At 52.9% G+C, this 56,708-nt stretch carries 52 protein-coding genes and 2 tRNA genes (1 of these 54 running past the window's edge); 24 read left to right on the top strand and 30 right to left on the bottom strand.

Going from position 1 to position 56,708, the window contains the following annotated elements; translation table 11 throughout:
• Positions 1 to 1,258, top strand: the 3' portion of a protein-coding gene (gene trmFO, locus AAAH10_RS08690) for a methylenetetrahydrofolate--tRNA-(uracil(54)-C(5))-methyltransferase (FADH(2)-oxidizing) TrmFO (protein ID WP_343562599.1). Its footprint begins 119 nt before the window's first position; 1,258 of the gene's 1,377 nt are visible here — the last part of the coding sequence; the start codon falls outside the window, past its left edge; it ends in the stop codon at positions 1,256 to 1,258.
• A gap of 73 nt (positions 1,259 to 1,331) precedes the next feature.
• Here the strand turns inward: trmFO and AAAH10_RS08685 are convergent, their stop codons facing one another.
• Genes AAAH10_RS08685 through AAAH10_RS08670 form a run of 4 tightly spaced genes read right to left on the bottom strand, consistent with a single transcriptional unit; the run spans position 1,332 to position 6,541 of the window.
• Positions 1,332 to 1,940: a hypothetical protein gene (locus tag AAAH10_RS08685; protein WP_343562597.1), complete on the bottom strand. Its 609-nt coding sequence runs from the start codon at positions 1,938 to 1,940 to the stop codon at positions 1,332 to 1,334.
• The gene (locus AAAH10_RS08680; RefSeq protein WP_343562595.1) at positions 1,933 to 4,953 is read right to left on the bottom strand and encodes a sarcosine oxidase subunit alpha family protein; all 3,021 of its coding nucleotides are present in this window, start codon (positions 4,951 to 4,953) and stop codon (positions 1,933 to 1,935) included. The genes AAAH10_RS08685 and AAAH10_RS08680 overlap by 8 nt, the downstream gene beginning before the upstream one ends.
• Complete coding sequence (locus AAAH10_RS08675; RefSeq protein WP_343562593.1) at positions 4,950 to 5,237, bottom strand: sarcosine oxidase subunit delta; 288 nt, start codon at positions 5,235 to 5,237, stop codon at positions 4,950 to 4,952. The genes AAAH10_RS08680 and AAAH10_RS08675 overlap by 4 nt, the downstream gene beginning before the upstream one ends.
• A gap of 41 nt (positions 5,238 to 5,278) precedes the next feature.
• On the bottom strand, positions 5,279 to 6,541 hold the full coding sequence (locus AAAH10_RS08670; protein WP_343562591.1) for a sarcosine oxidase subunit beta family protein: 1,263 nt from the start codon (positions 6,539 to 6,541) through the stop codon (positions 5,279 to 5,281).
• Positions 6,542 to 7,099: 558 nt separating this feature from the next.
• Between AAAH10_RS08670 and AAAH10_RS08665 the strand changes: the two genes are divergently transcribed.
• Complete coding sequence (locus AAAH10_RS08665; protein WP_343562589.1) at positions 7,100 to 10,081, top strand: NAD(P)-dependent oxidoreductase; 2,982 nt, start codon at positions 7,100 to 7,102, stop codon at positions 10,079 to 10,081.
• 254 nt (positions 10,082 to 10,335) lie between these two features.
• Entirely contained in the window at positions 10,336 to 10,824 is a 489-nt protein-coding gene (locus tag AAAH10_RS08660; protein WP_343562587.1) for a fasciclin domain-containing protein, read from the top strand.
• A gap of 62 nt (positions 10,825 to 10,886) precedes the next feature.
• Here AAAH10_RS08660 and AAAH10_RS08655 read toward each other — a convergent pair whose 3' ends face one another.
• Positions 10,887 to 11,825: a GlxA family transcriptional regulator gene (locus AAAH10_RS08655; protein WP_343562585.1), complete on the bottom strand. Its 939-nt coding sequence runs from the start codon at positions 11,823 to 11,825 to the stop codon at positions 10,887 to 10,889.
• A gap of 101 nt (positions 11,826 to 11,926) precedes the next feature.
• Here AAAH10_RS08655 and AAAH10_RS08650 point away from each other — a divergent pair, with 101 nt between their 5' ends.
• Genes AAAH10_RS08650 through AAAH10_RS08640 form a run of 3 tightly spaced genes read left to right on the top strand, consistent with a single transcriptional unit; the run spans position 11,927 to position 15,974 of the window.
• Complete coding sequence (locus tag AAAH10_RS08650; RefSeq protein WP_343562583.1) at positions 11,927 to 13,087, top strand: acyl-CoA dehydrogenase family protein; 1,161 nt, start codon at positions 11,927 to 11,929, stop codon at positions 13,085 to 13,087.
• A gap of 21 nt (positions 13,088 to 13,108) precedes the next feature.
• Positions 13,109 to 15,196: an acetate--CoA ligase family protein gene (locus AAAH10_RS08645; protein ID WP_343562581.1), complete on the top strand. Its 2,088-nt coding sequence runs from the start codon at positions 13,109 to 13,111 to the stop codon at positions 15,194 to 15,196.
• Positions 15,186 to 15,974: a carnitinyl-CoA dehydratase gene (locus AAAH10_RS08640; RefSeq protein ID WP_343562579.1), complete on the top strand. Its 789-nt coding sequence runs from the start codon at positions 15,186 to 15,188 to the stop codon at positions 15,972 to 15,974. Before AAAH10_RS08645 ends, AAAH10_RS08640 begins: the two co-directional genes overlap by 11 nt.
• Positions 15,975 to 16,018: 44 nt before the next feature.
• Here the strand turns inward: AAAH10_RS08640 and AAAH10_RS08635 are convergent, their stop codons facing one another.
• From AAAH10_RS08635 to AAAH10_RS08615, 5 genes are all read right to left on the bottom strand, one after another.
• Positions 16,019 to 16,270: a hypothetical protein gene (locus AAAH10_RS08635; RefSeq protein ID WP_343562577.1), complete on the bottom strand. Its 252-nt coding sequence runs from the start codon at positions 16,268 to 16,270 to the stop codon at positions 16,019 to 16,021.
• A gap of 94 nt (positions 16,271 to 16,364) precedes the next feature.
• A complete protein-coding gene (locus tag AAAH10_RS08630) occupies positions 16,365 to 17,849 on the bottom strand; it encodes an NAD(P)H-hydrate dehydratase (protein ID WP_343562575.1) in 1,485 nt (494 codons plus the stop codon).
• A 2-nt stretch (positions 17,850 to 17,851) separates the two neighbouring features.
• Positions 17,852 to 18,697 (bottom strand): tetratricopeptide repeat protein, encoded by an 846-nt coding sequence (locus AAAH10_RS08625; protein WP_343562573.1) that lies wholly within the window; start codon positions 18,695 to 18,697, stop codon positions 17,852 to 17,854.
• A 9-nt stretch (positions 18,698 to 18,706) separates the two neighbouring features.
• Positions 18,707 to 19,078, bottom strand: a complete 372-nt coding sequence (locus tag AAAH10_RS08620; protein ID WP_343562571.1) for a PilZ domain-containing protein — start codon at positions 19,076 to 19,078, stop codon at positions 18,707 to 18,709.
• A gap of 165 nt (positions 19,079 to 19,243) precedes the next feature.
• Positions 19,244 to 19,320, bottom strand: a tRNA-His gene (locus AAAH10_RS08615).
• Positions 19,321 to 19,743: 423 nt separating this feature from the next.
• On the opposite strand from AAAH10_RS08615, the gene AAAH10_RS08610 reads away from it, so the two are divergent.
• The 8 genes from AAAH10_RS08610 (at position 19,744) to AAAH10_RS08575 (ending at position 30,263) form a co-directional block, all read left to right on the top strand.
• A complete protein-coding gene (locus AAAH10_RS08610; RefSeq protein ID WP_343562569.1) occupies positions 19,744 to 20,082 on the top strand; it encodes a P-II family nitrogen regulator in 339 nt (112 codons plus the stop codon).
• An 83-nt stretch (positions 20,083 to 20,165) separates the two neighbouring features.
• Positions 20,166 to 21,575 carry a type I glutamate--ammonia ligase gene (glnA, locus tag AAAH10_RS08605; protein ID WP_343562567.1) on the top strand — a complete coding sequence of 470 codons (1,410 nt, stop codon included), beginning with the start codon at positions 20,166 to 20,168 and terminating at the stop codon, positions 21,573 to 21,575.
• 276 nt (positions 21,576 to 21,851) lie between these two features.
• A complete protein-coding gene (locus AAAH10_RS08600) occupies positions 21,852 to 23,279 on the top strand; it encodes an MATE family efflux transporter (protein ID WP_343562565.1) in 1,428 nt (475 codons plus the stop codon).
• Positions 23,280 to 23,320: 41 nt separating this feature from the next.
• Positions 23,321 to 24,346 carry a threonine aldolase family protein gene (locus tag AAAH10_RS08595; RefSeq protein ID WP_343562564.1) on the top strand — a complete coding sequence of 342 codons (1,026 nt, stop codon included), beginning with the start codon at positions 23,321 to 23,323 and terminating at the stop codon, positions 24,344 to 24,346.
• A 121-nt stretch (positions 24,347 to 24,467) separates the two neighbouring features.
• A complete protein-coding gene (locus AAAH10_RS08590; RefSeq protein ID WP_343562563.1) occupies positions 24,468 to 25,289 on the top strand; it encodes a universal stress protein in 822 nt (273 codons plus the stop codon).
• Between the two features lie 115 nt (positions 25,290 to 25,404).
• Positions 25,405 to 26,544, top strand: a complete 1,140-nt coding sequence (locus AAAH10_RS08585; RefSeq protein WP_343562561.1) for a M14 family metallopeptidase — start codon at positions 25,405 to 25,407, stop codon at positions 26,542 to 26,544.
• Positions 26,545 to 26,585: 41 nt separating this feature from the next.
• Positions 26,586 to 28,550 carry an ABC transporter substrate-binding protein gene (locus AAAH10_RS08580; protein WP_343562559.1) on the top strand — a complete coding sequence of 655 codons (1,965 nt, stop codon included), beginning with the start codon at positions 26,586 to 26,588 and terminating at the stop codon, positions 28,548 to 28,550.
• A gap of 159 nt (positions 28,551 to 28,709) precedes the next feature.
• Entirely contained in the window at positions 28,710 to 30,263 is a 1,554-nt protein-coding gene (locus AAAH10_RS08575; RefSeq protein WP_343562557.1) for a trimethylamine methyltransferase family protein, read from the top strand.
• Between the two features lie 41 nt (positions 30,264 to 30,304).
• Here the strand turns inward: AAAH10_RS08575 and AAAH10_RS08570 are convergent, their stop codons facing one another.
• From AAAH10_RS08570 to gatC, 4 genes are all read right to left on the bottom strand, one after another.
• Positions 30,305 to 30,994 carry a glutathione binding-like protein gene (locus AAAH10_RS08570; RefSeq protein ID WP_343562555.1) on the bottom strand — a complete coding sequence of 230 codons (690 nt, stop codon included), beginning with the start codon at positions 30,992 to 30,994 and terminating at the stop codon, positions 30,305 to 30,307.
• 174 nt (positions 30,995 to 31,168) lie between these two features.
• Positions 31,169 to 32,623: an Asp-tRNA(Asn)/Glu-tRNA(Gln) amidotransferase subunit GatB gene (gatB, locus tag AAAH10_RS08565; RefSeq protein ID WP_343562553.1), complete on the bottom strand. Its 1,455-nt coding sequence runs from the start codon at positions 32,621 to 32,623 to the stop codon at positions 31,169 to 31,171.
• Position 32,624: 1 nt separating this feature from the next.
• A complete protein-coding gene (gatA, locus tag AAAH10_RS08560; RefSeq protein WP_343562551.1) occupies positions 32,625 to 34,109 on the bottom strand; it encodes an Asp-tRNA(Asn)/Glu-tRNA(Gln) amidotransferase subunit GatA in 1,485 nt (494 codons plus the stop codon).
• On the bottom strand, positions 34,109 to 34,396 hold the full coding sequence (gatC, locus tag AAAH10_RS08555; protein WP_343562549.1) for an Asp-tRNA(Asn)/Glu-tRNA(Gln) amidotransferase subunit GatC: 288 nt from the start codon (positions 34,394 to 34,396) through the stop codon (positions 34,109 to 34,111). The genes gatA and gatC overlap by 1 nt, the downstream gene beginning before the upstream one ends.
• 226 nt (positions 34,397 to 34,622) lie before the next feature.
• Here gatC and AAAH10_RS08550 point away from each other — a divergent pair, with 226 nt between their 5' ends.
• Positions 34,623 to 35,852: a bifunctional alpha/beta hydrolase/OsmC family protein gene (locus AAAH10_RS08550; RefSeq protein WP_343562547.1), complete on the top strand. Its 1,230-nt coding sequence runs from the start codon at positions 34,623 to 34,625 to the stop codon at positions 35,850 to 35,852.
• Between the two features lie 34 nt (positions 35,853 to 35,886).
• Here AAAH10_RS08550 and AAAH10_RS08545 read toward each other — a convergent pair whose 3' ends face one another.
• The 8 genes from AAAH10_RS08545 to AAAH10_RS08510 all read right to left on the bottom strand — a co-directional run bounded on the left by AAAH10_RS08545 (position 35,887) and on the right by AAAH10_RS08510 (position 44,723).
• Positions 35,887 to 36,678, bottom strand: a complete 792-nt coding sequence (locus AAAH10_RS08545; RefSeq protein ID WP_343562545.1) for an MBL fold metallo-hydrolase — start codon at positions 36,676 to 36,678, stop codon at positions 35,887 to 35,889.
• A 29-nt stretch (positions 36,679 to 36,707) separates the two neighbouring features.
• Positions 36,708 to 37,493: a TatD family hydrolase gene (locus AAAH10_RS08540; RefSeq protein WP_343562543.1), complete on the bottom strand. Its 786-nt coding sequence runs from the start codon at positions 37,491 to 37,493 to the stop codon at positions 36,708 to 36,710.
• A 170-nt stretch (positions 37,494 to 37,663) separates the two neighbouring features.
• On the bottom strand, positions 37,664 to 39,217 hold the full coding sequence (gene metG, locus AAAH10_RS08535) for a methionine--tRNA ligase (RefSeq protein WP_343562541.1): 1,554 nt from the start codon (positions 39,215 to 39,217) through the stop codon (positions 37,664 to 37,666).
• A gap of 51 nt (positions 39,218 to 39,268) precedes the next feature.
• Positions 39,269 to 40,393: a DNA polymerase III subunit delta' gene (locus tag AAAH10_RS08530; protein ID WP_343562540.1), complete on the bottom strand. Its 1,125-nt coding sequence runs from the start codon at positions 40,391 to 40,393 to the stop codon at positions 39,269 to 39,271.
• Between the two features lie 2 nt (positions 40,394 to 40,395).
• The gene (tmk, locus tag AAAH10_RS08525) at positions 40,396 to 41,067 is read right to left on the bottom strand and encodes a dTMP kinase (protein WP_343562538.1); all 672 of its coding nucleotides are present in this window, start codon (positions 41,065 to 41,067) and stop codon (positions 40,396 to 40,398) included.
• 39 nt (positions 41,068 to 41,106) lie between these two features.
• Positions 41,107 to 42,258 carry a D-alanyl-D-alanine carboxypeptidase family protein gene (locus AAAH10_RS08520; RefSeq protein ID WP_343562537.1) on the bottom strand — a complete coding sequence of 384 codons (1,152 nt, stop codon included), beginning with the start codon at positions 42,256 to 42,258 and terminating at the stop codon, positions 41,107 to 41,109.
• Between the two features lie 114 nt (positions 42,259 to 42,372).
• Positions 42,373 to 43,449, bottom strand: a complete 1,077-nt coding sequence (locus AAAH10_RS08515) for a septal ring lytic transglycosylase RlpA family protein (protein WP_343562535.1) — start codon at positions 43,447 to 43,449, stop codon at positions 42,373 to 42,375.
• A 44-nt stretch (positions 43,450 to 43,493) separates the two neighbouring features.
• A complete protein-coding gene (locus AAAH10_RS08510; RefSeq protein WP_343562533.1) occupies positions 43,494 to 44,723 on the bottom strand; it encodes a lytic murein transglycosylase in 1,230 nt (409 codons plus the stop codon).
• A 205-nt stretch (positions 44,724 to 44,928) separates the two neighbouring features.
• Here AAAH10_RS08510 and AAAH10_RS08505 point away from each other — a divergent pair, with 205 nt between their 5' ends.
• The 3 genes from AAAH10_RS08505 (at position 44,929) to AAAH10_RS08495 (ending at position 45,959) form a co-directional block, all read left to right on the top strand.
• Positions 44,929 to 45,267: a hypothetical protein gene (locus tag AAAH10_RS08505; RefSeq protein ID WP_343562531.1), complete on the top strand. Its 339-nt coding sequence runs from the start codon at positions 44,929 to 44,931 to the stop codon at positions 45,265 to 45,267.
• An 83-nt stretch (positions 45,268 to 45,350) separates the two neighbouring features.
• Positions 45,351 to 45,728, top strand: a complete 378-nt coding sequence (locus AAAH10_RS08500; protein WP_343562529.1) for a FliM/FliN family flagellar motor switch protein — start codon at positions 45,351 to 45,353, stop codon at positions 45,726 to 45,728.
• Between the two features lie 141 nt (positions 45,729 to 45,869).
• Positions 45,870 to 45,959, top strand: a tRNA-Ser gene (locus tag AAAH10_RS08495).
• A 66-nt stretch (positions 45,960 to 46,025) separates the two neighbouring features.
• Here the strand turns inward: AAAH10_RS08495 and AAAH10_RS08490 are convergent.
• The 5 genes from AAAH10_RS08490 to AAAH10_RS08470 are packed head-to-tail and all read right to left on the bottom strand — an operon-like array spanning position 46,026 to position 49,324.
• Positions 46,026 to 47,192 (bottom strand): aromatic ring-hydroxylating oxygenase subunit alpha, encoded by a 1,167-nt coding sequence (locus AAAH10_RS08490; protein ID WP_343562527.1) that lies wholly within the window; start codon positions 47,190 to 47,192, stop codon positions 46,026 to 46,028.
• Complete coding sequence (locus AAAH10_RS08485) at positions 47,182 to 47,376, bottom strand: hypothetical protein (RefSeq protein WP_343562524.1); 195 nt, start codon at positions 47,374 to 47,376, stop codon at positions 47,182 to 47,184. Before AAAH10_RS08485 ends, AAAH10_RS08490 begins: the two co-directional genes overlap by 11 nt.
• Positions 47,373 to 48,266, bottom strand: coding sequence for a sterol desaturase family protein (locus tag AAAH10_RS08480; protein WP_343562522.1), 894 nt, complete (start codon positions 48,264 to 48,266; stop codon positions 47,373 to 47,375). The genes AAAH10_RS08485 and AAAH10_RS08480 overlap by 4 nt, the downstream gene beginning before the upstream one ends.
• An 18-nt stretch (positions 48,267 to 48,284) precedes the next feature.
• Positions 48,285 to 48,725 (bottom strand): DUF2141 domain-containing protein, encoded by a 441-nt coding sequence (locus AAAH10_RS08475; protein WP_343562519.1) that lies wholly within the window; start codon positions 48,723 to 48,725, stop codon positions 48,285 to 48,287.
• Positions 48,726 to 48,739: 14 nt separating this feature from the next.
• The gene (locus tag AAAH10_RS08470; protein ID WP_343562517.1) at positions 48,740 to 49,324 is read right to left on the bottom strand and encodes a TetR/AcrR family transcriptional regulator; all 585 of its coding nucleotides are present in this window, start codon (positions 49,322 to 49,324) and stop codon (positions 48,740 to 48,742) included.
• 163 nt (positions 49,325 to 49,487) lie between these two features.
• Between AAAH10_RS08470 and AAAH10_RS08465 the strand changes: the two genes are divergently transcribed.
• The 3 genes from AAAH10_RS08465 to AAAH10_RS08455 are packed head-to-tail and all read left to right on the top strand — an operon-like array spanning position 49,488 to position 50,770.
• Entirely contained in the window at positions 49,488 to 49,787 is a 300-nt protein-coding gene (locus AAAH10_RS08465) for an antibiotic biosynthesis monooxygenase family protein (protein WP_343562515.1), read from the top strand.
• Positions 49,788 to 50,465 (top strand): helix-turn-helix transcriptional regulator, encoded by a 678-nt coding sequence (locus AAAH10_RS08460; RefSeq protein ID WP_343562513.1) that lies wholly within the window; start codon positions 49,788 to 49,790, stop codon positions 50,463 to 50,465.
• On the top strand, positions 50,462 to 50,770 hold the full coding sequence (locus AAAH10_RS08455; protein WP_343562511.1) for a DUF1905 domain-containing protein: 309 nt from the start codon (positions 50,462 to 50,464) through the stop codon (positions 50,768 to 50,770). Before AAAH10_RS08460 ends, AAAH10_RS08455 begins: the two co-directional genes overlap by 4 nt.
• A 23-nt stretch (positions 50,771 to 50,793) precedes the next feature.
• Here AAAH10_RS08455 and AAAH10_RS08450 read toward each other — a convergent pair whose 3' ends face one another.
• Both AAAH10_RS08450 and AAAH10_RS08445 read right to left on the bottom strand, forming a co-directional pair.
• Entirely contained in the window at positions 50,794 to 52,221 is a 1,428-nt protein-coding gene (locus AAAH10_RS08450; protein WP_343562509.1) for an aldehyde dehydrogenase family protein, read from the bottom strand.
• Positions 52,218 to 53,117, bottom strand: coding sequence for a LysR family transcriptional regulator (locus tag AAAH10_RS08445; protein WP_343562508.1), 900 nt, complete (start codon positions 53,115 to 53,117; stop codon positions 52,218 to 52,220). The genes AAAH10_RS08450 and AAAH10_RS08445 overlap by 4 nt, the downstream gene beginning before the upstream one ends.
• Positions 53,118 to 53,226: 109 nt before the next feature.
• Here AAAH10_RS08445 and AAAH10_RS08440 point away from each other — a divergent pair, with 109 nt between their 5' ends.
• A complete protein-coding gene (locus AAAH10_RS08440) occupies positions 53,227 to 54,171 on the top strand; it encodes an NAD(P)-dependent oxidoreductase (RefSeq protein WP_343562506.1) in 945 nt (314 codons plus the stop codon).
• 34 nt (positions 54,172 to 54,205) lie between these two features.
• On the opposite strand, the gene AAAH10_RS08435 is transcribed toward AAAH10_RS08440, so the two are convergent.
• The gene (locus AAAH10_RS08435) at positions 54,206 to 55,123 is read right to left on the bottom strand and encodes a LysR substrate-binding domain-containing protein (protein ID WP_343562504.1); all 918 of its coding nucleotides are present in this window, start codon (positions 55,121 to 55,123) and stop codon (positions 54,206 to 54,208) included.
• Between the two features lie 194 nt (positions 55,124 to 55,317).
• Between AAAH10_RS08435 and AAAH10_RS08430 the strand changes: the two genes are divergently transcribed.
• Both AAAH10_RS08430 and AAAH10_RS08425 read left to right on the top strand, forming a co-directional pair.
• The gene (locus AAAH10_RS08430) at positions 55,318 to 56,487 is read left to right on the top strand and encodes a mandelate racemase/muconate lactonizing enzyme family protein (RefSeq protein ID WP_343562502.1); all 1,170 of its coding nucleotides are present in this window, start codon (positions 55,318 to 55,320) and stop codon (positions 56,485 to 56,487) included.
• A gap of 13 nt (positions 56,488 to 56,500) precedes the next feature.
• Positions 56,501 to 56,708: FAD-dependent oxidoreductase (locus AAAH10_RS08425; protein WP_343562500.1), on the top strand; the 208-nt coding region annotated here is incomplete at its 3' end.

The following is a 56,708-nucleotide window of genomic DNA, read 5'->3' as shown; positions in this document are numbered from 1 at the left end:
ACGCAAAACAGATGCCCACCAGACAGAGTCCCTGGCCGAACTGGTTTGTTCGAATTCCTTCCGCTCTGATGACTGGGAAAACAATGCTGTCGGCCTCCTCCATGAGGAAATGCGCCGCATGGGCTCCATAATCATGACCTGTGCGCAGCGCAACAAGGTTCCCGCTGGCGGAGCGCTTGCTGTTGATCGTGACGGCTTTGCGGAGGATGTAACCCGAACTCTTGAAAGTCATCCGCTTGTTACCATTGCCCGTGAGGAAATCACCACTATCCCTCCTGAAGACTGGGATTCTGTCATTATTGCGACCGGACCTCTCACATCCGGTGCAATGAGCGAGATTGTTGCCGCGTTAACCGGTGAGGAATATCTCTCTTTCTTTGATGCCATTGCTCCGATTGTCCACAAGGACTCAATTGACATGAGCAAGGCCTGGTTCCAGTCCCGCTATGACAAGGGTGATGGAGCGGACTACATCAACTGTGCCATGGACGCAGAACAGTACAAGGCTTTCATCGCCGCACTGCTGGAAGGTGAGAAGACAGAATTCAAGGAATGGGAAGGTACGCCCTACTTTGAAGGGTGCCTGCCTATCGAGGTCATGGCGGAACGTGGTGAGGAAACCCTGCGTTTCGGACCAATGAAGCCTGTCGGCCTGCAACATCCGGAGACAGAGAAACCACACTACGCCGTGGTTCAGTTGCGTCAGGACAACAAGTTGGGAACGCTTTACAACATTGTCGGCTTCCAGACGAAGCTGAAGTATGGCGAACAGGTTCGGATCTTCCGCAGCATACCGGGGCTTGAAGAAGCAGAGTTTGCGCGTCTGGGCGGCATCCACCGGAACACCTTTATCAACTCGCCCCGCTTGCTGGATCACAGCCTGCGTCTGAAAGCCCACCCCCGCTTCCGCTTTGCTGGGCAGATGACCGGTGTGGAAGGCTATGTTGAGTCCGCAGCCAGTGGTTTGATGGCTGGGCGCTTTGCTGCTGTGGAACGTTTGGGATTGAACGAACTTTCTCCGCCTCCCGTCAACACGGCGCACGGTGCACTTGTAAATCACGTTACCGGTGGTGCGGATGCCAAAACATTCCAGCCAATGAATGTGAACTTCGGCCTGTTCCCGCCTCTTGAGCACATCAAGGGACAAAAAAAGCTGAAGAAAAAAGACCGCAAAACAGTCAAGTCCCATCAGGCGATTGAGGCCTTGACACAATGGCTGAATGACAATGCCCTGCCTCAGGATGAAGCAGCAGGTTAGGCAGAAGAGACAAACCGGACAAAAAAAGGTCGACTTGTTACAGGTCGACCTTTTTGTTGAACCGCTCAAAGCCCTAACGGCTTTTCAGCTGATAGCCGTATTCGAGTGAAGCATCCGTGAACCACTCAAACATGGATCGTGCAAAACTGCGCGTACAATAGACATCGCACGCCTCTTCCGAGTGTTTGATCACCAGGGTCGAGATGTGACTGACAGGCGCCTGGAAATGCTGCCCCTGTAAAAGCCTGTCCTGATCGACAGCATAGGATTTCAACAGAAGGCTTTCGGTTTTGTGACCGCTGATCCGGATGCCGCTTCTGCTGTGCGCCATTTCAAGAACAGTTGCCTCTTCGTCCTCAAAGGCACTTCGAACAGACGAAAAGAGATCATTTTGTTCGGACAACAGCAGGTATTTACCCGGTGAAACACACAGACACAGATCACCCCTTGGACCGACAGTGAAGTCTCCGACCTTTTCGGGAAGCGCTGCATCAAAAAGCTTTGCCAGTTTCTCCCGCACCGTGCTGTGACTGTCCGGCCAGGAACCAATCTGAACCAGAGATGTCAGAACAATCTCGGACAGCTCTATGCCGGCCTTTCCGTCTCTGGGTTTGCTGCTCTCCTGAAAGGATTTTTCCAGTGCAGAACGGAAAGCGTTTTCTCGGGTCATAAGATCAGACATGCATCCGTCCTCCTTCCGGGTCATAGAAATGCGGGGAAACCAGTTTGACAGCCTGCGCATCATCCTTGAGCGGATAGGCGGACCGCAAGGTTTCACCAATCAGGGCCTTTCCGTTTTCGACCAGTGCCAGGGCAATATATTCCTCCAGAGCCGGGCTGTAGGTCACCGAGGTGACATGCCCGATGCTTTGCCCCGTTTCCCGGCTCAGAAGATGGGCGCCAACCTTGAGGGCACGTTTTTCCTGCGCAACAAGACCAACAAGCTGTTCACGGTCATTGCCTGTCATGGTTTCGCGGTTTCTCAGGACAGAGCCGATGTAATCCTTCTTGCCTGAAGCCATGGCACTCAGACCGACATCCTGAACCGTTGTCGTCCCATCCAGTTCCGGTCCTGCAATGTGGCCCTTCTCGATCCGGAGTGTCCCAAGGGCTTCAAGGCCATAGGGAAGAATGTCGAATTCCTCACCGGCTTGCATCAGGCCTTCCCAGACTGCAGCACCATAGTTGGCTTCCGCATAGACCTCATAGGCAAGCTCACCGGAAAAGGACAACCTTGCTATCCAGACAGGAATCTCGCCAATCCTTGCCTGTGCCACGCCCATGAAAGGCAGGCCTTCATTGCTCAGATCAAGCCCGGATACAACCTTTTGAAGGACCTTGCGGGCATTCGGGCCGGAAATGGCCAGACCGGACCACAAATCCGTCACAGATGTCACCTGTACCTTCAGGTCGGGCCAGACAACAGCAAGATAGTATTCCAGAAGCCCCATAACACCGGCTGCGTTCGCTGTTGTGGTGGTCATCAGAAATTGGTTCTCGGACAGACGCCAGGTTGTCCCGTCATCATAGAGGAAACCGTCTTCCCGCAGCATCAGACCATAGCGTGCCTTCCCGACCGGCAGTTTTTTAAAGCCGTTTGAATAGACACGGTTGAGCAGTTCTGCTGCATCGGGCCCCTGAATATCGATTTTTCCGAGTGTGGAAACATCAACTATGCCCACAGATTGTCGCACCGCCCGGGCTTCGCGAACATAACTCTGTTCCAGAGTTTCACCAGCCTGACCGTAAATACGTGGACGCGCCCAGAGGCCAACATTGAGCATCTCGGCCCCCTGCTCCCTGTGCCAGTCGTGCAAGGGGGTGTGACGATAGGGGCGCATGTGGCCATGAATTTCACGTCCGGCTATCGAGCCAATTGTCACAGGAGTGTAAGGAGGCCGGAAGCGTGTTGTTCCAGTTTCGGGAATTGTTTGCGCTCTGGCCTTTGCCATCAGGGCCAAACCGTTCACGTTTGAGGTCTTGCCCTGATCTGCAGCCATTCCAAGCGTGGTGTAACGCTTCAGGTGTTCAACAGACTCAAAACCCTCACGCTGAGCCAGCTCCACATCCGCTGCGGTTACGTCATGCTGCTGATCCACAAATCTCTTGCCCTTGCCATCAGCAGAAGGAATATCCCACAACGGCAGGATCGGGGTTTCCCTTTTCTCGCGGAGCTGCGTTGTGTTCGGGACAGGTTTTTCAGCGTTTTTCCCGAGTTCTGCCAGCAGAGCCGTCATTTCACGGACGGTTGTTTCAAAAAGGGCGGACAGATCAAATTCACCGGTACAGCTTCCCAGAGCGAGCCAGTCCCTGCCATCAGTCTTGCAGCGGTTCTTTTCCGGAACAAAAGCCTGAATGTTTTCATTGAAAACTGGTTTGTCACCGGCCTGACTTGCGAGGTGAACAGTTGGTGTCCAGCCACCGGAAACAGCAAGGGCATCGCAATTGATAACCCGGTCATCACCGGACAGCGTCCCTGTCTGAGGATCATAAAGGTGCACGGTAACCCTGTTGAGAGCCTGTCCTCCTTCGGCCTTTGAAACGACGGACCCGCTGTAAAGAGGCACCCCTTTTTCGGCCAGTTTCCTGTGCAGATCCTGCGGTGGAGATTGACGCGCATCAATAACCCCAGCCAGTGGAACGCCCAGAGAAACAAGTTGAAGAGCAGACTGCAAACCACTGTCATTGTTGGTAAACACGCAGACTTTCTGTCCAACGGAAACAGCGTAGCGTTTTGCATAGCGCACGGCAGCGGAAGCCAGCATAACACCGGGCGTATCATTGCCGGCAAAGACAAGCGGACGCTCGATAGCTCCGGTCGCAATCACAACCTTGTCGGCCTGTATAGTCCACTGACGCTGTCTTGGATCGACAGCCGACGGGGAGGCCTGATGCTCGGTAACCCGTTCCGTTGCAACAATTGTGTTGTCATCAAAGTACCCCCAAACAGTTGTCCGGGGCAAAAGCGTCACATTTTCCAGTTCCCCAAGTTCATGAAGAACCTTTTTTGACCATTCTTCAGCCGGATGCCCTTCAATCCTCTCGGAAATTTCGTCAACAGAACCACCGAGAGAGGCATTCTCGTCAGCGAGAATAACACGGACACCTGTGCGCGCTGCCATCAGGGCTGCAAGCAATCCTGCCGGTCCGGAACCAACCACGAGAACCTCTGCAAAGGCATTCGTTCGCTCATAGCGATCCGGATCGGGCAGCAGGGTCCCTGCTCCCATACCTGCTGCATTGCGAATAAAGGTCTCGCAGAACATCCAGAATTTCGTGTTCCTGAAAGGCCCGATGAAAGTTTTGTAATAGAAACCTGCCACAAAGATTGGCGACAACAAGGACGTCAGGGACATAAAATCCATTTTCAGCGAGGGAAAACGGTTCTGGCTGACAGCTTCCAGTCCACCATACAGCTCGACCATGGGGGCCTTGGCATTCGGTTCTGTCCGGTTTCCCGTCCCGACTGTGACCAGGGCATTTGATTCTTCCACACCAGCCGACATCACACCGCGCGGGCGGTGATATTTGAAACTTCTGCCAAAGAGAACCTCCCCTTCGCCAAGCAAGGCAGACGCCAGGGTATCCCCTTCAAAACCGACATAGGGCTGATGGTCAAACCGGAACGACAATTCCCTGTCCCGCTTGATTCTTGAACCGGGTGAAAGCGTTTCGGGCAAACGATATCCACTCATGCTGTTTCTCCCTTGCCTTGCTGATCCGCCCAGGGACCAACCAGCCTGACGCTTCTGATTTCATGCGTGACAGTGTTGCGTTCAACTTCAAGGATGGATCTGCATCCGCCTGTGTGTTGCCAGTATTCCCTGTGCCAGCCTCGCGGATTTTCCCGTCCGTAAACGTAGGAAGCCCAGTTTTCCCTGTCCTGATTGTCATCTGCCGGTCTTGTTCTCAGGGCATCTCCCTCATAGGAGAATTCGCCAGAAGACCTGGGGCCGCAGCAAGGGCAGTTAATTTTCATTTGTGATGCTCCGAAATTCTTGTAACCCGCTCAGGATCCTGTTAGTGCGCTTTGGGTGTCGGGCCTGCGCCCCGTTCGTCAATCGGTGTTCCGTTCCTGAAACGCTCCAGTGTCATGGCAGCGTTCAAGTCATGCGGCTGATCATTCGCAATTGTCGAGGCAAAGCACCAGCCGGATGCCGGGGTTGCCTTGAACCCGCCATAGCACCAGCCTGTATTGATAAAGAGTCCGGGTATGGGAGACTTGCCGATAATCGGACTTCCATCCATGGACATGTCCATGATCCCGCCCCAGTTTCTCAGAAGCCTGATCCGCCCGAGGTTCGGGAAAATCGTGGCAACCGTTGCGCTGACATCCTCGATGCGCGGCAGGTTTCCGCGCTGGGCGTAGCTGTTGTACATATCCAGTTCCCCACCAAAAACCAGACCGCCCTTGTCTGACTGGGAAATGTAGATATGTCCCTCTGCACCAAAGGTAATGACTGTGTCGATCAGGGGCTTCAACGGTTCGGAAACAAAGGCCTGCAAGACATGGCTTTCCAGCGGGAGATCCCTCAGTCCGGCCATTTGCAGGACAACAGAACTGCTTCCCGCAACCGCAACACCAATCTTTGGTGCACGGATTTGTCCCTTGACGGTCTCCACACCGACAATGCTGTCCCCTTCGCGGATGAAACCGGTGACTTCACAGTTCTCTATAATATCAACGCCCAGACGATCTGCCCCCCGGGCATAGCCCCAGGCCACGGCATCGTGTCGCGCGGTTCCGGCTCTTCTTTGCAACAGGCCGCCGTGAACCGGAAAACGGGCGTCGGGAGAACAGTCCATGCCCGGCACCATGCGTCTGATGTCTTCCGTTGAAAGAAGCTCCGCATCAACTCCGGCAAGGCGCATGGCATTTCCGCGCCGGGCGTAGCTGTCCAGCTGTCCGGGCGTGTGCGCCAGATTGATAATACCCCGTTGAGAGAACATGACATTGTAGTTCAAATCCTGGGACAGCCCTTCCCAGAGCTTCAGGGAATGCTCGTAGAAATGGGTATTGGCTGGCAACATATAGTTTGAACGCACAATTGTTGTGTTGCGTCCGACATTACCGCCACCAATCCAGCCTTTTTCAACAACGGCAATGTTGGTCATGCCATGGAGTTTGGCCAGGTAATAGGCTGTGGCAAGTCCATGTCCGCCACCGCCAACGATGATGGCATCATATTGCGGTTTGGGTTCAGCGGATCGCCAGGTTCGCCCCCAGTTTTTGTGGCCACTAAAGGCGTGTTTTACGAGGGAGAAAATGGAGTTTTGTTCCATGGGTCAAAGGCTCTTTTAAACATTGGATAAAAGACTTGTTCACAAAAGCATCATGAAGTTCAACCTCAAACGGTCAAATCATATTTTTTAATACAGAGTATAAGAAAAACACTGTTCCCTGAGGCTTTCTCATCCCGTTCTTTTCAGAGGACAAAACGGCAGCTCACAAAGCAGCGCACAAAAGGGTGATCATTTTTTCGGCACAGAGCCCCGAAACAGAAAATTTCCAAAAACAAACATTAAAATTAACAATATTCGAAAAAAGCGCGGTTATGACGCACACAAGTTATCGCTTTCTCTTTTTTGCATAAAAAAGCATCAAACCCGTCCAGGCGTCGCTCACGTGCAAGATTTTTTCGCATCAGGGCTCTTGCGTCCTGAAAAAATCAATATAAAAGAGGCATTGAACAAAACTGGATGTTTTGCCCGCCAGAAGGCAGGACCCGGATTTCCCCGATTGTTCTCCGAAAATGAAGACAATCTGCTTTGCCCCAGAAGCAGAGCAAAGGTACTGAGCCCGAAAGGCTCCCATCCATAGTGAGAAGGAAATAAGAGATCATGCCCTCTATCGATGACCTCAAAGCGCTACGATCCGCCTCTCTGGCTGCAACCGAAAACGGTGCTCCAAAGCGGACTATCAACCAGTTCTTCGGTGTTGGCCCGATCACGGACATGTCTGAAGACGAAGTCTATGGCCGTCGCATGCGCTTCGAGTTTGATCGCTGGCTGGAAGAAAACTACGCAAAGGTCGATGACAAAGGCAACCGCATCGGCAGCCTGACCACTCCAGAAATCGGTCGTTCCATGCACCGCGGCTATCCTGCAGACAAGGTTCTTCTGGACATGGCGCAGGCAATCCACAGCTACTTCGAATTCCCGAAGAAAAACAAAATGGCGATCGGCCTCGGTGGCGGTCACAGTGGTTTTACTGTTTCTGTCATGCACATGCTGAATGCCAACAAGGATGATCTGCATGTCTATGTGGACACACCGGCTCCGGAGACAGAAGCAAGCAATTCTGGCGGCTTCTTCCGTCAGTCCTGGGGTGCACAGATCATGGAGCTCTACAAGAACTCCCAGAACAGCGACCTGAGCCGCCTGCACTACTCCACATCCGAAGGCGTGATCCCTTCTGCGGATGAGCTGGAATCAATGGGTGTGAAAGTTTTCGTTGGTGTTGGCCACGAAACGACCGGCGCGACCTGTTACACCGAAGAGGAAGTCAAAGGCCTGCTCGCATGGATCGATCGCAATCCTGCGGAACACCACGCCATCATCGACAGCACCTCAATGCTGGGTGCCATGCCATGGGCGCAGGAAGTTGTCAGCGAGTTTCTGGACAAATGCTGCATGTTCATGCCATTCCAGAAGGCAATCGGTGGTGCATCTGCATACTTCATCGCATCCTACACCCCGCAAGCTCTGGCGTTGATGGATGACAACATCAAGAACCCGAGCTGGGCAATCCCGCGTCAGCTGAAAATCTGTGCGCCTGCCGATCCGAAAGCTCCTTTCTCCAGCGAGAAAAGCTGGCAGTACGGTCCTGTGTACGATCCACAGGAAAACAAGATGCTGGGCGGTATCATCAACACCTTCTCCACCATCAACTTTGCCGAAACAACGTTCGGTGTTCTGCGCGCTGGGAAAAACGTTGGCACAGTGCGCGACATGAACCAGCGTTCTGTTGAAAACCGCGAACTCGTCAACAACTGGATTGCACAGAATGACACACTGGATCTGGGCGTTGAAAACGCTCCGAACCGTGGTGCGGCCGTTACTCTGCTGAAGGTAAAGGCATCGCAGACTCTGGAAGATCCGGCGCTGCACGCAAAGGTGATCGCAAAGTCCAAGCAGCTGCTGGGCTATGAAGGTCTGACACACCCGAACGGCGATTATGAAAAGCCGCTGGATGCAGCCCGTTATGTCAATGCCTTCCCGGGCACACCGGGTGATTACCGTGCCTGGATCGGTGGCATCCGTCCAAACGAGGACATTCCTGCCCTGCTGGAAAACCTGCGTTATGCCTACCACCGTGCCAAGGTAATTGTTCTTGAAGAGGAACTGGCTGCACAGGGTGTAACATTCGAAGCCTCTGCAGAAGCAGCTTCCGGTGAAAAGGTTCGCAAGGATGATCAGTCCAAAGCCTACAAGGTACTGGTTGCCGATCTGATTGGCCTGAAGTTTGATGCCAATGGCAACCCGGATCACTCTGTAGTAAAAGCCTATGTTGAGTCCAAAGGCGGCGTCTTCCACGAAGGTCCGATTGCCGAAGGTGCAAGCCTTGAGGCTGGCAAGATCCACTTCTCCTACCAGCCGAACCTTAGCACGGAAGAAGAGCTGCTGCCACAGACAGACAAGGGCCAGTACGATGCAACCATCGTTGCGGCGACTTTCCTGCCTGCCGGTTCGCTCTTCAAGGAAGGCGGCGTTCGCATTGGTGCCGGTACAGGCAACATGGGCTCTGCATCCTGGGGTGGCGGAAATGGTGATGGTGGCGAAGCACCACTGATGAACACACCAAGTTTCAACAGCCGTGCGACAGCACAGATGGCAATGAAGGCCCTGCTCAAGGTTTCTCCGGATCTGCCTGTTGATGAAATGCACAAGCTGGTCGTTGACGGTAACTTTGACACCGGCAAGGACCTGTGCAAGTTCCCGACAGTGAAGCTCGAAGGCAAGCGCATGGCCGTGATCGGCTACGGCAACATCGGTCGTGAAGTGGCGAAACTGGCCAAATCCTTTGGCATGAGCGTTTCCATCTACGCCCGTCCTCACCACCAGCAATGGATTGAATCCGAAGGCTTCATCTACGCTTCCTCTCCTGTAGAGGCAGCAAAGGGTGCCGACGTTCTCAGCCCACACACCGGTCTGGGTGCCTTCAATGCTGAAACAGGCAAGTTTGCCAACGACAGCCTGGTCAATGATGACGTTCTGTCCGCAATGAATGACGGTGCGATCATTGTGAACTACGACCGTGGTGAAGTGGTTAACGTTGATGCCCTGGACAAGGCCCTGTCTTCCGGCAAGGTATCCTATGCTGCGATTGATGCCGACCTGTTCAAGAATGCTGAAAACGGTGAACTGTCAGGCCCGATGGTTCCTTACCTGGGGCTCGTTGAAAAGCACGCTGACAAACTGGAACTGCTGCCACACGCAGCAGCCGATACCGAGCACATGTCCCGTGTGGAAGGTGCAAAGCAGGCTGTTGATCAGATCTTTGATGCTATCCAGTACAAGGCCGTTACAAACCTCAAGGGTGATCTGCCAGCCGGCTACAGCTCCGAAGGTGCCAAGACTGTCAATGGTGTTGGCAAGGTAACCGCAGATGCGATCAACAAGGTTGCGGTAACTGCAGAAGCTGACGAACTGCGTACTCTGACCGAAGATCTGGCCGCTCTCTGGGGTGCCTTCTCCGTCACACAGGATGATGATCAGCGCACTGCCCTGATCGCCAAGTACGGTTCCGATGCGACACTGAATGCAAACCGTCTGGTGACCCTGCTGGAAAAACTTGGTCTGACAGGTCCCTATGGCGGATAAGTCCGACAGATTTCTCTGACAATCAGAAAAAGCCCTGCCGTTTTTTGGCGGGGCTTTTTTGTGTTTCAAACAAGAATTCTTTTAAGAAACCCCAAAACTGTTTGAGATTAAAAGAGAAAACACTTCCGAAACAGGTGGAAAATAACTCTATGATCTAAAAGGACAAACAGCCCGTAAAGAGCTCTGTAATCAGGCCTGTCCCCATCAAGAGCCTGAACAATATGACCCGTAAATCAAGTCAAAGGAGCTCTCTTATGTCACTCAAGAAATCCATGATCGCTATCGTCGCAGCTGCTGCTTTTTCCAGCCCTGTCTATGCTGCAAATATTGTTGAAACTGCATCCAGTGCCGGATCTTTCAACACATTGCTCGCAGCGGCACAGGCCGCAGGCCTGGCAGATGCTCTGGCCACCGGCGAAAATCTGACTGTTTTTGCCCCGACCGATGAAGCCTTTGCCGCGCTTCCCGAAGGAACTGTTGAAAACCTTCTGAAGCCGGAGAACAAGGAACAGCTCGCAGCAATTCTGAGCTATCACGTTCTGCCAGGCAAGGTAATGGCTGCTGACATCAGCTCCGGACTGAACAAGGTTCACACGCTCAAGCAAACAGGTGATCAGACAGTTGATATTTTCAAAAACGGTTCAGGCGTGAAGGTCGATGGAGCTCAAGTCATTTCTGCTGACATTGAAGCCTCCAACGGTGTGATTCACGTCATCAACAAGGTTATTCTGCCATCCAGCTGATCCCGGGATGGATTATGATACCAGCAAAGCAGGTCCGTACTTCTGTTCGGGCCTGCTTTCATTTATGAAAGACTCATCTTTTTTCTGAGCTTTTGGGGCGTGATTGCAAATTCCTCCCGAAAAGCACGCGTCATCGCACTGGCATTGATGTACCCGCAGCGGTCTGCAATTTCTGCCACAGAATAATTGCTTTTCTCTATCTGCCTTCTGGCTTCCTGCAAACGGATACGTTTGTAGACTGTCCTGGGACTCTCCCTGAGCCTCTGCCTGAAAAGCTGTTCCAGTTTCCGCTGCGAACAACCGCTGTTTCTGGCAATTTCCGCAACGGTTACAGGTTCCGAAAGATGACGCCTCATCAGGGCGACAGCCGCATCGATGGTCTGCAATCCTGTCGGTTTCAGAGTTGGTTCAAAGAGCTTGCTTCGCTCTCCGTGCATGAAAAGCGCAGCAACCTCCAGACGGAACATTGGGCCCAGCTGTCCGGAAATCAGTTCCAAAATCAGCTCAAAGGTCGTCGAAACCCCGCCACAGCTCAGAATATTGTCATCAACAACATAGCGATCCTCAACAACATCGATTTGAGGAAAGGCTTCGGCGAAATTGTCCAGTTCATCCCAGTGAATGGTCGCCTTCCTCTGGTTGAGCAGTTCTGCCGCAGCCAGTAACCAGCTTCCCGTATCCATGCCAACAAGGTTCTCAAACCGCTTTGCTGCAGATTGCAGGGCGCGAAGATACTTCGGTTTGACAAACTGTCTGAATTCATAGCTTGGCAGCACAAAGAGGTAATCTCCCCCCGTACTGTCAAAAAGGGTCTTTTCCGGTGCGACAGGCAAACCGCTTGAGGAATGGACGGTTTCCCCGTCCACGGTCAGAAACTCCCACCGGTAATAGCTCTCTCCGAGAAAGGTGTTTGCTGCACGCAATGGTTCAATTGCATTTGCCAGACAATGATTTGAAAATTCCGGAAACAAAAGAACACCGATTTTGCAGGTTCTGCTCATAACAAAATCCAAAAGCGCATGAATGTAATCCAGTTTTGCACAATAATGTTGCGCTTTTCTTCTAGAGTCAAACCAGAGGCTTTTAAAACTGGAACAAAAAAATGCAATTTGGTCTGACACAAGAACAGGACATGATCGTCTCGACGGTACGGTCCTTTGTCGAAAAGGAAATCTACCCTCACGAAGAGCTTGTTGAGAAAACCGGCTCTGTCCCGCATGAGGTTGCCGAGGACCTCAAGAACAAGGTTCTCGAACTGGGTTTCTACGCCTGTAACTTTCCCGAAGAGGTTGGCGGCGCAGGTCTGTCCCATCTGGACTTTGCCCTTGTCGAGCGCGAGCTCGGGCGCGGCTCGATGGCTCTCACCCACTTTTTCGGACGCCCCCAGAATATCCTGATGGCCTGTGAAGGCGAACAGAAGGAACGTTATCTCCTGCCCGCAGTGCGCGGTGAGAAAATGGACGCTCTTGCCATGACAGAGCCGGATGCCGGTTCTGATGTTCGCGGCATGCGCTGTACGGCTGTCCAGGATGGAACAGACTGGGTGATCAATGGTTCCAAGCACTTCATTTCCGGGGCGGAACACGCTGATTTCTTTATTGTCTTTGTCGCCACTGGTGTTGATGAAACCCCGCGGGGGCCAAAAAAACGCATCACCACCTTCCTGGTTGATCGCGGAACACCGGGTTTTGAAGTGCGCGATGGTTACAATTCCGTTTCCCACAAAGGCTACAAGAACTACATCCTTTACTTTGACAACTGCCGTCTTCCCAAGGAACAGGTTCTGGGGGAGGTCGACGGCGGTTTTGATGTTATGAACGAGTGGCTTTATGCCACACGCATCACAGTTGCAGCCATGTCCGTGGGCCGGGCAAGACGCTGTTTTGACTATGGGCTGAACTATGCCGCCGAACGCAAGCAGTTCGGTCAGCCGATTGGCAAGTTCCAGGGGGTCAGCTTCCAGCTTGCAGACATGATCACCGAGATTGATGCAGCAGACTGGCTCACGCTTAGTTCGGCCTGGCGTCTGGATCAGGGATTGTCTGCAAACCGTGAAATTGCATCGGCAAAGCTTTATGCGACAGAAATGCTTGCACGCGTCACGGATGCCACCCTGCAAATCTATGGCGGAATGGGGCTCATGGATGATTTCCCGATCGAACGGTTCTGGCGCGATGCCCGCGTTGAACGCATCTGGGATGGCACCAGCGAGATCCAACGCCATATTATCAGTCGGGATTTGCTGAGACCTCTTGGCGCATAACGGGAGGTCCGGACAACTGAAATGAAGGCAAAAACAGAAAATCTCGACAGGTTGCTCCAACCCGACACCATTGCAGTGATCGGTGGAGGAGCATGGTGCAGCAGCGTTATCAAACGCTGCCTTGAGCTGGGATACACGGGGCAAATCTGGCCCGTACATCCAAAAAAAACCGAAATTGAAGGCCTGAGAGCCTACGCGTCCGTTGACGAACTGCCTGCGGCACCGGACAGCTCCTTTGTCGGTGTGAATAAATATCAGACCATCGAAGTCATCAAGGCACTTTCTGCGCGTGGCGCAGGAGGTGCCGTCTGCTTTGCAGCAGGTTTCAAGGAAGCCCAGCAGGAAACCGGGGACGGTCTGGAGCTTCAGGAGCAGCTTCTGGAAGCCGCTGGTGAAATGAGGATCATGGGGCCGAACTGCTATGGTTTCCTCAACTTTCTGGATGGTGTCCTGCTCTGGCCGGACATTCACGGTGGCAAGCGGGTAGAAAAAGGCGTCGCGCTGATCAGCCAGTCCTCCAACCTTGCCATTAATCTGACCATGCAACAGCGCGGACTGCCCGTTGCCTATGTTGTGACAACGGGAAATCAGGCCCAGACCTCTCTCTCGGAAATTGGCGAGAAATTGCTGGAAGATGACCGTGTGACAGCGCTTGGCCTTTATATCGAGGGCATTGGCGATCTGCAGGCCTTTGAAGCCATGGCTCTGAAGGCCCGGAAAATGGGCAAGGGAATTGTTGCCGTCAAATCCGGACGTTCGGAACAGTCCCAGGCTGGTGTTGTTTCCCATACGGCATCGCTGGCAGGCAGCGCTGCAGGCAGTGACGCCCTGCTCAAACGCCTCGGGATCGGACAGGTTCTGTCCCCTTCTGATCTGCTGGAAACCCTGAAAATCCTTCATTTCGCAGGCCCTCTGAAAAACAATCAGCTTGTCTCTCTGTCCTGTTCAGGTGGAGAAGCCAGCCTTATCGCTGATAACGCTGTTGACCGCGATGTGACCCTGCCTCCCCTCAATGATCAACAAAAGGTCAAGCTTGCAAACGCTCTCGGTGAGCATGTCTTCCTGGCCAACCCTCTGGATTATCACACCTTTATCTGGGCCAGACCTGAAGCCCTGCATCAATGCTTTATGGCTGCCTTTGAAGACAGTGAAGCAGCGATAGGCTTTGTTGTCCTTGATTTCCCGAGATCGGACCGCTGCGGTATTGCCGAATGGGAAATGGTGGTGGATGCCCTCTCGGAAGTCAGGCAGGCAACGGGGAAAACACTGGGGGTTCTCTCCAGCATGCCGGAAAACCTCTCGGAAGATGTTGCAGAGACCATCCTCTCCAGGGGACTGATCCCGCTTGCAGGAATAACGGAAAGCCTTGTTGCAATCGAGACAGCAGCGTTCATTCATGAAGCCGCACAAGAAACCCCGCTTCCGCTTTTGCCCCTGCGCACCCTCTCTGACAATCAGAGAACGATCAGCGAATCAGAGGCAAAGGATCTGCTGAGAAGGTCCGGACTTTCGATCCCTCAATCTGTTCAGGCTTCTTCTCTTGATCAGGCTTCCCGGGATATTGACAGGCTCTCCTATCCACTTGTCCTGAAAGCGGTGGGGCTGGCTCACAAGACAGAAGCCGGTGGTGTTATTCTGAACATTCAGTCCAGACAGGAACTGGAACAGGCTGTAAGCAGTCTGCCAACCCGCGATTTTCTTGTCGAGGAGATGGTGGAAAAACCTGTTGCCGAACTGCTTGTGGGACTTTTGCACGATCCGGCTTGCGGATATCTTCTGACACTCGGTGCCGGAGGCGTGATGACAGAGCTTTGGCAGGACACCCGCACAGTCCTGCTTCCGGCTACAAGAGACGAGATCCTCAGAGAGCTGGAACAACTCAGGGTTTTCCCGCTTCTCAAGGGTTACAGGGGAATGCAGGCTGCAAACATGGATGCAGTCCTGGATGCCATTGACAGGATGCAGACCTTTGTCATTTCCTTCAATGAAGCCGGAAACAACAATGAAAACATCACAGAACTGGAAATCAATCCACTTTTGTGCACGGCAACTTCTGCAACAGCAGTTGATGCCCTGATGAGAACAGGAGCACTTACAGATGACCACTGAAACACCGGTAAAAACAGAGCAGCGTGACGGCATCCTCATTGTCACGCTGGACCGCCCCAAGGCCAATGCAATTGACCTGGCAACCAGCCGCGTTATGGGCAAGATTTTCGCTGATTTCAGAGACAATGATGATCTGCGTGTTGCCGTTGTCACAGCCTCGGGCGAAAAGTTTTTCTGCCCGGGATGGGATCTGAAAGCTGCCGCTGACGGCGACGCTGTTGACGGCGATTACGGCGTTGGTGGTTTTGGTGGCCTGCAGGAACTGCGCGGACTGAACAAACCGGTGATCATGGCAGTCAATGGAATTTGCTGTGGCGGCGGTCTGGAACTGGCGCTGTCCGGTGACATTATCATTGCAGCAGAACATGCAAGTTTTGCCCTGCCTGAAATCCGCTCGGGAACAGTTGCTGATGCCGCATCGGTCAAGCTGCCAAAGCGCATTCCCTATCATATTGCGATGGAACTTCTTCTGACCGGCCGCTGGATGGATACAGCGGAAGCAGCACACTGGGGATTGGTCAATCGCGTTGTTCCCGCAGAAAAGCTCATGGAAGAAGCCCTCTCCATGGCAGAGCTTCTTGCCAAGGGGCCACCTCTTGTCATTGCCGCAACCAAGGAAATTGTCCGTGAGGCGGAGGACATGAAGTTCCAGGACGCAATGAACAGGATCACCAAGAGCCAGTTTGCGACTGTTGAAAAGCTGTACAATTCGGAAGATCAGCTTGAAGGCTTCAGAGCGTTCAAGGAAAAGCGCGACCCGGTCTGGAAGGGTCGCTGAAATATCAAAGGGCGATGAAAATCGCCCTTTTTTACCCTGCTGCTTCAGTAGGCAGCGGAATATTTCTCATTGAAGGAAACCGTTCCCAGGGTTCTGACTTCCTCAAAACCCGTGTGGGATGTTTCACCGTCAACAGTCACCATAAAACGCACGTGTGGAATGCCTGTTAAGTCATCCTTGATAGAAATCACTCTGGCCGTTTCGATCGTGTTGTAATCACCGATATGATGATATGTCCCACCGACCTCGATAGCCTGATCTTTTTTGTTTTTATAGAGAGAAGAAATAAAACCCATCTCGATCTCTTTCTTTAAAGCAACCATGGCACCACATTACTTTGATTACTTTAAGGAATAGTAAATTTTCACAACTCATTTTAAGAATCGAAAATCAGACCGAACGAAGCTGTTCAAACACGGCAGGCAAGGCTTCCGGCAAATCATCAGCGATAAGCCCTTGGCCCAAATGGTATCCGGCGCAGCTGTGCAGCCATGCACCGGCACTTGCAGCCTGAAAGGCTGTGAGCCCCTGCGCCAGAAGTCCGCAAATAATTCCGCCCAATACATCACCGCTTCCTGCGGTTGCCAAGTGGAACGAAGCAAAAGGTGAAGACAAACGGACCATGCCGTCAGGATCTGCAATAATCGTTGAGGCACCTTTCAGCAAGACAACAGCTCCAGCCTGACGAGCGGCCTGCCTCACGGCTTCAATGCGATCCCCTTCGGGATCAAGCCCCGGAAAGAGTCTGGAGAATTCGCCCTCATGAGGTGTCAGGACACAGTTTCTGTGCAGCTTTGCAAAAAGTTCGTCCGGCGCATCCCTGAAAACAGAAAGCCCGTCCGCATCCAGCACTGTGGGCAGCTGTGCTTCCAGAAATCCGAGAACATCCTGCTTTAAGTCCGGATGGGTTCCACCACCCTGCCCGATCATCAGGGCCGAAAGTTTTGCCATTCCGGAAATTTCCGCTGCTTCAGCTTTTTGGTCATGCAAAACAAGGCTGGCTGAATTCTGCAGGAAGAGCGACTTCAGTTCCGGATTACACAGAACCCTGACCAGTCCTGCCCCTGTTCTCTGGCAGGCACGGGAGGCCAGAACTGTGGCACCTGGCATTTCACCACAGGCAATCAACGCCTGGCCAAAATGGTATTTGTGCGTGTTCCACTGACGTTGCGGGATATCCTCCTTCCAAAGGGCTGGAACATTCTCCTCAACGTCGGGGGCGATCCTTTCCAGAACGGCATCATCAATTCCGATATCCGCGCAGATGATCTCTCCGCAATCGGCTTTGGCAGGATAAAGGCAGTGGGCGCGGCGTTTCCTGAAGAACGTAACGGTCTTTTCTGCCGAAAAGACAATATCACCGACCTTCTTCCCGCTTGATCCATCGTACCCGCTGGGAACATCCACAGAAAGCACCCCTGTTCCACTCTCTTTTGCCCAGAGGGCGCAGTGGGCAGCCATGCCCTCCAGAGGGCGTGAAAGCCCTGCACCAAACAACGCATCAACAATCAGATCGGCATCCAGGAAATCCTCGAAAACAGGTGTGCCCCTTGCCTTAAAAGGCAAAAGCCTGAAATGTTTAAGGCTTTCCCCCTGATAACCATCCGTCCCGAAGGGGCAACAAACAAGAACATGATGCCCCTTTTCAAAAAGAGCACGGGCGGCGACGAAACCATCACCTCCGTTTTTTCCGGGCCCCGCCAGAATCAGAACAGAGCGGCCAGAACGATCACCGAGCATTCCTCCGGCAACCTCCGCAACAGCTCGCCCGGCGCGTTCCATCAGGACAAAACCTGTCTGACCGTTTTCAATCGCCAGTCGGTCAGCCTGATACATTTCATCAGTGGTCAACAAAAGCTGTTGTGTGTTTGCCATCATCAGGGCCGTTTCTTGGGAACTCCGGGAGCATCAGGGTCCGGACGTCTTTTGGGAAAGGGAATGTCCGCCGGCCAGTTTTCTGTCAGTTGAACGGAATTGCTCTCCTGCTCCTCTTCACTTGAGGTCTCAGCCGCACTTTCTTCTTCAGCAGAACTCCCGGCAGGTTTCTGTTCCAGAGGCGCCAGTTCCGGCAGCTGCCCAAGAAGTTCAAGAGATGCGATGTGCCCTTCATCTGCAGCCTGTTGGAGCAAAAGGCGAAGATTGTGCCTGGCTTCAGAGCCTTCCGGCAGCTTGTCATCATAATAGCGCGCCATGGCATAGCGTGCGTCATTCATGCCACTTTCCGAAGCCTTGTCGAACCAGAGAAACGCCTCGTCTTCCAGATCCTTTTTGCCGTCGCCTTCAAGGGGCTGAGACTCTCGGAGCAGGGCAAGACCATAGTTGTATTGCGCAACGGAATGCCCCTCCTGACTGGCATATTTCCAGTGTTCAAGAGCCTTGTCCCAGTTGTAAAGCACACTGTCACTGTCGGCATAAAGAACAGCCAGATTGTTGTCAGCCGCCACCAGGCCGGACTTTGAGGCCGCCAGATACCATTGCTCTGCACGCTTCAGATCAGGCTCAATCTGCCCAAGCCCGGTTTCATAGAGTTTGGCGAGGGAGTACTGTGCCTGGGCGTCTCCCTCTTCGGCCAGCACGTTCCATATTTCAATGGCTTCACCACCATTGCCAGCCTCAAAGGCCTTCATTCCGTCACTGTAAAGCTGTGCTTCAACAGCCGGTGCAAACGCGACCAGCCCCAAAAGTGATACGCCAAACAGACTTTGACGATTAAACCTACGCATTTTTAATTCTTAATCCTGATCGGAAACTTCAATGTTCTGCGGTTGTGGGACATCATGATCCGGAAAGACCGCAAGACAGGTAAAGCGCAAGACCCTTTCCCGTTCCGGAGCGGTCATCTCAACTCTCACTCCGAAAACATCAGGTCGCGTCCAGACCACCACACCCTCGAAGGTCCCGGCAACCGGATGTGTCAGGGAAATACCGCTCCCCAGTTCGGGCTGGGCTTTGCTGGCAATCCGAAAGCCCCCCAGAGACATATCCAGAATGACACCCTTGCCAATCTCCCTTTCACCGATGGAAAGGACAAAGGTTGTCTCGTCTGTTGATGCCAGACGCTCATGTATGCGCCGGTTGTTATCCTGTGAATTGTTATCAGTCATGCCACATTCCCTGCCCTAACACATTCAGGCTTATTAGATTGATGCTATTCATGGCAATTATCAGGCAATGACACGGAACAATCCAGATTTTTCATATCTTTGTTGTTTTTCAATGCGCTAAAAACAAAAAAACAGAGTATCCGCTAGGATAACCCTGTTTGAAAATGGGGTGGCTGAAGGGATTTGAACCCTCGACCCCTGGTACCACAAACCAGTGCTCTAACCAACTGAGCTACAGCCACCATCATATTTTTCAGTCTCCGGAGCATTGCCCCGTCGACGAAGATGCTTTTAGCGAGCAGCAGGCAGGCCGTCAAGCACAAGAATTCAAAAAAGAAACTTTTTTTACGAAAACAACTCAAGTCTCTGTTTTTTATGACAGTTACAGTCCGAAACTCTTATTTTCCCTGTCCTGTGAGCATTTTAAGAGCATTCTTTTTGCGGCAGCATGCACAAAAAACAGGCAAAAGGCTTTTTTTTATGCTTCCCTCCTTGTTCCGCTCTGACTGTACGGTTGTCAAAATCCGAATCTCTGCACGACAGATTTTTATAAAACCCTATGTTTTTCAGAGACCTAACAAATCAAAAAATCAAAAAAAGAATTTTGGCACGAACCTTGTTTTAACAGCAGCGAACACCAAGTCTATCGTGACGGAGAAGACCTCATGAAAAAGATCGAAGCCATTATCAAACCCTTCAAACTGGATGAAGTCAAAGAAGCCCTGCATGATGTCGGGATCAAGGGCATCACCGTAACCGAAGCGAAGGGCTTTGGTCGACAAAAAGGTCATACAGAGCTTTATCGCGGTGCGGAATATGTTGTAGACTTCCTGCCAAAGGTAAAGGTCGAAATCATCCTCGAAGACGAACTGTGTGACCGCGCCTGTGAGGCCATTCTTCAGGCCGCCCAGACCGGACGCATCGGTGATGGCAAGATCTTCGTGTCCACCATTGATGAAGTCATCCGTATCAGAACAGGTGAGCGTGGCGCAGACGCCATCTGATCCTTTTATTCCTATCAATCACAATCCCTCCCCAACCCCCCTCTTCTCTACAAGTTTTGAAGTTTAAAAGAAGGAAGACGTAAATGTCAGACGTTCAAACAGTACTCGACATGATCAAGGAAAACGACGTCCAGTTCGTGGACTATCGCTTTACTGATCCTCGCGGCAAATGGCACCACATGACCATGTGTGCTTCCGCTGTTGGCGAAGATGAACTGGAAGAAGGCATCCTGTTTGACGGCTCTTCAATCGCTGGCTGGAAAGCCATCAACGAATCAGACATGGTCATCAAGCCTGATCTGTCTTCCGCTGTTATGGACCCCTTTGCTGCACAGGCACAGGTTATCCTGTTCTGCACAGTCTACGAGCCCGACACTGGTGATCGCTATGCTCGTGACCCGCGTGCAACTGCTGAACGTGCGGAAGCCTATCTGAAATCCACTGGCATCGGTGATGAAGTCTTTGTTGGCCCGGAAGCCGAATTCTTCGTGTTTGACGAAGTGACCTACTCCACAGACAGCCACAGCACCTTCTTCAAACTGGATGACGAAGAAGCGCCACACAACTCCGGCAAGTCCATGGAAGGTGGCAACTCCGGTCACCGTCCACGCATCAAGGGTGGTTACGTTCCGGTTGCTCCTGTCGACACTGTCGCTGACATGCGTGCAGAAATGGTAACAGTCCTCAAGGAAATGGGCGTTACTGTAGAAAAGCACCACCACGAGGTTGCTCCTTCCCAGCACGAACTGGGTGTAAAGTTCAACAGCCTGACCATTGCTGCGGATGAAATCCAGCTCTACAAGTATGTCATCCACAACGTTGCCCACTCCTACGGCAAGACCGCGACCTTCATGCCAAAGCCGGTGGCTGGTGACAACGGTTCCGGCATGCACACTCACCTGTCTATCTGGAAAGAAGGCACCCCGACCTTTGCAGGTGAAGGCTATGCCGGTCTGTCCGAGAGCTGCCTGCACTTCATCGGCGGTATCATCAAGCATGCGAAAGCCCTGAACGCTTTCACAAACCCGTCCACCAACAGCTACAAGCGTCTGGTTCCAGGCTACGAAGCACCGGTTCTGCTGGCCTATTCTGCACGCAACCGTTCTGCATCCTGCCGTATCCCGCACGGTTCCAACCCGAAAGCGAAGCGTGTTGAAGTTCGCTTCCCGGATCCGACTGCAAACCCGTATCTGGCCTTTGCAGCCCTGATGATGGCCGGCCTCGACGGCATCAAGAACAAGATCAATCCGGGCGAAGCAATGGACAAGGATCTGTACGATCTTCCAAAAGAAGAGCTGCAGGACATCCCGACAGTTGCCGGTTCCCTGCGCGAAGCTCTGGATGCGCTGACAGCAGACCACGACTTCCTGCTGGCGGGCGATGTTTTCTCCAGGGACCAGATCGAAGCTTACGTCGACCTGAAATGGGAAGAGGTAGAGCGCTTCGAAATGACACCTCACCCTGTTGAGTTCGACATGTACTACAGCGTATAAGCTGAAAAACTGACAGCCTGTCAGACAATGGCCCCGCAGATTTGCGGGGCCATTTTTCTTTGGTGGTCACGTCCGATCAGAACACAACGTTTTTGCAGAGCGACTTTTGCCCATATATTTAAAATTCCTCTTTTGGGAACGGGGCAACTGCTGTATGAGTGAGATTAATTCGCAACAAGTTCTTTTCCTGCCTGATCTTTTCACGAATTACAGGAAAGACATAAATTCAGGCAAGCCGTTCAGAAAAATGGTGCCTGCCTTTAAAGGGTGACACCCATGACTGACACGCCTGCTGTTCCACAGAAAAAAGCAAAGAAATCCAGAGAGCGCGATCTGACGGAAGGCTCCATTGTCGAGCACTACAAGGCTCTGGCCATTCCTGCTTCCATCGGGATGCTGTTCAGTACCCTTTACAATGTCGTGGACAACTTCTTTGCAGGACTGATCTCGACCACAGCCCAGGCCGGTCTGTCACTGTCCTTTCCCGTCTTCCTGATTATCATCGCCTTTTCCATCGGCGGCAGTCAGGCCCTCAATGGTCTGGTCGGAAATGCCAGGGGACGCAAGAATGCCGAGGAAGCCAGGCGCGTTGCGGCACAGGGGCTTGGCTTTATCTTCCTCCTGTCTGTCGCTGTCGGAATCTTCGGCATCTTCACGATCCCCACTCTTCTGGGATTTATTGGCGGACAGGGAGAATATCTGGAAGCCGCAACCAGCTATCTGACGATCGTCTTTTTTGCAACGCCAACATTCCTTCTGGCCTTTGCTGCCAATGGAATTCTTTCCTCCCAGGGTGATAACGTCTCCCACAAACAGTCGGGAATGGTCTCCTTTTTTGTGAACTGCGCCCTGAACCCTGCCCTGATTTACGGCTTTGCCGGCTTGCCAGCCCTCGGTTTTACAGGAATTGCCGTTTCAACGGCTCTGATCCAGTTTGGCTCGGCCTGTTTCATGCTCTATCGCGCCGGGACATCGTCTGTCCTGAGAGGCGTTCAGTGGAAAGAGTTTATCCCGACAGGAAAAACTGTCCGGGAAGTCTGTGCCCAGGGCCTGCCGCCTGCCCTGAATTTCATGACCATCGCAGTGGGCTTCTTTATCTGGCAGTACTACCTTCAGCCACTGGGAGAGGAAACAGTTGCGGCCTACGGCATTGCCCTGCGTGTTGAACAGCTTATCCTGCTTCCAAGCATCGGGCTGACCATGGCCATGCTGCCCATTCTGGCGCAGAACTTTGGCGCAGAACGCATTGATCGTCTGCGGTATGCCTTCTGGTGGGGACTTTCTGTCGGGTTGGGTTACATGGTGGTGGCCGGAACGCTCCTGCTGGTCGGACGCTCCCTGATTATCTCTTTCTTTACAGCAGACGAGGCCGTGATTGCAGTCGGCAGCAGCTACCTGATCTATGCCGCCCTCGCCCAGCCTGTCTATATGGGACTGAGCGCCATTCTGACACTGATGCAGGGGATCAAGAGACCGGCTTTGAGTATTGTGATCGGTCTGTTCAGACAGATCCTGGCAGCGCTGGCCTTTACCACGCTCTTTGTCACCATTCTTGACTGGGGGGCTGAAGGGGTCTGGATTTCTGTCCTGATGGCCTGCACGTCCGGTTTGATTCTGGCCATCTTTATTGTGCGCTCACTTGTCCGCAAAACCATTGACCATCTGGGTTCACCCTATAAAGTCTTGAAACAGATGCCTTCATAAGGGGCACACGACAAAAACAGGACTTTCCACAGGACTTTCCCATGCTCAATTTTGCCAGTGATAACGAATCTCCCGTCCACCCGAAAGTGATGGCTTCCCTGCAAAAAGCCAACGAGGGTTTTGTCAAAAGCTATGGAGAGGACGAAATCACGGCAAAGGTCAGAGAGCAGCTGCAAACCCTGTTTGGGCCGGAGGCAAAGAGTTTCCTGAGCTTCAACGGGACCGGTGGCAATATCATCGGATTGCAGGCTCTGGCAAAGCCCTACAGCGCGATTTACTGCAGTGCAGAGGCTCATACCCTGCTAGATGAATGCGGTGCCGTCGGCAAACATGCCGGCGCTCAACTGATCGGAATCCCCTGCAAGAATGGGAAGATTGATCCGGAACAGCTTGAGCAGACAATCAGATCAGGCCGCGGTATCCACTCGACAAAACCGGGGGTTCTGTCCATTGCCCAAACGACAGAACGCGGGACAACCTACAGCAGGGAAGAACTGAACATACTGATTTCCATAGCCCGGGAAAACGGTTTGAAAGTCCATATGGATGGTGCCCGTCTGGCCAATGCAGCGGCCTTTATGGGCACCCGGGATCTTAAGGCAATAACAGCCGATCAGGGCGTTGACGTTCTGACCTTTGGTGGCACGAAAAACGGCTTGATGATGGGTGAAGCTGTTGTTCTGATCTCTCCCGAAGCTGCAGAAGATTTCGCATTCGTTCACAAACAGGGGCTTCAGCTGGCTTCAAAAAACCGCTACATGGCTGCACAGTTCGAGGCCTATCTCGATCAGGACCTGTGGTACGAAAATGCGCAGACCGCAAACCGGATGGCGCAGCGGCTCTGGAACGGACTGAGCAAAATTTCTGCGGTCGAACTGTCTGTTCCCCTGGAGGGAAACTGTCTCTTTGTAAAATGGAACCAGGAGATTCACAATCGCCTCAAGGGGAACGTCCGCTATCACTACTGGACACCCGAAATCTTCGAGGCGCGCCTTGTTACCTCGTTCTGCACTTCAGAAGCAATGGTTGATGAAATGATCGCCCTCGTATCAGACGCTGCTGTCTGAAATCCTGATACAAAAAATTCTTCTTCCGTTTTGAGCGATATCAATGCGCCCTCGCCCTGATCTGTCAGAATGAAGCTGTAAACACAGTGTGTTGGCTTTTCTCTAGCGCGAGGACAGGAAGATGAAAGATATTCAGGTCTACATCGACACGACACCGGAATGCCAAACGCGTCTGGATGCTGCATTCCAGCTTTCCAAAGCTCTGAACGGTGCCTTTGTAAAGGGACTCTACCCGAAACCCCAAGCAGAGGCTGTGCTTTTTGCCACAACTCACGGTGCTGCCGGTTATATTCCCGAAGAAATTGTTGAGGAACAGAAAAAGCGTATCACAGAGACAGCAGGTGAACTGCAAAGGGACTTTCTGGTTTATCTGGAGCAGTCTGGCTGTCCGGGTGAATGGCGGGAAAGTAACGGAGTTCCTCTGGATGTAATGGCCTATCACGGGCGTTTCAGTGATCTCACGGTTGTCAGCCAGCTTGATGAGGGCTTTGCGGAAGGCTTCGATTTTGCCGGGACCCTTGTGATGGAAAGTGCCCTTCCGGTACTGGCTGTTCCTGCGGAGGGACTTAAAAAGCCGATCCTGGATCATATCCTGATCGCATGGAACGGTTCAGCCGAAGCCTCCCATGCTGTCAAGGCAGCTCTGCCCCTGCTCCAAAAAGCCGGGAAAGTGACCCTTTTGACTGTCGGAGAACTGCCTCGACGCCTGATCAGCCAGAACGATATCGCAGCCTATCTCGGACACAATGGCGTGGACGCAACTCCCGTCACCCTGCCCGAAGGCAAGGCAGAGAAGCTTATACCGGAGCAGGCGGATACGCTTGAAGTCTCTTTGATCGTAGCAGGTGCATGGGGGCACAACCGCCTTCGCGAGATGATCTTCGGCGGAGCGACCGCAAGCCTTTTCGCAAACCAGAAAACACCTGTTTTCATGTGTCATTAGGACTTATCGCGTCCCGACCAAATGAAGGTTTGGTTCAGACCGGAAAATCGGTTAGCTTTGTAGCCCGGAGTGCATTGCATTCCGGGTTATCTGTTAAAAAAATTTGGACTTTGAGATGCTTAGAATTTCTTCGGCTTTTGATGCTGGTAATATCCGCTGCCTCAAGCTGGATGATGCTTCCGATATTGTTTGTGAAATTGAAAAAGACAGCAATTCCGATTTTTACCAATGGTTCTATTTCCGCCTTTCCGGTGCTGCGGGGCAAAACTGTACAGTTCGCATTACCAATGCAGCAGGTGCTGCCTATCCAAACGGCTGGGAGAACTATAACACCGTCGCATCCTATGATCGCGAGCACTGGTTCCGTGTTCCGACCCGCTATGAAAACGGTGAGTTGATCTTCTCCTTGCAGCCCGAACAGGACTCTGTCTATTTTGCCTACTTTGCCCCCTATTCCATGGAACGCCATGCAGATCTGATTGCAGCCTGTCAGTCTTCGGATCGCGTCAGTGCGGAAGTTATCGGGCAAAGCCTGGATGGGCAGGACATTGACCTGCTGAAAATCAGTGATCCGGAAACTCCCGGGGCAGACAAACTGAAACTCTGGGTTCTGGCACGCCAACATCCCGGTGAAAGCATGACAGAATTCTGGATTGAAGGCTTTCTGGATCGCCTGCTTGATGAGGACGATCCCGTTGCGCGTGAAATCCTCAAGCGTGCTGATTTTTATGTAATTCCCAACATGAACCCCGATGGCTCCCGTCGCGGAAACCTGCGCGTCAATGCCGCAGGTGCCAACCTGAACAGGGAATGGGAAAACCCGACACTGGAAAGAAGCCCGGAAGTCTTCTATGCCCGCCGGAAAATGATGGAGGTGGGCGTGGATTTCTCTTTCGATATCCATGGTGATGAAGGCCTGCCCTACAACTTTATTGCCGGAACACACGGCATCCCGTCCTTTGACGAACGCCTTCTGAATCTCCTTGAAACCTTCAAGGAAGATTACGAACGGGCCAATCCCGATTTTCAGAGGGTTTATGGCTATCCCCAGAACCGCCCCCAACAGGGCAATCTGACCATGTGCAGCAACAATACAGCCGAGACCCACAACTGTCTGGCCATGACACTGGAAATGCCTTTCAAGGACAATGCGGATGCACCAAACGAACTGGAAGGCTGGTCTCCTTCCCGGTCCCAGGCTCTTGGATACGCTGCCATGGATCCTATCTGGCGTATTCTTGATAAACTGAGATAAATAACTTCCTGAGCTATTTGTTTTTTAACAGGATTTCCCTGATGATCTTCTCATTCAAAAACTGCAGCAAGACAACAATCGGAACCGTTTTTCTGAGCAGTCTGTTGTTACCGTGCGCTTCTCTGGCAGATGCTGTCATCTACGAAAGCCCGGCCTATGAGAGCTTCAATGTCACAGAGATGCAGGAAACTCCTATGCTGAAAAGCAAGGTCGCCAGCGGAGACGTTCTGCCGGTTCAAGAACGCATTCCCCAAACCCCGTTCATCGTCAAACCCGACGGTCAATGGCAGACAGGCAAACAGGGCGGAGCCATACGGACGCTTATCTCGCGCTCCAAGGACGTGCGGCTGATGGGAGTTTATGGCTATGCGCGCCTGATCGGTTATGACAGCAATCTGGATCTCCAGGTTGATATTCTTGAGCGCCTGGAGGTTGAGGATCAGAAAACCTTTACCCTGACACTGCGCAAGGGCCACCGATGGTCAGACGGCGCTCCCTTTACCACCGAGGATTTCCGCTTTTACTGGGAAGATGTCGTTGGGAATGAGGATCTCAGTCCTCTGGGTGTGCCTGCCGATTTGCTGGTCAATGGCAAACCGCCAAGCGTCGAGATACTGGATGAACAACGCATCCGCTACAGCTGGGCAGATCCGAACCCCTACTTCCTGCTGCGACTGGCTGGAACCCGCCCTGCCTTTATCTACCAGCCTGCCCATTATATGAAACAGTTCCATGCAGGCTTTGTGAAACCGGTCGAGCTTGGCAAGCGGGTCGAGGAAAACGGTGCCCGCAACTGGGTACAGCTCTTCAACCGGAAGGCAAGACAGTACAAATTCACCAATCCGGCGTTGCCAACACTTCAACCCTGGATCAACACCGTAGAACCCCCTTCAACCCGCTTTGTCGGTGTTCGCAATCCCTATTACCATCGCGTCGATGAAAAGGGGCAGCAGTTGCCCTATGCCGACCAGTTTATCCTGAACCTGTCCGGTGCCGGACTGATCCCGGCCAAAACAGGTGCGGGCGAAACCGATCTCCAGTCCCGTGGCCTCGGTTTTTCGGACTACACCTATCTCAAGGAAAATGATGACCGCTTCGGTTACAACGTTCACCTCTGGAAAACGATCCGGGGTTCCCAGTTTGCGCTCTATCCCAATTTGAATGTACAGGATCCCGTCTGGTCCGGGCTGGTTCGCGATGTCCGTTTCCGCAGGGCGCTATCCCTTGCTGTTCACAGACGTGAGCTCAATCAGGTGCTTTACTACGGTCTGGGACAGGAAGGTAACAACCTCATCCTGCCGGAAAGTCCTTTCTATTCGGAGGACCTGCAGAAACGCTGGGCAACTTACGATATAGAAAAGGCGAACAACCTTCTGAACGAACTCGGACTGATCAACCGCAATGAAGACGGCATCCGCATGCTTCCGGATGGACGGCTTGCAGAAATCATTGTGGAAACGGCCGGTGAAAGCACGGACGAAACAGATATCCTGGAACTGATTTCTGATTCCATGGCAAAGGTCGGTCTCAAGGTCTACAGCAAGCCGTCATCCCGGGAGGTTTTGCGCAACAGGATCTTTGCGGGAGAAACTGTTGTTTCCCTCTGGTACGGCTATGAAAACAGCCTGATCACACCCAATACACCACCCCTCGAATACACCCCCCGACAGCAGCAGTCTTTCCACTGGCCAATGTGGGGACAGTATGTCGAAACCAAAGGTTCGGCCGGGCGTCCGGCTGATTTGCCGGAAGCTCAGCGCCTTGAGGAACTCTATCACGCGTGGTCCCGCTCAAAGTCCAAGGAGCAAAAGGAAGAAATCTGGCGCGAGATTCTCGAAATCCAGGCTGATCAGGTCTACACCATCGGGCTGGTTGCCCAAATTCCACAGCCTGTTGTCAGCGCCGGCAATCTCATGAACGTTCCGGACAAGGCCTTCTACAACTGGGAACCCGGAGCGCAGTTCGGGATCTACAGGCCTGACGGCTTCTGGCTAAACGGCAATTGACGAACAACAGATCAGAAAAAAGGGGGAACCATCAGGCTCCCCCTTTTTCATGGTCTCATCACAAATGATCATCAAGAGCATGACTTTATTCAGCTTGTCGCTTTCCCTCCCGGAATAAAGAATAAGGGTCAGAAACACTCATTCCGAAAGCACAGAATCATGACTGTCGAGAACACCGAAAAACCCAGAACCAGCAGACGCAACAGACGCGAAAAACGACAGGCTGGCGGTTTCTCTCAACTCCCCTGGCGTCATGTCACCAATCCCTATGACCCGATCAGGGTCCTTGACAAGACACAGATTGAACGCATTCATGACGCCAGCATGCGCATTCTCGAAGACATCGGCATTGTCTTTCTTCTGGATGAAGCACGGGACATTCTGCGCAAGGAAGGTCTGAAAATTGATGAGGACACCAAAAAGGTCTATCTGGACCGGGAGTTTGTCCGAGAAAAGATCGCTCTGGCTCCGTCTGTTTTCACCCTTCATGCCCGCAATCCGGAACGGAACCTGACCATTGGCGGCAATGCTGTGAACTTTACCACAGTGGCTTCTGCTCCGAATGTCACAGATATCGACAACGGACGCAGGGCGGGCAATCAGGAAGACTACAGAAAGTTCATCAAACTTGGCCAAAGTCTGAATATTGTACATTTTTTTGGCGGATACCCGGTTGAGCCTGTGGATATTCACCCTTCCGTGCGTCATCTGGATTGCCTTTTTGATATTGCAACACTCTCTGACAAGGTTGCGACCTGCTATTCACTTGGCAGACAGCGCAATCTGGATGCGATTGAACTGACCCGTATAGCCCGGGGTATCTCCAGAGACCAGTTGGAAGCAGAACCGAGCCTGAGCACCATCATCAACTCGAATTCCCCCCTTCAACTGGATGAACCCATGTTGACCGGCATTATTGAAATGTCAAAAGCGAACCAGTGCATCGTGCTGACTCCCTTTACACTGGCGGGCGCAATGGCTCCTGTCACCATTGCCGGGGCCATTGCACAGCAAAACGCGGAAGCTCTCGCCGGTTTGTGTTTTGCCCAGACTGTCCGGGCCGGTGCTCCTGTCGTCTATGGCGGCTTTACCTCCAATGTCGACATGAAGTCCGGCGCCCCTGCCTTTGGAACGCCTGAATACACCCGCGCAGCCCAGATTTCCGGACAGCTCGCCCGCTATTACGGTCTCCCGTTCCGCTCCTCCAATGTCAACGCCTCCAATGCCACAGATGCACAGGCGGCCTATGAGAGCATGATGGCGGTCTGGGGCGCTGTCATGGGCGGAAGCCAGTACATCATGCACGGCGCAGGGTGGCTGGAAGGTGGCCTGAGTGCCTCTTTCGAGAAAATGATTATCGATGCCGAAATCCTGCAGGGAATGGCCGAATACCTGATGCCTGTTGATACATCGGATGATGCCTTTGCCCTGGAAGCCATTCGCGAAGTTGGTCCGGGTGGTCATTTCTTCGGAACAGCACACACCCAGGAACGTTACCAAACGGCCTTTTACAATCCGATGGTTAGTGACTGGAGGAATTACGAGAGCTGGACAGAAGGCGGTTCTCCGGATGCGACGTTGCGGGCCAACAGGCTCTACAAGCAAATCCTTGAGGACTACAGTCCGCCACCGATGGATGAAGCCATTCGCGAGGAACTCGAGAGTTTTGTCGCAAAGCGAAAGGAAGAAGGCGGCGCACCGTCCGATTTTTAAGCCTGTTAAAGAAAAGGCCGTCTGATACGGCCTTTTTCCTTTTATCTGTCCTGTCCCGAACCGAACATGTTTTCCCAGCGGTCCCTGTCAGCGGTGTAATCCTGTCTGAGGTCAGTCAGAACCCTGACACCCTCCTGTACCGCCGGGCGGGCCTCAATCCTGTCAAACCAGACCTTCAGCTTCGGAAAGTCTTCCAGATCAATCCCCTGTTTCTCGTGACTTCTGATCCAGGGGAAGGTTGCGATATCAGCAATGGAGTATTCATCCCCTGCCAGATACTCTGACCGTTCAAGCTGCGTGTCGATTACACCATAGAGCCTTCGGGCTTCACGGCTGTAACGCTCAATCGCATACTGGATCTTTTCCGGGGCATAGATCCTGAAATGATGGGCCTGTCCCAGCATGGGACCAACGCCCCCCATCTGGAACATCAGCCACTCCATCACCCGGTAATGTTCAAGCGGTTCCTGAGGCAGGAAACGATCATATTTCCGGGCCAGATAATAAAGAATGGCACCGGACTCAAAGATATGGAACGGCTTTCCATCAGGACCGTCAGAATCAACAAGAGCAGGAATTTTGTTGTTTGGCGAAATTTTCAGGAAGTCCGGCTGAAACTGGTCACCTGCACCGATATCTACAGCATGAACCGTGTAGGGCACATCCAGCTCTTCAAGCATAATGTGCACCTTGTGACCATTTGGGGTTGCCCAGCTATAGAGATCAAACATTTTCAAATTCCCCGTAAACTTCAAGCAGAAGCCTGCCTTGTTCTTTTCTATCTGTTTTGCATTACAAAATGGGGTCTTTCATGGAAATCTACAACAAAAAAGCTCTGAACAGGACAATCTGTTCAGAGCTTTTTCAATTCTTTCGGACGGATCAAATGCCCGGAAAGACCAAACCTAGTCAGCCAGTTTCTTCTTCAGCAGCTGGTTGACCATACCGGGATTGGCCTTGCCGCCAGTGGCTTTCATGGTTTGACCAACAAACCAGCCGATCAGCTTTTCATTGCCGCCCTTGAACTGCTCAACCTGTTGGGGGTTGTTGGCGATAATGTCGTCGATGGCAGCTTCGATTGCGCCTGTATCCGTGATCTGCTTCAGACCTTTTTCCTCAACGATCACGTCGGCATCCCTGCCGGTTTCCCACATGATTTCAAAGACGTCCTTTGCAATACGACCGGAAATCGTGTTGTCGGAAATCAAACCGACAAGGCCACCAAGCTGCTCGGCAGAGATCGGGGAATCAGCAAGCTCCAGATTGTTCTTGTTCAAAGCTCCGAAGAAATCACCGATCATCCAGTTGGAAGCAAGCTTGGCATCACGTCCCTTGGCAACCACCTCGAAGAACTCGGCCCTTTCGCGGTCGGCAACCAGCACGGAAGCATCATAGGCCGGCAAGCCAAGATCCTTGATGAAGCGGTCTTTCTTGTCATCCGGAAGCTCCGGCAAATCAGAGCTGAGTTCATCAATAAAGGACTGTTCGATCACCAGTGGCAGCAGATCCGGATCGGGGAAGTAGCGGTAGTCATGTGCCTCTTCCTTGCTGCGCATTGAACGTGTTGTGCCATTGGAGGGATCAAACAGGCGGGTTTCCTGAACAACCTCGCCCCCGTCCTCGATCAGTTTGATCTGACGCTTGGCTTCATACTCCACAACCTGCTGTACAAAGCGGATGGAGTTAACGTTCTTGGTTTCTGTACGCGTACCGAATTCGTCACCCGGCTTGCGAACAGAAACGTTGACATCCGCACGCATGGAGCCTTCGTCCATGTTGCCATCACAGGTTCCCAGATAGCGCAGGATAGACCGCAGCTTGCGCAGATAGGCCCCGGCCTCTTCCGGAGAGCGAAGGTCCGGTTTGGAGACGATTTCCATCAGGGCAACGCCTGAACGGTTCAGGTCAATGTAGGACATTGTCGGGTGCTGGTCGTGAATGGACTTGCCCGCATCCTGCTCAAGGTGCAGACGCTCGATTCCGACTTCCCGGGTTGCGCCATCATCCAGATCAAGGATCAGTGTCCCCTCTCCCACAATCGGCTCCAGATACTGGGAAATCTGATAGCCCTGTGGAAGATCCGCATAGAAGTAGTTCTTGCGCTCGAAAACTGATTTCAGGTTGATCGCTGCCTTCAGGCCCAGACCTGTCCGCACAGCCTGACGCACAGCCTGTTTGTTCAGGACAGGAAGCATGCCCGGCATCGCAGCATCAACAAGGGAAACATTGTCGTTCGGATCAGCACCGAATTTCGTGGACGCACCGGAGAAGAGTTTGGACCGGGATGTCACCTGGGCATGGACTTCCATACCGATCACAACTTCCCATTCACCCGTTTGGCCTTTGATACGATAGCTCATCTTATTTGCCCCCGGCAATCAGTTGCGGCAGAGCTGTAAAGCCCGCAGCCTTTTCCATGACATCAGCAATTTTCACAACGGTTCCTTCGTCGAAGGGACGGCCGATCAGTTGCAGACCAAGCGGTGTGCCCTGTGAGGACAGACCGGCGGGAACAGAGATACCGGGCAGACCCGCCAGGGAAGCCGGCACCGTAAAGACGTCGTTCAGGTACATGGCCAGCGGATCATCCTGATTTTCCCCCACACCAAAGGCTGCAGACGGTGCTGTTGGCGTCAGAATGGCATCGACACCACTGTCATAGGCCTTCTGGAAATCCTGTGCAATCAGCGTACGGATGCGACGCGCCTTGTTGTAATAGGCATCATAATAACCGGCAGACAGAACATAGGTTCCGATCAGAATACGGCGCTGAACCTCGTCACCAAAGCCTTCACCACGGGTGTTCTCGTACATTTCATCCAGGGAACTGCCTTCAACACGCAGGCCATAACGCACACCATCATAGCGCGCGAGGTTGGAAGAACACTCGGCAGGAGCAACAATGTAATAGACAGGCAGGGCGTATTTTGTGTGCGGCAGGGAGATATCAACGATCTCTGCACCCGCATCCTTCAGCCAGGCGATCCCCTGATCCCAGATTTTCACGATCTCTTCGGGCATGCCATCCATGCGATATTCCTTTGGAATACCGATTTTCAAACCACGGATATCACCGGAAATGGCGTCCTTGTAGCTTGGTACAGCCCGATCAACAGATGTGGAATCCTTGGCATCATATCCGGCCATCGCTTCCAGCATGATCGCAGCATCACGAACGGTCCGGGTCATCGGTCCGGCCTGATCAAGAGAGGACGCAAAAGCCACTGTTCCCCAGCGGGAGCAGCGACCATAGGTCGGCTTCAGCCCGACAATACCGGTAAAGGATGCCGGCTGGCGGATGGAACCGCCAGTATCGGTACCTGTTGCTGCCATGGCAACGCGCGCTGCAACAGAAGCAGCAGAGCCACCGGAAGAGCCGCCCGGAACCAGCGTGGTGTCATCCCCTTCGCGCTTCCACGGATTTTTCACAGAGCCATAATAGGATGTGATATTCGCAGACCCCATCGCAAACTCGTCGAGGTTTGCCTTGCCCAGCATGATCGCACCGGAGTTCCACAGGTTTGCAGAAACGGTTGATTCATACTCCGGCTTGAAGCCGTCAAGGATGTGGGAGGCAGCAGTAGTCAGAACACCTTCGGTACAGAAGAGATCCTTCATTGCGATCGGAATCCCCTCCATCACACCGGCTTCACCCTTTGCACGGCGCGCATCGGACGCGGCAGCCATTTCACGGGCTTTTTCGGGTGTTTCGGTAATGAAGGCGTTCAAATCGCGCAGTTCATCCATTGCCGCGATATGTGCCTCTGTCAGTTCGACAGCGTTAAAATCACCTTTTTCAAGGCCTTCCAGAGCTTCGGAAATGCTCAGATGTGTCAACTTGGTCATTATTCAACCACCTTGGGAACGGCATAGAAATCGTGCGCGGATTCTGGCGCATTGCTGGTCACACGTTTGGCATAACCGCCATCATTGACCTCGTCAGTACGCTGCGGCTGGAACATTTCAACGACGGATGTCATCGGCTCCACACCATCGGTATCGATTTCGGAAAGTTGCTCGACCCAATCAAGGATCTTGCTCAGCTCGTCAGACAGAGCTTCCTGCTTGTCCTCTTCTACACGGATGCGCGCCAGTTTGGCGATCTTCGCAACCGTTGCCTTATCAACAGACATGAATCCCGTTCCATTTTCAAAAGGTTCACGTTGACGCCATGACAGACTCTGGCATGGCAGACTTCGAGCGGACATTAGCACCCGTACATCTGCCCTGCAATGCTTCAACAGGGCCTTATTTGAAAATGCTCCGGCAAAAGTTCATTTGACGTAAAAAGCTTTTAAGTCAGAAAGCTGTTACCATATCCATAACAACAACCAGCAAGGCAGTCAGACGGGAGAAATCATGCAAAGAGAAAAGCTGACCTTTACAGGCCACGGGGGAGAACAACTGGCCGGTGCACTTGAAAAACCCGTGCAGGGGAAACCCCGGGGCTATGCGCTCTTTGCGCACTGTTTTTCCTGTGGCAAGGACATTGCAGCAGCATCACGCATTTCAAAAGCCCTTGTCGATCAGGGCTTTGCAGTCCTGAGATTTGACTTTACCGGGCTGGGTGACAGTGAAGGCGATTTTGGCAACACCAACTTCACAACCAACGTGCAGGATCTTGTCGCTGCGGCAGGTGTTCTGAAGGACAGTTACGAACCGGCCATGCTGCTCATCGGCCACAGTCTGGGTGGTGCCGCGGTTCTCGCAGCCTCCGGGTATCTTCCGGATGTTCGTGCTGTTGTGACAATCGGCGCTCCCGCCTCTCCCGATCATGTTCTGCATCATCTGGAAAAGGAAATGGCCGCCATTGAAGAACAGGGGTCAGCCCCTGTCAAACTCGGCCCCAGAACCTTCAACATTCGCAAGCAGTTTCTGGATGACATTTCCTCCCACAGTCTGAAGACAAAAATCCGGACCATGAACAAGGCTCTGCTGGTCTTTCATTCGCCTCATGACACAACAGTCAATATTGATGAAGCCCGCAAGATTTTCAAAGCGGCCTCCCACCCCAAAAGCTTTGTCTCCCTGGACAATGCTGACCATCTGCTCACCCGGAAGGCCGATGCGAACTATGTTGCCAACACAATTGCAGCCTGGGCCGAACGCTATCTGGACGTGAAAGAACGGGACAAGCGCCCTGCGGTTAAAAGCGGACAGGTTCTGGTTGAAGAGGAAAACAGGGCCTTCACACGCAAGGTTACAACAGATCATCACCAGTGGCTGGCTGATGAACCCGAAGCCATGGGAGGTGAAAATCTGGGGCCTGACCCCTACGAGATGCTGCTGGCCTCTCTTGGGGCCTGCACTTCAATGACAATCCGCATGTATGCCGGACGCAAGAACTGGCCCCTGGAGGACGTAAGGGTCGAACTGTCCCATCACAGGGAACATCTGGATGACTGCGCCGATAACTGCGATGATGGCAAAAAGACAAAACAGCTGGATGTCATAGAACGCAGGATTGCCCTGAGCGGCCCGCTTGACCAGAGCCAGCAGGCCCGCCTGATGGAAATTGCCCACAAGTGCCCCGTTCACAAGACCCTTCACGGGACAATTGTTGTGCGCGACGAACAGGTGCCGGAATAGAAAACGGGGGCCCTGGCCCCCGCTGTTTTATCAACTATGCGCAGTCATCACCGCAGGCAATCACCATGCCGTCATAACCGGGTTCAACACCTTCCGGGCATTTCGACAGCAGGTCATCATAGTCAACCTGCTGGTTCATGTGCGTCAGGATTGCCTTTTTGGGTTTGACCCGTTCAATCCATTCCATGGTTTTGTCAAAATGAGCGTGGCTTGGATGGGGATCATAACGCAGGCAGTCAACAATCCAGTACTTGACACCGGCCAGGGTTTCAAAGGCGCGTTCATCAAGTTCCACAACATCTGTTGAATAGGCAATATCGCCAAAGCGATAGCCCATCGAATTGATTTCCCCGTGGTTCTGAACAAAGGGGATCACTTCAATGTCTCCCACCATGAAGGGGCCATCAATCAGATGATCCTTGAGCATAGCCGGATACTGGCTTTCCGGATTGGCCGAGGAACAAAAGGCATAGGGAAAACGCTGCGTCAGGCTTTCACGGACGGTTTCATCCATAAAGGCATCAATGGCTCCACCCGCCTTGTAGGACATATAGCGCAGTTCATCGAGGCCATGCGTATGATCGGCGTGATCATGCGTGTACAGAACTGCATCGATGAACTCGGCATCGGTATCAATCAGTTGCTGGCGCAAGTCAGGACCGGTATCGACCAGAATGGTCTGCCCTTTGCCCTCCACCAGAATAGAGACACGGCGACGACGGTTTTTGGGATTGTCCGGGTTACAGTTCCCCCAGTTTCCGCCTGGCACGCCAGAGCAGATAGGAACTCCGCCAGATCCACCGCAACCGAGTAGTGTTACTTTCATTCTTTTCTGTTCCCCACCACAGCTGTCGTTCAGACTGTGCCTGTCGATGCCTTGCTGAAAAGACGGAAAAAGTTTTCCGTCGTCTGTCTGCTAATTTCTTCCTCACTGACAGACTTTACTTCAGCCAGCACGCGCGCTGTGTGTTGTACATAGGATGGTTCATTACGCTTTCCCCTGAAAGGAATGGGCGCAAGATAGGGACTGTCGGTTTCCACAAGCAAACGATCCATCGGAACATCCCTGACAATGTCACGGATCGGCTGACCACTTTTGAAGGTCAAAACACCGGAAAGCGAGATATAAAAACCCATTTCCAGCGAGGCCATGGCCAGATCCCGTCCGGCTGTAAAGCAGTGGATAACAGCCGGATATTCACCCTTCTCGTATTCCTCCCGCATGATTGCGACGGTGTCTTCGTCTGCATCACGCGTGTGAACGACCAGAGGCAAACCCGTTTCCCGAGCAGCTTCGATATGGGCGCGAAAGCTGACAGCCTGTTTTTCACGGGGCGCGTGGTCATAATGGTAATCCAGACCACTTTCGCCCAAACCGACAACCCGGGGGTGCTGTGAACGTTCGATCAGAACATCCGGAGAGGAAAGCCCCTCATCCCCGGCCTCGTTCGGATGCACACCGACTGTACAGAAAATATCGGAATGATTTTCTGCAATGGACAGGACTGTATCAAAAGTGGAAATACGTGTCCCGATCGTGACCATACATCCGACTTCAGCTTCTCTCGCACGCTGGAGGGCGTCGTTGAGATCGCCATCGCGCAGGAAGTAATCCAGATGACAATGGGAGTCCACAAGCATGGGGCATCCTCTAGAAGTGTCGCAGGCAAAAAGAGGGACAGCCTGAGGCCGCCCCGTCTCTTTCATTCCATCAAGGCTCTATATCGAATTGATCTTTTTTGCAATGCAAAACCCGATCACTTCTTTTCATGGCAGAGCCGTGAAAAAGGTATGACTTTCAATGAAGGGGCTCAGGCCTCTTCTTCCACAAAGCGCGGGAAGACCCCGACAGGTTTTTCCAGCGCATATCCGGACTGCAGGGAAAGACCAATGTCTGCAAAGCTTCTTTTTTCCGGATCCACGCCCATTTGGGAGAGCATTCTGTCCATTGATTCCGGCATCACAGGCTGTACCAGAATGGCGATTTGCCGGATGACATCTGCCAGCACATAGAGCACTGTCTTCATGCGCTCCGGATCGGTTTTCTTGAGACCCCAGGGAGCCTGCTCGTCCACATAGCGGTTTGCTGCAGAAATGACATCCCACACCTGCTCCAGCCCCTTGTGGAAGCTTTGCCTGTCGAAATGATCACGCAGAGCGGGCAAAAGGGCTTCGGCCTGCTGTAACAGGGCCTGATCTGCTTCGGTATAAGCCCCCGGTGTCGGGATTTGCGCATCGCAGTTCTTGAAAATCATGGACAGCACACGCTGGGACAGATTGCCGATATCATTCGCCAGATCACTGTTGATGCGCTGGATCATCTGGTGGCGGGAATAATCCCCGTCATTCCCAAAAGGCACTTCACGCAGCATGAAATAACGCACCTGATCCAGGCCGAATTCGTCCTTGAGCGCAAAGGGATCAATGACATTGCCCAGGGACTTTGAAATCTTCTGACCTTCATTTGTCCACCAGCCGTGTGCAAAAACCCGCTTTGGCAAGGGAAGATCTGCGGCCATCAGGAAGGCAGGCCAGTAAACGGCATGGAAGCGCAGGATATCCTTGCCCACCATATGCAGGTCTGCCGGCCAGAATTTCTGATAGATTCCGCTTTCAACGTCGGGATATCCCACCGCAGTCATGTAGTTTGTCAGGGCATCCAGCCAGACATACATGATGTGTTCGTCATTGCCCGGTACAGGGACGCCCCACTTGAAGGTTGTACGGCTGATGGAAAGATCACGCAAACCACCTTTGACAAAGGAGATCACTTCGTTGCGACGACTGGACGGGCCAATGAAATCAGGATTGGTTTCATAATGCTCCAGAAGCTTCTCGGTGAAGGCGGAAAGCTTGAAGAAATAGGATGGTTCCTCCACCCACTCAACCTCGGCACCTGTCGGAGCCAGTTTTTGCCCATTCGGCCCTTCCACCAGTTCGGTTTCGGTGTAGAAGGCTTCATCACGAACCGCATACCAGCCTTCATAGCCCCCCAGGTAGATAAAGCCTTTCTCCTCAAGGCGTTTCCAGAGAGCCTGACAGGCTTTTTTGTGACGTTCCTCGGTTGTGCGGATGAAATCGTCCTGCGAAAAACCAAAGCCTGCAGTCAAATCACGGAAGTTTTGTGAAACCTGATCTGTAAAGGTCTGAGGGTCCACTCCGGCCTTTTCAGCAGACTTTTCAACCTTCTGCCCGTGCTCGTCCGTGCCTGTCAGGAAATGTGTCTCGTAACCGTCAAGGCGCTTGAAACGTGCCAGAACATCACAGGCCAGCGTTGTGTAGGCATGGCCGATGTGTGGCTTGTCATTTACATAATAGATGGGAGTCGTAATGTAATAACGCTGCTTCCCGGAAGAAGATGTCATGGTTTGCTCCAAAGCATAGGCATCACAGGCACTGGACTTGCCGATAAAGAATCAACTTACCAGTGCTTTTAAGTCAGCGAGCGCTGTCAGGACAATCTGTTTTTTGTCCAGATTTATGCGCTCGGCCTTTGTTGTCAGTTCTGAAGTCTTATCCCAGAGCTTCAACCAATCTTCAAGAGAACTTCTTTGCCCGACAGCCCTCATCAATTCCAGTTCACCTTCAAGAATGGGATGAAGATCGCGACCGGATGCCTGCATGTTGATCACACGGCCAATCCACCAGAGATAAAGCTCCATTCCCGTTCTAAAGGCTTCCGGTCGGGCCGGTGAAGCCAGCAAATCGGCAAAGGCATAGAGCGCCGCAGTATCGAGCGCCGGTAACCTTTGAACGAGATCGATCATGGAGCGATAGAGATCAAGCCCCCCTGTCTCCCAGAGTCTCAAGGCCTTGCCCGGTGCTCCTTCAGACAGGGCGGCCAGCACCTCGGCATCTACAGAATCGATATCCTCCACAAAGCCGCCCAGCATCTCGGCCACAAGATCTGTCTCCAGTGACTGCAGCGCCAGATGACAGCAGCGGGAGTGAATGGTCTGAAGAACAGCCCCCGGATTGTGACAGACAAGAAGCAGCACCGTTTTTTCAGGTGGTTCCTCAAGAACTTTCAACAAGGCATTGACAGCATTGACGTTCATATCATCTAGAGAATCAACGATGACGACACGCCATCCTCCTTCGGCAGAGGTTTTGTGGGAAAAGTCGACAATCTTGCGGACATCATCAACAGGGATAACAGAACGCATCTTCCCCTTGTCGTCAGGAGAGCGCTCCAGAACAACAAGATCACCATGGCCACCTGCTGTTATCCTGTGGTTGATGGCACTGTCTGCAAGTGTTCCAAGCCCTTCGGCGGGCTCCAGATTTTCCTCCGGCATCATACCGCCGAAAATATCCGGTTCAGAGGTCGTCTCATGCAAAAGGAACCTTGCAAAACGATAGGCAAGCGTTGCCTTTCCCACCCCCTTTGGGCCGGTAAACATCCAGGCATGGGGCAATCTTCCCGATGAATAGGCTCTCAGGAGAACGGCCTCGGCCTCTTCATGCCCCAAAAGCCGCGTACTCAGACGCGGATGAAGATCGCCCTGTTCATCTGTCTGAAGAGAACTGCCCGCAGCCATGACTACACAGTCCCCGAAGCGAGATCGTCTTTTCTGGACAGGAAGACAGGCTCCAGCAGTTCGAGGATCTCTTTCGTGACTGTATCAGCAGACTGCTGTGCATCGATCACCTTGCAGCGCTCGGGGTCTGAAGCTGCAATACTCAGAAAACCTTCACGCAAGCGCTCATGAAACTCGATTGCCATGCCTTCAAAGCGCACCTCGTCACCACTGCGCCGGGTTGTACGCTCCAGCCCGACCTTCACCGGAATGTCCAGCAAAAGTGTTATATCCGGCTTGAAGTCACCCAGAACCCAATGATCGAGTTCCGCAAGCTTTTCCAGCCCCAGTCCGTGCCCCACTCCCTGATAGGCCATACTGGAGTCAGAAAAACGGTCGCAAACCACCACTTCACCACGCTCAAGAGCAGGCTTGATCACCTTCTCGACGTGTTCCTGACGCGCTGCATACATCAACATGGCCTCTGTTTTCGGGGTCCAGCGATTGCTTTCTCCCTTCAGCACAAGTGCCCTGATTTCCTCGGCTCCGGGCGTTCCACCGGGTTCACGGGTCTGAACGGTCACGATGCCCTGCTCATTCAACCAGTCAACAACGCGTTTGATCTGCGTTGTCTTGCCTGCGCCTTCCCCTCCTTCAAAGGAGATGAAAAGCCCCTTGCGTTTTTCCCTACTCATCACATCACCCAAAGAGCTTCATATTGCCGGAAACCAGCATCAGGGCTGGCCAAAAATCAGAAAGTTCAAGGCTGAGACGATGCGCCCGAACCCACCCTGGCGATCAACAGACCGGGTGGCAACCAGAGGCACCTCGGTTGGCTCCAGCCCTTCAGCTTCAATCCTGATCAGCCCAAGACGCTGCCCCTGCTCGATCGGCGTCTGGATGGGGCCTTCATAAACAACTGTTGCAGTCATTGTACTCTTGGCTGATTTTGGCAGAGTGAGAACCAGATCGCGCTCCGGACTGAGACCAACCGTTTTTTCCGTACCCAGCCAGACCGGAGCCTCTTCGACGATTTCTCCGGCCTTCAGGAGGTCAAAGTTGTCAAACTCGCGAAAAGCCCATGACATCAAGCGCACAGACTCTTCAGCCCGTTCCTTGGTAGAGCCCAGACCGTTCACAACCATGACAATCCGGCGGTCTCCCTGAACAGCCGAGGAGGTCAGACCATAGCCAGCTTCTTCCGTGTGTCCGGTTTTCAGGCCGTCAGAACCAATGTTGCGGTACAGAAGCGGGTTTCTGTTGTTCTGCTCGATACCGGACCAGGTAAAGGAAGCTTCGGAGAAGATATGATAGTATTCCGGAAAGCGCGTGATGATAATATCCGCAAGCTTTGCCAGGTCTTCCGCAGCCATGCGCTGATTGGGGTCGGGCCATCCTGTTGCGTTGGCAAAGGTGCTGTTTTCCAGTCCCAGCTCACGGGCCTTCTCGGTCATCAGTTCGGCGAAGGCATCCTCGGATCCGGCCAGTCCTTCTGCAACAACAATACAGGCATCGTTTCCGGACTGGACAATAATCCCCCGCAACAGATCCCGAATGGCAATTTCATCGCCAACCTCGACAAACATCTTCGAACCGCCCTTGCGCCAGGCCTTTTCACTGACAGGCAGCTTGTCATCCAGGCTCAGGCGCCCATCCTGCAAACGTTCAAAAACCATAAAAGCGGTCATGATCTTGCTCATGGATGCAGGAGGCATCGGACGGGATGCATCCTTGCTCAGGAGCACCGTCTTGGTGTCATAGTCCATGATATAGGCTTCACGCGCTTTGGTTTCCAACGCCTGCGATACACCCGGAACAAGCAGTGCAGCCATCACACTGCCACAGACCACTGTACGGAGGGCGGAACGGAAAGAACGAGATTGCATGGAAGAAGCCTTTTGAACTGCGGTTGGTAAAAGTCTGACTATCTATAAAAGCGAAATAAGCCGAAAATATGCTAGGAACGACGAAAAAACAGTGGTTGCTGCTTTGAAGCAGTCCTATTGATCAATAACAATCCTGGAATCATCAAAACCGTTGTTTCTCAGAAGGGCCAGCATATTGTCAGCCTCCTCTACCGAATTGAGCGGTCCGACACGAACACGGTAAAAGATACGCTCACCCGATTTGATCTCGGTTACCGAGGTGTTGCCGAGTGAAGACAGTCTTGCCTGAAGCCTGTAGGCGTTGTGCACCTTGCTGAAAGCGCCCGCCTGCACAAAGAAATCCGCCTTCCCGACAGGCACCCGGGTCACCACGCCATCGTTGGCCGGGAGCGTGCTCTCAAGCGTTCGCGCAGAGCTCTGCGGTGCAGTTGAAGCAACTGAATCGGACGACGAAACAGTGCCGGATGGCAAGGGTTCCAGTTCTGTCAGCCCCTCAACCTTGACCTTCTCAACCGGTGCTGACAGTTCCTCATTGACAATTGTTGTCGACTCACGATTGGCAACAACCTGGCTGGCAGGCTGATTGGGTTTCAGTCCTTCAGGCTGTCCGCCCTGGGCAAGGGATGCGATCTGTCTGCTTTCTTCCGGCATGATCTCGACGCGCACCTTCGCCGTTCCCTGCAAGCGGAAACCAAGCAGCTCTGCCGCGCGTTTTGAAACATCAATAATGCGATTGTGCGCAAAAGGCCCACGATCATTGACCCTCAGAGTCAGAACACGGCCATTGTCAAGGTTTGTAACCCGTACAAAGGATGGCATTGGCAAGGTGCGGTGAGCAGCCGTCAGGGCATTCTCGTCAAAAATCTCTCCGTTGGCCGTCTGTTTTCCGTGAAAGCCCGGACCGTACCAGGAGGCCACACCCGTTTCGACATAGTCGTAATCAACAGCCGGATAGTACCACTGCCCCTTGATCTGATAGGGCTTGCCAACCTTGTAATAACCGCCTTCCCCGATTGCCCTGTCCGTGGAAACGCTGTTTGCCACCTTTTTGGTCGTGTGACTGATCAGCTCGATTTCCGCACACCCCGACAGGGCCGTTGCGATCAGGGCCATACCGGCAACCCGTCTGAAAAGTGGTCTGCTCAAGGAAACAGGAGGCTGTTGAAAGATGTGACGTGCAATATCAAACATGAATGAAGATTACCTGAAGAAGATCCGGAAAAGATCAAAGTGATTTATTGGTGCTTATAATCGCGAAGAATTTGCAGAAGATCATAATCCGCATAACCGTCACCGGGCAAGCCTGCTTTCACCTGAAAGGCCCGAACCCCCCTTCTGGTATTGCTTCCAAGAATTCCGTCGGCCTTTCCAACATCATATCCCAGACGATTCAGATGGTTTTGAATTTCAACAGCATTGTCCCGTGACAGGGGCTGGACCCTTGCCGGACGCGGCGTCAAAAACCGTCCCCTGCCCTCGATACGGTCTGCCAGATGTCCCACGGCGAGAGCATAGAGTGTGGAACGGTTCCAGTTCAGAATCTTCCGATAGTTTTCATAGACCAGAAAGGCTGGACCCTTGTGCCCCATCGGCAACACCAGTGAGGCCGCAAGATCAACAGATGGCAGGTTGCCACCCACCGCCTTTCTCAGGCCAAGCTCCTGCCATTCTGCCAGTCCCTTCCGGACAGACAGACTGGCAAGTGTCCAGTCAAAATCTGCGGGAACCTTTACCTCGCGCCCCCAGGTGTAATCGGCATTCCAGCCCAGCGAGGAAAGATAGTTTGCAGCCGAACCGAAAGCGTCGGGAAGATCTTTCCAGATATCCTTGCGCCCGTTGCCGTTTTCATCGACAGCATAGGCCGCAAATGTGCTCGGCATAAACTGGACATGTCCCATCGCTCCTGCCCAGGACCCTTCCATATCGGCAAGGGCAATGTCGCCATTGTCGACGATCCTGAGAGCCTCCATCAGTTCTGCTCTGAAAAAATCATCGCGGCGCGGATCGTGGGCCAGCGTTGCCAGGGCACCAATGACCGGGAAGCCTCCCATAAAGCGCCCGAAATCAGTCTCAAGTCCCCAAAAGGCCACCAGAAACCTGCTCTGCACACCGTATTTTCTGCTGATTTCATCCAGCAATACCTTGTGTGTCCGCATCATTTCGCGTGCCTTGTTGATGCGGTTGTCATTCACAGCACGGTCCAGATATCCCCAGAAGGTCCGGGTGAATTCAGGTTGCCTCTGATCAAGTTCAAGAACCCGTTCAATGGGTTCAAAATCCTTGAAAACAATCTCGAGGGTCCTGTCTGAAATACCGGCTTTCCTTGCATCTTCCTTGAAGGCGACCAGCCAGTTGCTGAAACTTTCACCGTTCTGCCGAGGCTGCACGTTCTCCTGGGCCAGTCCGGCAGGGGAAGCAAGGAGCAATCCGGAGGAAAGCGCACAACTCAGAAGAATCTTTTTCACGTTACAGTCCCAGTTCTCAAATCATTGTTGGTCAAAAGCTCGCTGCCGACAATTCTGCTCAAAACCCCTGTGCGTTACAACAGGGAAAGAAGAGATTTTTTAACTTTTTAATCCCTTGCTTATTAATGATTTTTTCAAAATTCGCCTGTTAGGATACCCGAAGCAATGTGTTCTCTCCCTTTCAATTTCGCTCTAGAGGCGCAACATGTTCAAACGTATCTGGCACAGCCTATTTAAAAACAGTGGCCCGAGGCGGGAAAAACGGGAGACAGATGTCAACGGGACAATCCTGATCAACGGCATACATTATCCCATGGTTGACTGGAGCTTCAGCGGCTTTTCTGTCAAGGATTTCGAGGACACGGTCTACCGGGGAGATCGCCTGCCCATTTCGGTACAGGTTGAAACCTCCAAAGGGGCAAGTTTCACCTTTGACTGTACAATGATTGTCGTACGCTTTGCCGAAGACAGCAAGGAACTGGCTGGCGCCTTCGTTGAAGTGCCGCAGGACGTCCGCGTTGCACTGGCAGACTATTTTGACTGAGAACTGCAGATTTAGGTTCCAACTTTGCCCCTCAAACGGCATAGTGGGCTACTGAATACGATGAGATAACACCGGGGAAAGTCATGAGTGACGAAGAAATGGACGATCTGGATGATGATGCCATGGCACGTGCCATGGAGGAAATGGGCCAGTCTCCATCCGAAGATTCCGGTGCCGCACCCGTTGCGGAGACTCTGGGCGAGGCAGCAGGCTTTGATGATGAAACCATGCCTGCCATTCACGGGGTAGAGCTTGAGGTTTCAGCCATTCTCGGTACGGCACAGATGCCCGTAAGCCAGCTCCTGAAAATGGGGCGTGGTGCCGTTGTCGAACTCGACAAATATATCGGCGATACCATCGAAATCAGCATCAATGACCAGATCATTGCCAAGGGCGAGGTCATGATCAAGGATGAGTATCTCTGCGTCGAGGTCCAGGAAATGGTTCGCCGCACAAATTGATCAACAGGGTCGACTCTCTGACAGGAATCGGCCTCTTTCATTTTTTTGCAAAAGAGCAATTGACAGTCCACGGAAAACTCATTAATTCATGGGCCGTCCAAGCGATAAACCGCTGAAAGAGCAAAGCTCTTTCTATACGCCGGAGAGGTGGCAGAGCGGTTGAATGCACCGGTCTTGAAAACCGGCGTGGGTGCAAGCCCACCGTGGGTTCGAATCCCACCCTCTCCGCCATTTTTCCTCCCGAACCAGTAAAAGTCTCAGACCACTCCGTAAGCCTCTGTGCTGTCCTGGAACTTTCTAGCTTAAAAACTCCGCCATTTTTTTCAGAATCAGTTCCTGATGTTCCCTGACCGCTTTTTCTCCGACCAAAGCACTGGGCCCCTGCTCAAATTCAGGAGACGAGAATGACTGCTGTTGCTGCTCGCAGACATAGATGTCTTCAGCCATAAAATCGGCGCTGCCCATGGGATCATCTTCGTCAAGATTCGCATATTTGGGCCGGACGAACTGTTCCCAGAAAGCTGTTGATTGCCTGTATTGCCTTGCAAAACGCCAGCCGGATGCTTTTGCAAACCTGCTGCGAACAACCACCCGGGTTTCATCCGGCGCAACAGGCTGCATGTGAAAGACGCTCCAGCTGACCTCGCTTTCCACAAGCCCAATTCCCGGAAACAGCAGCGGCACATAGGCTCCGAGCTTTTCCTGCGGACTGTGATCGATCAGCGGATAGGGCGCATTTATTTCAAGATTTTTCAGGTAGGCTTCTGAACAAGGTTGCCAGAAAACAAAGTGATCTCTGACAAAGCGGCTTTCAATACGCTTGTGGTCATACATGCGCAGGGTACCGGAATGCAAATGCGCCAGATGGTAGGCATCGATATAGTTTTCAGCGACAATCTTCCAGTTGGCCCTGATACTGTATTCCACTTGTGTCCCGGGATATTCAACAAGCTTTTCCGGACTGTATGGTGCCAGATAGGGTTCAAGCCCTCCAAACCAATCCCGCAGCGGGATTGCATCTTCCTGAGGGTGCACGAAAAGCATGCCACGCCAAAAACCGACAGAACCGGCCTTCAGATGAAGACATGCCCGGTCAAGATCCGGAAAATCTTCCGCTTCATTGGGAACAGACAACAGGGTGCCATCACAGCGATAGGTCCAATCATGATAAGGACAGGTAATGGCTTTCCCGGCTTTCCCGGCCCCGCGCAACAGCCGGGTGCCGCGATGTCGGCAAAAGTTGTGAAAAGCCCTCAACCTGCCATCATGCCCGTGAAGAACAATCATGGGATAATTTCCGGCCTGAACCGTTAAAAAACTTCCCTTTTCCGTTACATCCTCTGCAAGTCCGGCCAAATGCCAGCTCTTGCCAAAGACTGCAATCTGCTCCTGATCGAACCACTCTCTTGAGGTATAAGCCTCAACAGGCAGTCCCTGGAACCCGTTTTCCCGACTACTGTTCACGATTAGCGGACCACGGCACAAAACAACTGATTGCCAGAATGAACCAGAGTCCCAGAATCAGCCAGTAACCAACTGGGTCCTCATCCCTGTAAATGGTATCCCAGAGCAAAGTGTACCCTGCATAGAGATCATACCCCACCCAGACCAGCAATCCGACACCGATAAAACTCCAGATACCCGTCATTGAACATCTCCCTCCCGTCCCGTTTTCGGCTCCCAGCCCGGCCCCCTGTAGAAACAGGCCAGTTTGTTCCCCAGTCCTTTCGCGTGCAGCACCTTTTTTCCGAGACGGGAAAAACCATGAAAAAAGACGACAAAAGGATTGTTGGACTGGATGGGTGGCAAGACACCATAGACAACCTTTTCCTGCTCCTCCGCAAAGGTCCCGAACATTCTGTCCCAGACAATCAGGATACCGCCGTAGTTTTTGTCCAGGTACTTGCGGTTGGATCCGTGGTGAACGCGGTGATGCGAAGGTGTGTTGAAAACAGCTTCGATAAAGCCTGGCAGCTTGCCGACGGTTTCCGTGTGCAACGCGGTCTGGAAAAGCTGAACCATTGCTGCTGAGAAAAACACCAGAAAAGGATCAAATCCCATCGCAACAACGGGCAAGTGGAAAGGCAGGCCGAAAATTGCGTCCAGGGGGCCATGCCTGTAAGCCACAGAAATATTGAAATACGGAGAACTGTGGTGAACTGTGTGAGTCGCCCAGCCCAAGCCCAGCTGATGCGCCATGCGATGCTCCCAGTAATAGGCAAAATCACAGGCAATGATACAAAGGGCAATCGTGTAAAAGTTGTTGGGCAACTGAACCAGAATGACGTTTTCGTATACCCAGTAGAACGAAATCACATAAAGTCCGGCTGTCAGAGTGATAATCCCGAGATGAAACGCCAGCGTTATAAAATTGGCCAGCGCATCCCCGGCCGTATTCCAGGTCATTTCCCTTTTTATCAGCATGCGCAGCACTTCAAAGGAAAAGAAAATCATGGCAACGACAAAGAACCAGTCTTCAGCAATCAGTTCCCATTCGTAGATTGTCCAGCCCGTAAAAAGATGATTCCAGAAATCCATTGTCCAGTCCTCCCCACCCTATTTGATATAAACGAGAGTCATGTTTTGCCGGGTGCTGCCTTCGCCGACATCAAAGGCAGCCTCTGAAAACTCCGTCACCTCCTTGTCCGCACCGACATTGTTGCTGAAGGCAAATCCCTCCAGCGGGAAATTGCGACCGTTGAGGTCGAATTCACCATTGTCATTCTCGTCATGATGAAGACTGACGGCATATCTTCCTTCCGGCAAATCATGAAGCGTCACCCCCTGCATTCCAGCGGTTGCAGGCAGATTGAAAGAAGCAATTGCCTGATTGTCACTCTGCGTTTCAAAGGCCGTCTGGCTGTCATAAACGGCAACCAGCAACCGTCCCTTGCTGCTACGGATATCCTCAAACTTCAATGTCAATTCAGCAGCGTGGGAGACACAACTGCCCATGACCGCCAGCAGGCCTGGCAGCGTCAAAAACAACTTCTTCACGGTTTCTGTCCTCTTCAGTCAGACGGTTCCAATGACCGGATCAAAAGGCGCACGGCCTCTTTCGAGTTTTCATTCAGTCGTGGCAGGGCTCTCAGTGGCGTTAAACTGTCCACGTTAAAGAATATCCCCAGAACCCCGGCCGCAACGGCATTCCTCAACATGGCCGGAGCCTTGGGGAAATGGTAATCGAAGTGACTTTCCATCCATTTCTGTTCAAGCTGAAGCCAGTCCTGCATCTCGGAGCGAATGTCCGGATTTCCCACAGAGGCGATGATAAAGGCACTGGCAATAAGAGTATCATTGCTGGTTCCCGCCTGGTCCTGCTGGAACAGAAGATCGACAAACCCGTCAATCGAAGCAAAGGCCTCCGGTTGCAGAACATCCAGCATCTCACCGGTTCTTTTCATGAACCGCTCCAGAGCCTGCTGCAGCAGATCATCCTGATTGCCAACATGATGTCGGACCAGCGGACGGGACAATCCCGCCTCATCGGCAATGGAAGCAAGCGTGGTTCCCGCCACACCAAACCGGGCAATGCAGCGTTCGTAGGCCGAAAGAATTTCTTCTTTCCTCTGATCTGTGACAGTCGGACGAGCCAAGAGCGTTCCCTCAAAAGATTGATTGTCAATTTTGATTATAAATAGATACACCTCATTTGATTGTCAACATTGACAATCAACAAAGATGCAAATCCAACTGACAAAAGGTGTCAGCTGCTCTATGTTAACACTGTTCCTGTTCTACAATTCTGGAAGAGGAAACATGACACACGTACTTGAAATCGTTGAATTCAAGCTCAACACCAACGCAACAGCCGAGGCCTTTTTGCAAGAGGTGCAGAAAACAACCTCCTTTGTCACGGGACTGGAAGGCTTTGTCGAACGCCACACTGCGAAACAGGACGATGATCTGTGGGTTGATGTTGTGGAATGGCAATCAATGGATCACGCAAAAGCCGCTTCTGAAGCTTTTGTACAATCAACAGAGACGCAAGGCATGATGGCTCTGATCAATCCGTCCACTGTCGTCATGAAGCATTTCAGCGTCAGAAACACGATGTAGATGCGAAAAATTGACAGGCTTTTTGAAATTGTCCAGCTTCTGAGAGGCAGGCGCCTGCGTACAGCCGGGTTCATCGCGGATGAACTCGGCGTGTCCGTTCGCACCGTTTACCGGGACATTCAGGGCCTGATGGCCTCCGGCGTGCCTATCGAAGGTGAACGGGGCATCGGCTACATGATCAGACAACCGATCGAGATGCCCCCTCTTCATCTTACCGAACTGGAATTGAAAGCTGTTCAGCTTGGTATTGAGATGGTTGTCGCATCCTCTGACCCCGAAATCGCCAAAGCCGCACAGGAAGCCCGGATCAAAATCAGGGAAACCTTGCCATTTCGCAGATCAGAGCAGGAATCCCCCATTGCCTATGTCTATTTCAAAAGCAATGAAAAGGCCCGCGACAGTCTGGCTGATATCCGCATCGCCATTGAGGAACAGCGCAAGCTTTCCCTCCATTACAGCAACGAAAAGAAACAGAAATCACACCGAATTATCAGGCCACTGGGACTGGAATACTGGGGACAGGTCTGGACCGTGACAGCCTGGTGCGAACTGCGCGACGGCTTTCGTGTCTTCAGGGTCGACCGCATTGAGGAACACTCTCTGATGGATGAAACGTTCACAATTGAAAAAGGCAAAAGCTATCAGGATTATCTGGAACAGCTGGAGTTTCGCTCATGATGGATCTGGATTTTCACTTTGAAGCAGAACTGTGGCTCTACAGCGGCAAAGCCAGCTGGTATTTCGTCACAGTCCCCAATGAAACCTCGGAACAGATCAGAATGTTCCAGCCAGGCCGCAGAGGCTTCGGCTCCGTCAGGGTCAGGGTATCCATCGGAGAGACAAACTGGAAAACCTCGCTTTTCCCCGACAGGGCCTCCGGCTGCTTTTTCCTTCCCGTCAAAGCCGATGTCCGCAAAAAGGAAAAGCTCGGCGTTGGGGATCGTCTTGCAATCGAAATCCGGACCAACGCAGAGCTCTTCTGAAAAAGGGCACGGGCAATAAACAATCAGCCAAAGTGAAGGGTTTTGACCTCCTGAAAGTCCTCCAGCCCCAGCACACCGCCTTCGCGACCGATGCCGGACTGCTTGTAACCGCCAAAGGGTGACCCATAATTGAACCCGCCGCCATTGATGTGAACGGCACCAGCTCTCAAGCGTGATGCAACACGCTCCGCCCGGTCCATATCCCCGGTTTGCAGATAGGCCGCAAGCCCGTAAGGTGTGTCATTGGCAATGGCAATGGCTTCCTCTTCGCTGTCAAAGGGAATGACCACCAGGACAGGTCCGAAAATTTCCTCCCGGGCTATGCGCATATCATTGTGAACGTCTGCAAAAACAGTCGGTTTCACAAACCAGCCCTCCTCAAAACCTTCCGGTTTTCCAGGGCCACCTGCCAGCAATCGCGCCCCTTCTTCCAGACCGGTTTCAATCATGGCCTGGACACGGGCGAACTGGATTTCATCAAAAAGAGGTCCAATATGATCTCCTTCCTCTGAAGGATCACCAACCCTCTGGCCCTCTGTGGTTTCTTTCAGAAGGGCACAAACCTTATCATAACAGCTGCGCTCTACCAGCAAGCGGGTCGGGGCATCACAGGATTGACCGGTGTTGTAGAAGCACTCAAGAGCCGAAGCCGGAACACGCTCCTCAAGATCGCAGTCCGCAAACACAATATTCGGTGATTTTCCTCCCAGTTCCAGCGTAACCCGCTTCACAGTTTCCGCAGCATCCTTCATCACCGCAACACCTGCGCGGGTTGAGCCTGTAAAGGACATCATATGGACATCGGAATGCGCAGAAAGAGCAGCCCCAACAATCGGTCCTTCACCATGCACAAGATTGAAGACCCCCGCTGGAAAACCGGCTGCGTCGATAATCTCGGCATAGAGCTGTGCAGAAAGCGGCGTATGTTCTGACGGTTTCAAAACGCAGGTACAGCCCGCAGCCAGGGCAGCCGCGACCTTGAGCACAATCTGGTTGATCGGCCAGTTCCAGGGTGTGATCAGACCACAGACACCAATGGGTTCCCTGACGAGAATGTCGCCGTTTGGCAAGGCATCTCGCCCGGATTGTCCTTCAAGGGCTGCGATAAAACCTTCCAGATGACCGACACCGGAATCAGCCTGTGCCTCACGCGCCATGGTAATCGGTGCGCCCATTTCAGTGGAGATGGCCTGTGCCAGCTCTTCAAACCGCTTTTTTGTTTCCTCCAGCAGCCTGCGCATCAACTGAAGACGCTCTTCCCTGCTGGTGCGCCCGTAGCTTTCAAAGGCCTTTGAAGCTGCGGCAACAGCACGATCCACATCAGTCCGGTTTCCAAGTGCCAGAGTCCCGATCTGTTGATTGCTGGCCGGGTTCAGGATCGGAAAACGCTGTTCGGAAACAGGCTCCACCCATGCGCCATTGATATAAAAACATGTCAAATCCCGTGTCATGCCACCTGTTCCCTGTGTTCTTCGGCGCAGAGTTCCTGCAACCAGTCCCGAAAGAGCCGCACTGACGTGCGTTCGCGTTTTTGATTCAAGGTATCAATCAGATAATGTGCCTGTCCGTATCTCGTCTTCCTGCCTGCAAGGCGGATCGCCATACCGTCTTGAATCGCAGAGCTGACATAACGCTCCAGCATCATGGCCTGCCCCATCCCCGAGGCGACCATCTGCAGGGCGACAACCGAGGTATCAACAGAGATGAAATTCCGGGGTTGCTGATAACGCAAGCCAAAGGCGGCCATATAGCCCGACCAGTGATCCTCGTGTCCCTGTACATGGATCAGATCCAGCTTCTGCATATCAGTTTCTTCACTGACGAAGAGATCATCCTCCCGGTTTGAAATCGGTACCAGATAGTCATCCGCGATCTTTGTCGCACTGACTCCCGGCCATTGCCCGTTACCAAAACGCACGTCAACATCAACAGTCTCAACCGTAGCGTTGTCTGCCCAGATGGTCGAAATCAGCCTGATATTGATTTCCGGATAAAGAGCGCGAAAACCCTTCAATCTTGGTGCCAGCCACAGCGCTGCGGAAGAAATCGGAACCCTGACAAGAACGGTGTCATCAAACTTGGCTCCGAAAAGACCATCGGTTGAAGAGGTCAGGTCATTCAGGGTCCGGGTCACCAGCGGTTGATAGGCCTTGCCCATTTCCGTCAGGGACAGCTGCCGTGGTCTGCGTTCGAAAAGTTCGAAGCCAAGATATTGCTCCAGTCCCTTGATCTGGAGGCTCACTGCCGTCTGGGTCATGCCGAGCTCCTGCCCTGCTGCCGTAAAACTCATCAGGCGCGCGGCAGATTCAAAGGTTCTCAGCCAGTTCAGGTTCGGTATCTTACTCAAAGCTTACTCATATAATTTTTTGATGATTAAACCATTATTATTATGGTTTTCATATCAATATTAAGATGACATCCTGAACAAATAGCAACTCTTTTTTTGGAGAATAAAAATGAAGGTCGGCTTTATCGGTTTGGGAAACGTGGGCGGCAAGCTCTCCGGCTCCCTGTTGCGCAATGGTATTGATCTGACAGTTTACGATCTGGACAGAGAGCGCATGGCTGCTTTCAAGGCCAGAGGTGCCGGAAATGCCGAAAGCCCGGCAGAATTGATGCGAAACTGTGACGCAGTTGTCACCTGCCTGCCCTCACCGGCGGCTTCTGCTGCGGTCGTTGAGGAAATGCTGCCGGAAATCCGGGACGGCAAAATCTGGATGGAGATGTCCACCACAGATGAAGCCGAAGTCAAACGCCTTGGAGCTCTGGTGATTGCGCGCGGCGGTGCTGCCGTAGACTGTCCTGTTTCCGGTGGGTGTCACCGTGCCGATACAGGCAATATTTCCATCTTTGCCGGCTGTGATCGCGCGACCTTCGATCGTGTCCTGCCTTTCCTGACCACAATGGGACGCCGCATTCTGCACACAGGCGATCTGGGATCTGCTTCGGTTTTGAAGGTTGTTACCAACTATCTTGCAACCGCCAATCTTGTTTCCTGCTGTGAGGCTCTGGTCACAGCCAGGGCTGCAGGCATGGATCTCAACACCGCCTATGAAGCCATGAAGATCTCCTCCGGCACCTCCTTTGTGCACGAGACAGAAAGTCAGGTGATCCTGAACGGTTCGCGCGATATCTCCTTTACCATGGATCTGGTGTCCAAAGACGTCGGACTGTTCCAGGCTCTGGCCGACAAGCATTCGGTTCCGCTGGAAATCTCCCCGATGCTCAAGGCCATCTTCAGGGACGGTGAGGAACGTTTTGGTTCGCGGGAATACTCTCCGAACATCATCCGCCGTCTTGAAGAAGCCACCGGCCTCGACATCCGGGCACCGGGTTTCCCCGCTGAAATGGTCGACGACGAACCGGAAGAACCGGGCTACGAAGTGATTCCGAAGCGATAGACACCGAAAAGGCCCCGTCAAATCGGGGCCTTTTTTATTCTCCTCTGGACAAACCGGCAATCTCGACAATCCAGTCGCGGACAACACGGGTGCGCTCCACCATCGGGATTTTCTCGTGCCAGATCAGGTAAATCCCGCGGCCTGTTTCCCAACGCCATTGCCTGAAGCCCTGCAAACGCCTGTCTTCAAGCGCCTCACTGACCAGATGCTCCCAGCCACAGGCGAAGCCCTGCCCGCGCAAGGCAGCCTGCAGAACCAGGGCGTAGTCATTGAGACGCAAGCTCCCGGCATGTTCTGTATAATCAACTGCGTGATGCCCGAACCACTGGGCCCATCCCGGACGACTGCGCAAGGGTTCCTCTAGGTGGATCAGGGGTTGCCGGACCAGGGCCTCGACACTGTCCGGCCCTCCGGCCGCCTGACAGACTTCGGGGCTGGCCACAGGGAAAATAACTTCTCGTGCCAGCAGGATGCTTTCATATCCTGGCCAGTTCCCGTCCCCCAGACGGATCCCGAGCCCAATGTTTTCAGCCTGCAGATCAGGCTCCCGATTGGTGTTGAGCACACGCAGATCAATATGAGGATATCTTGCCCGCAGGTGATGCAGGCGGGGCATGAGCCAGTAATAGGAAAAGGCCGCCGAACAGCTGATTGTGACGTGTTGTTCCTCCGCAGCCTGACTGATTTCCATCACAGCCTGCTCCATCTCGCTCAGGGAACGGGAGGTCGCGGCAAAGAGTTTTTGCCCGGCTGCTGTCAGTGACACGCGCCGGTGTTCTCTCAGGAAGAGCTGCATCCCGAGAGCCTCTTCAAGCTGCTTGATTCCTCCGCTGACCGAAGGCTGCTTGATGCCGAGCTCATTGGCAGCCCGGGTAAAGGACCCCGTGCGCGCAGCAGCCTCGAAAATAAAGAGGTTTCGGGGAGAAGAAAGATACCGCAACAGCTTTCGCATAGTTTGTACCTATCCATTTAATCGGAAATCAGGTGGATCACAGCTTTGCTGATCACCTGTATCGTTGCAGAATAACAATGTTTGATAAAGTCTTTTGTCCCGCAATCACGAACCGGGAGCGCTTCTTCCGAACAGCTCTCCTTTCCATTGCCTGAAACTATCGAACAGGAAATAGCAAACAGAGGCTTCACACAATGCTGAAAATCACAAAGGTTCGGGTCACACCGATCAACATCCCTCTGGAAAAGCCCATGTGGTGGACAGGCGGGCATTACCCCGGCACTTCGAAAGCCATTATCGAGGTCGAGACCGATCAGGGTCTGGTCGGTCTGGGCGAAGCACCCTCCATTGATGTCACCGGAACAATCGAAGCCATGGGCGAACGCCTGATCGGCATGGATGCACTGGATATTGCGGGTTGCGAAAGCCTCTGCGTTCCTCCCTGGCAGATTGTTCAGAACACGGACGACAGCTCCGTCGTCAAAGCCTTTGGAGCCCTGGAAATTGCACTGTGGGACCTGCGGGGCAAGGTTGCAGGCGAACCGCTCTATCGCCTGCTGGGTGGAGCCGTGCGCAAGGAAATTCCCTTTACCGAATATTTCGGATACCGCGCCGGCGGAGAAATGTCCCCTCAGGCTGTCGCAGACTACTGTGTCCGGATGAAGGAAGAGTACGGCTCCACCATGTTCGAAGGCAAGCTGATCCTCGGCGATCCCCTGATCGAGATCGATACCGTGAAGGCCCTGCGTGAGGCCCTTGGTCGCGAGGCCATGCTGCGACTGGACAGCAACATGCAGTACTCCCTGCCCACTGCCATCCGCCTGTTCCGGGAAATCGAACCCTTTGATATCCGCAACTACGAGGACCCGGTTGCCACCTTCGAGGAAATGGCCGAGCTGCGCAAACACAGTTCAATCCGGATCAGCACGCACGTCCCGGACATTCGCCGCGCGGTCGCTCTGCAAGCGCCTGACTATATCGTCACAAACTTTGCTGTTCTTGGCGGCATTTCCCGAACGGTCCGCTTTATTGGAGCCTGCGAAGCCATGGGGGTTGGTTTCTGGTGCTACTCGGGCGATGCAGGCATTGCAACCGCTGCCTATCTGCATATGTCCGCAGCACAGCCCTGGATTTCAGAACCGAGTCAGTCCCTTTTCCGCTGGCAGATCGGCGATGTCATCGAAGGAGGCCCCTTCCGCCAAACCAACAATGTGATTTCCGTTCCGGAAGGCCCCGGCCTTGGTGTCACGCTGGATCGTGATGCTCTGAAACACTGGCACAATCATCTGGTCGAAAACGGCCCTCTTGATCATTTCCATGACCCTGCGCAACCCGGCCGCTTCCGCCGGTTGCCTTTGAATTAAGGATTGCCTAATCATGCCTGAAATCCAAACAGACGACAGCCAGAGTTCTGGCGGCAAACAGCTCCCGTCCCATGCAAAAGTTGTCATCGTCGGTGGCGGTGTTGTCGGTTGCTCCATCCTGTTCCACCTCGCCAAGTTCGGCTGGAAGGATGTTGTCCTGCTGGAACGCAGCGAACTGACATCCGGCTCCAGCTGGCATGCCGCCGGACAGATCCACACCA

This window comes from Carbonatibacter coralli (assembly GCF_039592655.1).
In the GTDB taxonomy this organism is placed as follows: domain Bacteria; phylum Pseudomonadota; class Alphaproteobacteria; order Kiloniellales; family Kiloniellaceae; genus Carbonatibacter; species Carbonatibacter coralli.
This window is presented reverse-complemented; position numbering and strand designations above follow the sequence as displayed.

Coding starts and splice junctions, on each gene's coding strand:
- AAAH10_RS08685 (WP_343562597.1), bottom strand. CDS start 1,940: ATGTCTGATCTTATGACCCGAGAAAACGCTTTCCGTTCTGCACTGGAA.
- AAAH10_RS08680 (WP_343562595.1), bottom strand. CDS start 4,953: ATGAGTGGATATCGTTTGCCCGAAACGCTTTCACCCGGTTCAAGAATC.
- AAAH10_RS08675 (WP_343562593.1), bottom strand. CDS start 5,237: ATGAAAATTAACTGCCCTTGCTGCGGCCCCAGGTCTTCTGGCGAATTC.
- AAAH10_RS08670 (WP_343562591.1), bottom strand. CDS start 6,541: ATGGAACAAAACTCCATTTTCTCCCTCGTAAAACACGCCTTTAGTGGC.
- AAAH10_RS08665 (WP_343562589.1), top strand. CDS start 7,100: ATGCCCTCTATCGATGACCTCAAAGCGCTACGATCCGCCTCTCTGGCT.
- AAAH10_RS08660 (WP_343562587.1), top strand. CDS start 10,336: ATGTCACTCAAGAAATCCATGATCGCTATCGTCGCAGCTGCTGCTTTT.
- AAAH10_RS08655 (WP_343562585.1), bottom strand. CDS start 11,825: ATGAGCAGAACCTGCAAAATCGGTGTTCTTTTGTTTCCGGAATTTTCA.
- AAAH10_RS08650 (WP_343562583.1), top strand. CDS start 11,927: ATGCAATTTGGTCTGACACAAGAACAGGACATGATCGTCTCGACGGTA.
- AAAH10_RS08645 (WP_343562581.1), top strand. CDS start 13,109: ATGAAGGCAAAAACAGAAAATCTCGACAGGTTGCTCCAACCCGACACC.
- AAAH10_RS08640 (WP_343562579.1), top strand. CDS start 15,186: ATGACCACTGAAACACCGGTAAAAACAGAGCAGCGTGACGGCATCCTC.
- AAAH10_RS08635 (WP_343562577.1), bottom strand. CDS start 16,270: ATGGGTTTTATTTCTTCTCTCTATAAAAACAAAAAAGATCAGGCTATC.
- AAAH10_RS08630 (WP_343562575.1), bottom strand. CDS start 17,849: ATGGCAAACACACAACAGCTTTTGTTGACCACTGATGAAATGTATCAG.
- AAAH10_RS08625 (WP_343562573.1), bottom strand. CDS start 18,697: ATGCGTAGGTTTAATCGTCAAAGTCTGTTTGGCGTATCACTTTTGGGG.
- AAAH10_RS08620 (WP_343562571.1), bottom strand. CDS start 19,078: ATGACTGATAACAATTCACAGGATAACAACCGGCGCATACATGAGCGT.
- AAAH10_RS08610 (WP_343562569.1), top strand. CDS start 19,744: ATGAAAAAGATCGAAGCCATTATCAAACCCTTCAAACTGGATGAAGTC.
- glnA (WP_343562567.1), top strand. CDS start 20,166: ATGTCAGACGTTCAAACAGTACTCGACATGATCAAGGAAAACGACGTC.
- AAAH10_RS08600 (WP_343562565.1), top strand. CDS start 21,852: ATGACTGACACGCCTGCTGTTCCACAGAAAAAAGCAAAGAAATCCAGA.
- AAAH10_RS08595 (WP_343562564.1), top strand. CDS start 23,321: ATGCTCAATTTTGCCAGTGATAACGAATCTCCCGTCCACCCGAAAGTG.
- AAAH10_RS08590 (WP_343562563.1), top strand. CDS start 24,468: ATGAAAGATATTCAGGTCTACATCGACACGACACCGGAATGCCAAACG.
- AAAH10_RS08585 (WP_343562561.1), top strand. CDS start 25,405: ATGCTTAGAATTTCTTCGGCTTTTGATGCTGGTAATATCCGCTGCCTC.
- AAAH10_RS08580 (WP_343562559.1), top strand. CDS start 26,586: ATGATCTTCTCATTCAAAAACTGCAGCAAGACAACAATCGGAACCGTT.
- AAAH10_RS08575 (WP_343562557.1), top strand. CDS start 28,710: ATGACTGTCGAGAACACCGAAAAACCCAGAACCAGCAGACGCAACAGA.
- AAAH10_RS08570 (WP_343562555.1), bottom strand. CDS start 30,994: ATGTTTGATCTCTATAGCTGGGCAACCCCAAATGGTCACAAGGTGCAC.
- gatB (WP_343562553.1), bottom strand. CDS start 32,623: ATGAGCTATCGTATCAAAGGCCAAACGGGTGAATGGGAAGTTGTGATC.
- gatA (WP_343562551.1), bottom strand. CDS start 34,109: ATGACCAAGTTGACACATCTGAGCATTTCCGAAGCTCTGGAAGGCCTT.
- gatC (WP_343562549.1), bottom strand. CDS start 34,396: ATGTCTGTTGATAAGGCAACGGTTGCGAAGATCGCCAAACTGGCGCGC.
- AAAH10_RS08550 (WP_343562547.1), top strand. CDS start 34,623: ATGCAAAGAGAAAAGCTGACCTTTACAGGCCACGGGGGAGAACAACTG.
- AAAH10_RS08545 (WP_343562545.1), bottom strand. CDS start 36,678: ATGAAAGTAACACTACTCGGTTGCGGTGGATCTGGCGGAGTTCCTATC.
- AAAH10_RS08540 (WP_343562543.1), bottom strand. CDS start 37,493: ATGCTTGTGGACTCCCATTGTCATCTGGATTACTTCCTGCGCGATGGC.
- metG (WP_343562541.1), bottom strand. CDS start 39,217: ATGACATCTTCTTCCGGGAAGCAGCGTTATTACATTACGACTCCCATC.
- AAAH10_RS08530 (WP_343562540.1), bottom strand. CDS start 40,393: ATGGCTGCGGGCAGTTCTCTTCAGACAGATGAACAGGGCGATCTTCAT.
- tmk (WP_343562538.1), bottom strand. CDS start 41,067: ATGAGTAGGGAAAAACGCAAGGGGCTTTTCATCTCCTTTGAAGGAGGG.
- AAAH10_RS08520 (WP_343562537.1), bottom strand. CDS start 42,258: ATGCAATCTCGTTCTTTCCGTTCCGCCCTCCGTACAGTGGTCTGTGGC.
- AAAH10_RS08515 (WP_343562535.1), bottom strand. CDS start 43,449: ATGTTTGATATTGCACGTCACATCTTTCAACAGCCTCCTGTTTCCTTG.
- AAAH10_RS08505 (WP_343562531.1), top strand. CDS start 44,929: ATGTTCAAACGTATCTGGCACAGCCTATTTAAAAACAGTGGCCCGAGG.
- AAAH10_RS08500 (WP_343562529.1), top strand. CDS start 45,351: ATGAGTGACGAAGAAATGGACGATCTGGATGATGATGCCATGGCACGT.
- AAAH10_RS08485 (WP_343562524.1), bottom strand. CDS start 47,376: ATGACGGGTATCTGGAGTTTTATCGGTGTCGGATTGCTGGTCTGGGTG.
- AAAH10_RS08480 (WP_343562522.1), bottom strand. CDS start 48,266: ATGGATTTCTGGAATCATCTTTTTACGGGCTGGACAATCTACGAATGG.
- AAAH10_RS08465 (WP_343562515.1), top strand. CDS start 49,488: ATGACACACGTACTTGAAATCGTTGAATTCAAGCTCAACACCAACGCA.
- AAAH10_RS08460 (WP_343562513.1), top strand. CDS start 49,788: ATGCGAAAAATTGACAGGCTTTTTGAAATTGTCCAGCTTCTGAGAGGC.
- AAAH10_RS08455 (WP_343562511.1), top strand. CDS start 50,462: ATGATGGATCTGGATTTTCACTTTGAAGCAGAACTGTGGCTCTACAGC.
- AAAH10_RS08450 (WP_343562509.1), bottom strand. CDS start 52,221: ATGACACGGGATTTGACATGTTTTTATATCAATGGCGCATGGGTGGAG.
- AAAH10_RS08440 (WP_343562506.1), top strand. CDS start 53,227: ATGAAGGTCGGCTTTATCGGTTTGGGAAACGTGGGCGGCAAGCTCTCC.
- AAAH10_RS08435 (WP_343562504.1), bottom strand. CDS start 55,123: ATGCGAAAGCTGTTGCGGTATCTTTCTTCTCCCCGAAACCTCTTTATT.
- AAAH10_RS08430 (WP_343562502.1), top strand. CDS start 55,318: ATGCTGAAAATCACAAAGGTTCGGGTCACACCGATCAACATCCCTCTG.